The 54,779-nt window shown below is 71.8% G+C and carries 57 protein-coding genes (2 of these 57 cut by a window edge); 31 read left to right on the top strand and 26 right to left on the bottom strand.

All coding sequences use genetic code 11. The annotated features are described in order from the left end of the window. Window positions 1–62, top strand: the final stretch of a protein-coding gene (locus ACIPTO_RS38260) for a glycoside hydrolase family 43 protein (protein ID WP_401199742.1). The gene continues 1,384 nt to the left of window position 1, outside the view; only the last 62 of its 1,446 coding nucleotides appear in the window; its start codon lies beyond the left edge, outside the window; its stop codon occupies window positions 60–62. Between the two features lie 348 nt (window positions 63–410). Here the strand turns inward: ACIPTO_RS38260 and ACIPTO_RS38255 are convergent, their stop codons facing one another. Then, a complete protein-coding gene (locus ACIPTO_RS38255; protein ID WP_033283380.1) occupies window positions 411–602 on the bottom strand; it encodes a DUF5999 family protein in 192 nt (63 codons plus the stop codon). Between the two features lie 283 nt (window positions 603–885). Continuing rightward, window positions 886–1,470, bottom strand: coding sequence for a hypothetical protein (locus ACIPTO_RS38250; RefSeq protein WP_401199740.1), 585 nt, complete (start codon window positions 1,468–1,470; stop codon window positions 886–888). Between the two features lie 519 nt (window positions 1,471–1,989). On the opposite strand from ACIPTO_RS38250, the gene ACIPTO_RS38245 reads away from it, so the two are divergent. Beyond that, the gene (locus ACIPTO_RS38245) at window positions 1,990–3,507 is read left to right on the top strand and encodes a glutamate-cysteine ligase family protein (RefSeq protein ID WP_366322088.1); all 1,518 of its coding nucleotides are present in this window, start codon (window positions 1,990–1,992) and stop codon (window positions 3,505–3,507) included. Between the two features lie 51 nt (window positions 3,508–3,558). Here the strand turns inward: ACIPTO_RS38245 and ACIPTO_RS38240 are convergent, their stop codons facing one another. Beyond that, window positions 3,559–5,346: a substrate-binding and VWA domain-containing protein gene (locus ACIPTO_RS38240; RefSeq protein WP_401199738.1), complete on the bottom strand. Its 1,788-nt coding sequence runs from the start codon at window positions 5,344–5,346 to the stop codon at window positions 3,559–3,561. Between the two features lie 186 nt (window positions 5,347–5,532). On the opposite strand from ACIPTO_RS38240, the gene ACIPTO_RS38235 reads away from it, so the two are divergent. Further along, window positions 5,533–6,333 (top strand): type II CAAX endopeptidase family protein, encoded by an 801-nt coding sequence (locus tag ACIPTO_RS38235; protein WP_366322084.1) that lies wholly within the window; start codon window positions 5,533–5,535, stop codon window positions 6,331–6,333. 28 nt (window positions 6,334–6,361) lie between these two features. Here the strand turns inward: ACIPTO_RS38235 and ACIPTO_RS38230 are convergent, their stop codons facing one another. After that, window positions 6,362–7,171 carry a PhzF family phenazine biosynthesis protein gene (locus ACIPTO_RS38230; protein ID WP_401199736.1) on the bottom strand — a complete coding sequence of 270 codons (810 nt, stop codon included), beginning with the start codon at window positions 7,169–7,171 and terminating at the stop codon, window positions 6,362–6,364. 298 nt (window positions 7,172–7,469) lie between these two features. On the opposite strand from ACIPTO_RS38230, the gene ACIPTO_RS38225 reads away from it, so the two are divergent. Then, the gene (locus ACIPTO_RS38225; RefSeq protein WP_401199734.1) at window positions 7,470–7,931 is read left to right on the top strand and encodes a PaaI family thioesterase; all 462 of its coding nucleotides are present in this window, start codon (window positions 7,470–7,472) and stop codon (window positions 7,929–7,931) included. A gap of 58 nt (window positions 7,932–7,989) precedes the next feature. Here the strand turns inward: ACIPTO_RS38225 and ACIPTO_RS38220 are convergent, their stop codons facing one another. Next, window positions 7,990–8,136, bottom strand: coding sequence for a hypothetical protein (locus tag ACIPTO_RS38220; RefSeq protein WP_401199732.1), 147 nt, complete (start codon window positions 8,134–8,136; stop codon window positions 7,990–7,992). A 188-nt stretch (window positions 8,137–8,324) separates the two neighbouring features. Between ACIPTO_RS38220 and ACIPTO_RS38215 the strand changes: the two genes are divergently transcribed. Then, a complete protein-coding gene (locus tag ACIPTO_RS38215; RefSeq protein WP_401199730.1) occupies window positions 8,325–8,966 on the top strand; it encodes a PadR family transcriptional regulator in 642 nt (213 codons plus the stop codon). Window positions 8,967–9,071: 105 nt separating this feature from the next. On the opposite strand, the gene ACIPTO_RS38210 is transcribed toward ACIPTO_RS38215, so the two are convergent. Further along, window positions 9,072–9,500 carry an SRPBCC family protein gene (locus tag ACIPTO_RS38210; protein ID WP_327405572.1) on the bottom strand — a complete coding sequence of 143 codons (429 nt, stop codon included), beginning with the start codon at window positions 9,498–9,500 and terminating at the stop codon, window positions 9,072–9,074. Between the two features lie 113 nt (window positions 9,501–9,613). Then, complete coding sequence (locus ACIPTO_RS38205; protein ID WP_366322167.1) at window positions 9,614–9,802, bottom strand: hypothetical protein; 189 nt, start codon at window positions 9,800–9,802, stop codon at window positions 9,614–9,616. Between the two features lie 198 nt (window positions 9,803–10,000). Here ACIPTO_RS38205 and ACIPTO_RS38200 point away from each other — a divergent pair, with 198 nt between their 5' ends. After that, on the top strand, window positions 10,001–10,552 hold the full coding sequence (locus ACIPTO_RS38200) for a Clp protease N-terminal domain-containing protein (RefSeq protein WP_401199728.1): 552 nt from the start codon (window positions 10,001–10,003) through the stop codon (window positions 10,550–10,552). A 73-nt stretch (window positions 10,553–10,625) separates the two neighbouring features. Beyond that, complete coding sequence (locus ACIPTO_RS38195) at window positions 10,626–11,630, top strand: EamA family transporter (protein ID WP_401199726.1); 1,005 nt, start codon at window positions 10,626–10,628, stop codon at window positions 11,628–11,630. A 98-nt stretch (window positions 11,631–11,728) separates the two neighbouring features. Here the strand turns inward: ACIPTO_RS38195 and ACIPTO_RS38190 are convergent, their stop codons facing one another. Further along, window positions 11,729–12,382: an FMN-binding negative transcriptional regulator gene (locus tag ACIPTO_RS38190; protein ID WP_401199724.1), complete on the bottom strand. Its 654-nt coding sequence runs from the start codon at window positions 12,380–12,382 to the stop codon at window positions 11,729–11,731. Then, complete coding sequence (locus tag ACIPTO_RS38185; RefSeq protein WP_366322071.1) at window positions 12,382–13,068, bottom strand: pyridoxamine 5'-phosphate oxidase family protein; 687 nt, start codon at window positions 13,066–13,068, stop codon at window positions 12,382–12,384. The genes ACIPTO_RS38190 and ACIPTO_RS38185 overlap by 1 nt, the downstream gene beginning before the upstream one ends. A gap of 155 nt (window positions 13,069–13,223) precedes the next feature. Here ACIPTO_RS38185 and ACIPTO_RS38180 point away from each other — a divergent pair, with 155 nt between their 5' ends. Continuing rightward, complete coding sequence (locus ACIPTO_RS38180; RefSeq protein WP_401199721.1) at window positions 13,224–14,555, top strand: aminotransferase class I/II-fold pyridoxal phosphate-dependent enzyme; 1,332 nt, start codon at window positions 13,224–13,226, stop codon at window positions 14,553–14,555. A gap of 92 nt (window positions 14,556–14,647) precedes the next feature. On the opposite strand, the gene ACIPTO_RS38175 is transcribed toward ACIPTO_RS38180, so the two are convergent. Then, complete coding sequence (locus tag ACIPTO_RS38175) at window positions 14,648–15,589, bottom strand: DMT family transporter (RefSeq protein ID WP_401199719.1); 942 nt, start codon at window positions 15,587–15,589, stop codon at window positions 14,648–14,650. A gap of 74 nt (window positions 15,590–15,663) precedes the next feature. Here ACIPTO_RS38175 and ACIPTO_RS38170 point away from each other — a divergent pair, with 74 nt between their 5' ends. Then, entirely contained in the window at window positions 15,664–16,566 is a 903-nt protein-coding gene (locus ACIPTO_RS38170) for a LysR family transcriptional regulator (RefSeq protein WP_266766794.1), read from the top strand. A gap of 19 nt (window positions 16,567–16,585) precedes the next feature. Here the strand turns inward: ACIPTO_RS38170 and ACIPTO_RS38165 are convergent, their stop codons facing one another. Further along, a complete protein-coding gene (locus tag ACIPTO_RS38165) occupies window positions 16,586–17,053 on the bottom strand; it encodes a pyridoxamine 5'-phosphate oxidase family protein (protein ID WP_401199717.1) in 468 nt (155 codons plus the stop codon). A gap of 149 nt (window positions 17,054–17,202) precedes the next feature. Here ACIPTO_RS38165 and ACIPTO_RS38160 point away from each other — a divergent pair, with 149 nt between their 5' ends. Then, complete coding sequence (locus ACIPTO_RS38160; protein WP_401199715.1) at window positions 17,203–17,853, top strand: cysteine hydrolase; 651 nt, start codon at window positions 17,203–17,205, stop codon at window positions 17,851–17,853. Between the two features lie 22 nt (window positions 17,854–17,875). Here the strand turns inward: ACIPTO_RS38160 and ACIPTO_RS38155 are convergent, their stop codons facing one another. After that, window positions 17,876–18,358, bottom strand: a complete 483-nt coding sequence (locus ACIPTO_RS38155; RefSeq protein WP_366322062.1) for a Rieske (2Fe-2S) protein — start codon at window positions 18,356–18,358, stop codon at window positions 17,876–17,878. A 200-nt stretch (window positions 18,359–18,558) separates the two neighbouring features. Here ACIPTO_RS38155 and ACIPTO_RS38150 point away from each other — a divergent pair, with 200 nt between their 5' ends. From ACIPTO_RS38150 to ACIPTO_RS38120, 7 genes are all read left to right on the top strand, one after another. Next, window positions 18,559–19,314 carry a HipA family kinase gene (locus ACIPTO_RS38150; RefSeq protein WP_401199713.1) on the top strand — a complete coding sequence of 252 codons (756 nt, stop codon included), beginning with the start codon at window positions 18,559–18,561 and terminating at the stop codon, window positions 19,312–19,314. Beyond that, window positions 19,311–19,727 (top strand): DUF3037 domain-containing protein, encoded by a 417-nt coding sequence (locus ACIPTO_RS38145; RefSeq protein ID WP_366322058.1) that lies wholly within the window; start codon window positions 19,311–19,313, stop codon window positions 19,725–19,727. The genes ACIPTO_RS38150 and ACIPTO_RS38145 overlap by 4 nt, the downstream gene beginning before the upstream one ends. Before the next feature lie 135 nt (window positions 19,728–19,862). After that, window positions 19,863–20,624, top strand: coding sequence for a 3-oxoacyl-ACP reductase FabG (gene fabG, locus ACIPTO_RS38140; RefSeq protein ID WP_366322056.1), 762 nt, complete (start codon window positions 19,863–19,865; stop codon window positions 20,622–20,624). 13 nt (window positions 20,625–20,637) lie between these two features. Further along, complete coding sequence (locus tag ACIPTO_RS38135; RefSeq protein ID WP_366322054.1) at window positions 20,638–21,408, top strand: SDR family oxidoreductase; 771 nt, start codon at window positions 20,638–20,640, stop codon at window positions 21,406–21,408. A gap of 200 nt (window positions 21,409–21,608) precedes the next feature. Next, window positions 21,609–23,186 carry an ABC transporter substrate-binding protein gene (locus ACIPTO_RS38130; RefSeq protein WP_401199710.1) on the top strand — a complete coding sequence of 526 codons (1,578 nt, stop codon included), beginning with the start codon at window positions 21,609–21,611 and terminating at the stop codon, window positions 23,184–23,186. A gap of 112 nt (window positions 23,187–23,298) precedes the next feature. Further along, window positions 23,299–23,982 carry a uracil-DNA glycosylase gene (gene ung / locus ACIPTO_RS38125; protein ID WP_366322050.1) on the top strand — a complete coding sequence of 228 codons (684 nt, stop codon included), beginning with the start codon at window positions 23,299–23,301 and terminating at the stop codon, window positions 23,980–23,982. 102 nt (window positions 23,983–24,084) lie between these two features. Beyond that, a complete protein-coding gene (locus ACIPTO_RS38120) occupies window positions 24,085–24,648 on the top strand; it encodes a hypothetical protein (protein WP_401199708.1) in 564 nt (187 codons plus the stop codon). Window positions 24,649–24,715: 67 nt separating this feature from the next. Here ACIPTO_RS38120 and ACIPTO_RS38115 read toward each other — a convergent pair whose 3' ends face one another. Together ACIPTO_RS38115 and ACIPTO_RS38110 are read right to left on the bottom strand one after the other, a co-directional pair. Next, window positions 24,716–25,198 (bottom strand): hypothetical protein, encoded by a 483-nt coding sequence (locus tag ACIPTO_RS38115; protein WP_366322046.1) that lies wholly within the window; start codon window positions 25,196–25,198, stop codon window positions 24,716–24,718. Window positions 25,199–25,315: 117 nt separating this feature from the next. Further along, on the bottom strand, window positions 25,316–25,828 hold the full coding sequence (locus ACIPTO_RS38110; protein WP_366322044.1) for a DinB family protein: 513 nt from the start codon (window positions 25,826–25,828) through the stop codon (window positions 25,316–25,318). A gap of 96 nt (window positions 25,829–25,924) precedes the next feature. On the opposite strand from ACIPTO_RS38110, the gene ACIPTO_RS38105 reads away from it, so the two are divergent. Next, window positions 25,925–26,836: a Gfo/Idh/MocA family protein gene (locus tag ACIPTO_RS38105; protein WP_401199706.1), complete on the top strand. Its 912-nt coding sequence runs from the start codon at window positions 25,925–25,927 to the stop codon at window positions 26,834–26,836. Here ACIPTO_RS38105 and lnt read toward each other — a convergent pair. From lnt to ACIPTO_RS38085, 4 genes are all read right to left on the bottom strand, one after another. Then, complete coding sequence (lnt, locus tag ACIPTO_RS38100; RefSeq protein WP_401199704.1) at window positions 26,754–28,328, bottom strand: apolipoprotein N-acyltransferase; 1,575 nt, start codon at window positions 28,326–28,328, stop codon at window positions 26,754–26,756. The two genes, ACIPTO_RS38105 and lnt, sit on opposite strands and share 83 nt — an antisense overlap. 79 nt (window positions 28,329–28,407) lie before the next feature. Further along, window positions 28,408–28,917 carry a nuclear transport factor 2 family protein gene (locus ACIPTO_RS38095; protein ID WP_401199702.1) on the bottom strand — a complete coding sequence of 170 codons (510 nt, stop codon included), beginning with the start codon at window positions 28,915–28,917 and terminating at the stop codon, window positions 28,408–28,410. Window positions 28,918–29,050: 133 nt separating this feature from the next. Continuing rightward, the gene (locus ACIPTO_RS38090; protein ID WP_366322035.1) at window positions 29,051–29,230 is read right to left on the bottom strand and encodes a hypothetical protein; all 180 of its coding nucleotides are present in this window, start codon (window positions 29,228–29,230) and stop codon (window positions 29,051–29,053) included. A gap of 146 nt (window positions 29,231–29,376) precedes the next feature. Beyond that, window positions 29,377–30,252: an undecaprenyl-diphosphate phosphatase gene (locus ACIPTO_RS38085; RefSeq protein ID WP_366322033.1), complete on the bottom strand. Its 876-nt coding sequence runs from the start codon at window positions 30,250–30,252 to the stop codon at window positions 29,377–29,379. A 350-nt stretch (window positions 30,253–30,602) separates the two neighbouring features. Here ACIPTO_RS38085 and ACIPTO_RS38080 point away from each other — a divergent pair, with 350 nt between their 5' ends. Genes ACIPTO_RS38080 through ACIPTO_RS38070 form a run of 3 tightly spaced genes read left to right on the top strand, consistent with a single transcriptional unit; the run spans window position 30,603 to window position 33,432 of the window. Then, on the top strand, window positions 30,603–31,790 hold the full coding sequence (locus ACIPTO_RS38080; RefSeq protein ID WP_401199699.1) for a Gfo/Idh/MocA family protein: 1,188 nt from the start codon (window positions 30,603–30,605) through the stop codon (window positions 31,788–31,790). Continuing rightward, window positions 31,787–32,725 (top strand): PmoA family protein, encoded by a 939-nt coding sequence (locus ACIPTO_RS38075; protein ID WP_401199697.1) that lies wholly within the window; start codon window positions 31,787–31,789, stop codon window positions 32,723–32,725. The genes ACIPTO_RS38080 and ACIPTO_RS38075 overlap by 4 nt, the downstream gene beginning before the upstream one ends. Further along, window positions 32,677–33,432, top strand: coding sequence for a cupin (locus ACIPTO_RS38070; RefSeq protein WP_401199695.1), 756 nt, complete (start codon window positions 32,677–32,679; stop codon window positions 33,430–33,432). Before ACIPTO_RS38075 ends, ACIPTO_RS38070 begins: the two co-directional genes overlap by 49 nt. A gap of 11 nt (window positions 33,433–33,443) precedes the next feature. Here the strand turns inward: ACIPTO_RS38070 and ACIPTO_RS38065 are convergent, their stop codons facing one another. Beyond that, window positions 33,444–33,914 carry a winged helix-turn-helix transcriptional regulator gene (locus tag ACIPTO_RS38065; RefSeq protein ID WP_401199693.1) on the bottom strand — a complete coding sequence of 157 codons (471 nt, stop codon included), beginning with the start codon at window positions 33,912–33,914 and terminating at the stop codon, window positions 33,444–33,446. A gap of 109 nt (window positions 33,915–34,023) precedes the next feature. Between ACIPTO_RS38065 and ACIPTO_RS38060 the strand changes: the two genes are divergently transcribed. Next, a complete protein-coding gene (locus ACIPTO_RS38060; protein WP_401199691.1) occupies window positions 34,024–35,190 on the top strand; it encodes a thiolase family protein in 1,167 nt (388 codons plus the stop codon). A gap of 111 nt (window positions 35,191–35,301) precedes the next feature. Here the strand turns inward: ACIPTO_RS38060 and ACIPTO_RS38055 are convergent, their stop codons facing one another. Further along, window positions 35,302–36,123, bottom strand: a complete 822-nt coding sequence (locus ACIPTO_RS38055; RefSeq protein WP_366322021.1) for a TVP38/TMEM64 family protein — start codon at window positions 36,121–36,123, stop codon at window positions 35,302–35,304. Window positions 36,124–36,173: 50 nt separating this feature from the next. Here ACIPTO_RS38055 and ACIPTO_RS38050 point away from each other — a divergent pair, with 50 nt between their 5' ends. The 3 genes from ACIPTO_RS38050 to ACIPTO_RS38040 all read left to right on the top strand — a co-directional run bounded on the left by ACIPTO_RS38050 (window position 36,174) and on the right by ACIPTO_RS38040 (window position 39,354). Continuing rightward, a complete protein-coding gene (locus ACIPTO_RS38050; RefSeq protein WP_366322019.1) occupies window positions 36,174–36,896 on the top strand; it encodes a DNA alkylation repair protein in 723 nt (240 codons plus the stop codon). A gap of 297 nt (window positions 36,897–37,193) precedes the next feature. After that, a complete protein-coding gene (gene tuf / locus ACIPTO_RS38045) occupies window positions 37,194–38,375 on the top strand; it encodes an elongation factor Tu (RefSeq protein WP_366322017.1) in 1,182 nt (393 codons plus the stop codon). A 133-nt stretch (window positions 38,376–38,508) separates the two neighbouring features. Next, the gene (locus tag ACIPTO_RS38040; RefSeq protein WP_401199688.1) at window positions 38,509–39,354 is read left to right on the top strand and encodes a spermidine synthase; all 846 of its coding nucleotides are present in this window, start codon (window positions 38,509–38,511) and stop codon (window positions 39,352–39,354) included. Here ACIPTO_RS38040 and ACIPTO_RS38035 read toward each other — a convergent pair. After that, window positions 39,316–40,635: an MFS transporter gene (locus ACIPTO_RS38035; protein ID WP_401199686.1), complete on the bottom strand. Its 1,320-nt coding sequence runs from the start codon at window positions 40,633–40,635 to the stop codon at window positions 39,316–39,318. The two genes, ACIPTO_RS38040 and ACIPTO_RS38035, sit on opposite strands and share 39 nt — an antisense overlap. 83 nt (window positions 40,636–40,718) lie before the next feature. Next, on the bottom strand, window positions 40,719–41,735 hold the full coding sequence (locus ACIPTO_RS38030; RefSeq protein WP_366322011.1) for a hypothetical protein: 1,017 nt from the start codon (window positions 41,733–41,735) through the stop codon (window positions 40,719–40,721). Window positions 41,736–41,899: 164 nt separating this feature from the next. On the opposite strand from ACIPTO_RS38030, the gene ACIPTO_RS38025 reads away from it, so the two are divergent. Then, window positions 41,900–42,337 (top strand): DUF4442 domain-containing protein, encoded by a 438-nt coding sequence (locus tag ACIPTO_RS38025; RefSeq protein WP_366322159.1) that lies wholly within the window; start codon window positions 41,900–41,902, stop codon window positions 42,335–42,337. Window positions 42,338–42,444: 107 nt separating this feature from the next. Here the strand turns inward: ACIPTO_RS38025 and galU are convergent, their stop codons facing one another. Further along, the gene (galU, locus tag ACIPTO_RS38020; RefSeq protein WP_401199684.1) at window positions 42,445–43,407 is read right to left on the bottom strand and encodes a UTP--glucose-1-phosphate uridylyltransferase GalU; all 963 of its coding nucleotides are present in this window, start codon (window positions 43,405–43,407) and stop codon (window positions 42,445–42,447) included. A 361-nt stretch (window positions 43,408–43,768) separates the two neighbouring features. Here galU and ACIPTO_RS38015 point away from each other — a divergent pair, with 361 nt between their 5' ends. The 4 genes from ACIPTO_RS38015 (at window position 43,769) to ACIPTO_RS38000 (ending at window position 50,933) form a co-directional block, all read left to right on the top strand. Beyond that, a complete protein-coding gene (locus ACIPTO_RS38015; protein WP_401199682.1) occupies window positions 43,769–45,670 on the top strand; it encodes an RICIN domain-containing protein in 1,902 nt (633 codons plus the stop codon). 370 nt (window positions 45,671–46,040) lie between these two features. Continuing rightward, a complete protein-coding gene (locus ACIPTO_RS38010) occupies window positions 46,041–48,521 on the top strand; it encodes a beta-glucosidase (RefSeq protein ID WP_401199680.1) in 2,481 nt (826 codons plus the stop codon). A gap of 110 nt (window positions 48,522–48,631) precedes the next feature. Continuing rightward, window positions 48,632–50,119, top strand: coding sequence for an amidohydrolase (locus tag ACIPTO_RS38005; RefSeq protein WP_401199678.1), 1,488 nt, complete (start codon window positions 48,632–48,634; stop codon window positions 50,117–50,119). Window positions 50,120–50,282: 163 nt separating this feature from the next. Next, window positions 50,283–50,933, top strand: a complete 651-nt coding sequence (locus ACIPTO_RS38000; RefSeq protein WP_366322001.1) for an isochorismatase family protein — start codon at window positions 50,283–50,285, stop codon at window positions 50,931–50,933. 96 nt (window positions 50,934–51,029) lie between these two features. Here ACIPTO_RS38000 and ACIPTO_RS37995 read toward each other — a convergent pair whose 3' ends face one another. Then, window positions 51,030–52,337: a lysine N(6)-hydroxylase/L-ornithine N(5)-oxygenase family protein gene (locus ACIPTO_RS37995; protein WP_401199785.1), complete on the bottom strand. Its 1,308-nt coding sequence runs from the start codon at window positions 52,335–52,337 to the stop codon at window positions 51,030–51,032. A gap of 98 nt (window positions 52,338–52,435) precedes the next feature. On the opposite strand from ACIPTO_RS37995, the gene ACIPTO_RS37990 reads away from it, so the two are divergent. Further along, window positions 52,436–53,389, top strand: a complete 954-nt coding sequence (locus ACIPTO_RS37990; RefSeq protein WP_401199676.1) for a methionyl-tRNA formyltransferase — start codon at window positions 52,436–52,438, stop codon at window positions 53,387–53,389. Between the two features lie 47 nt (window positions 53,390–53,436). On the opposite strand, the gene ACIPTO_RS37985 is transcribed toward ACIPTO_RS37990, so the two are convergent. Both ACIPTO_RS37985 and ACIPTO_RS37980 read right to left on the bottom strand, forming a co-directional pair. Continuing rightward, window positions 53,437–54,315, bottom strand: a complete 879-nt coding sequence (locus ACIPTO_RS37985; protein WP_366321996.1) for an ABC transporter ATP-binding protein — start codon at window positions 54,313–54,315, stop codon at window positions 53,437–53,439. Window positions 54,316–54,319: 4 nt separating this feature from the next. Continuing rightward, window positions 54,320–54,779 carry the final stretch of a FecCD family ABC transporter permease gene (locus tag ACIPTO_RS37980; protein WP_401199673.1) on the bottom strand. 620 nt of this gene lie beyond the right edge of the window, so 460 of the gene's 1,080 nt are visible here — the last part of the coding sequence; the start codon falls outside the window, past its right edge — the gene reads right to left on this strand; its stop codon occupies window positions 54,320–54,322.

Below are 54,779 nucleotides of genomic sequence, written 5' to 3'. Positions count from 1 at the left end.
TCGGGATGTACGCGGCCGAGGGCGGGGCGGCCTTCGACTGGTTCGACTACGAGTCGCAGTAAAGCACCTCGTGCTGCGGCCGGCGGCGGAGGCCGAGTCGGCCGGGCGGGCCGTCCGGTACCGGGGCCAGACCAGGGGCGTGTCTGGCGGTGCGCGGAGGTGGAGGTGTGACCATAAGAGATTACGCGGACACGTATGGTGGATTCCCGCCGTGTTCCCGGGCGAGAGAACGGCACTTCCGTGGACGGCACTTCCGCCGGACGAAATGCCGAATCCGAAACCCGCCTATTATGTGCAGCGTTCGGCGCTCGGATAGCGAGCGACTACGGGGAGTGAGCGACCCCGGAAATGCGTCGGGGCCGGTGCGCACCGTGGAAGTCATGCGTCCGGCCCCTCAGTTCCCGGCGTGCTCAGGCCGCTGTCACCACCTGGCGGTGCGGCGCGATGATCTGGCCGTCGGGCAGGAGCTCACCGGTGTCCTCGAACAGGAGAACGCCGTTGCACAGCAGGCTCCAGCCCTGCTCCGGGTGGTGCGCCATGAGGCGGGCGGATTCCCGGTCGGCGGATTCGGCGGTGGGACACGGCGGCTGGTGCTTGCACATGGGTGGGATCTCTCGCTCTGTTGTGGTCATGTCCATCCCCCGTGGTGTTGAGTCGGTCCGAACCCAGTGTTGCCCCACGGGCGTCAATCCGCAGGGATTTAGCGGCACCGCTTCTCACAGGTTGATGACGCATCACCCGCGCGGACGGTTCATCCCAATTCCCGGCTCGTACGAGCTTTTTCCTGCTCGTACGAGCATGACGAGCGTAAAAGGGCCGGAAACGCGATCGTACCCCGCTGCCGGGAATTCGGCGGCGGGGTACGGAGGTGGCGGCGGGGGAAAGTCAGGCGGGTGAACCGAGCAGGGGCGCGGGAGTCACCCGATGGGTCAGCACCGGCAGCAACTCGGCCACCCGGTGCGGACGGTGGGCCGCGATGCCGGGTGGCGCGGGAGCCAGCGGGACCAGCAGATCGGTCGCCACGGGGTGGCCGCCGGCGCCGTCCGCGGTGAGGTCCCCGTGCAGCCAGAGCGTGAGCATGTAGAGGCCGGGCACGGACAGGAGGCGCGGCTGGTGGGCGCCCTTCATGTTCTCGGCCTGACGCAGCGCCAGCTCGGTGGAGGCGATGTACGGCCCCTCGAAGAAGTGCGAGAACGCCCAGCCGTCGGGCGTCAGCATCGTCTCGGCCGCGGCGACGGCGCGGTCCCCGCAGCGGATCAGGAAACGCCAGCCGGCCAGCCGGGTGACGGCCGTACCGTCCTCGGACACGCGCTCCAGCACGTGCAGGGGCAAAGGGAGTTCGGGGGTCGCGGGTCCCTGGGCCGCGCGCAGTGACGGGGTCTTGGCCTCGCGGACCGCGGTGGGGGAACCGAGTGCCGTGAGAACGGAGCGCAGGGCGGGCGCGGGAGCCGGGGGGACATGCAGCGGCATGGTGGGTCGCCTCTCATTCGACAGGCACTGGTGGCGCGAGGGCGGGGCGGGGGCGGACGGCGCTGTCAGCTCTCGGGGGTCAAGAGGCCGGGCCGGGTTCCGTGAGCATGGGTGCGGCCTGCCGCACATCGCTCGACGGCAGGTTCCGGGACCGGGGCGCCAACCTTCTGCCTTGTCCGCGGAGTTTATACGACACGTGTTCAGAAGATGTTTCGCCTAACCGTTTCCCGCATGAACAACAAGGGCCTATTCGGTCGGCGATTCACGGGATTCATCCCGGTTCCGAACCGGCTCCACGGCCATGACCTCGGGATATGTCCCCGGCGGGGTCGGCCAATTCTCGTCGGCGTTTTTCACGAGCGGTCATTGAGCGCGGAACCGCTTACCGCGGCATGCCTCGTGAATGTGCCGCGGGTCACGTTCGACCAGAGTAGCGGGCGCCGCGCCGCTCCGGGACGTTATCGATCGCCAGGTCTGGGCATCATCCTTCCTGACCCGGGACGAGGAGGTGAGGCTTCGATGGGCGAGAAGGTCGTGGCAGGGCCGTTCGAGCTGGCCGACCGCCAGCGCTACCGCGCCAAGCTGCGGCGGTGCCTGACGGGGCTGGAGCGGCTGCTGGTCGAGAAGCGGTTCGACCGGCCGAGGAACCTCATGGGGCTGGAGATCGAACTGAACCTGGTCGGCTCCGACGGCATGCCGAGAATGCTGAATGGAGAGGTTCTCGAGCGCATCGCGAGCCGAGATTTCCAAACAGAACTCGCCATGTTCAATCTGGAAGTCAACATTGCCCCACACCGATTGGACGGCCGGGTATTCGACCGGCTCGCGGAGGAGATCCGTACGTCACTGGCATATGCCCATCGAAAAGCGGGCGAGGTCGACGCCGGAATACTGATGATCGGCATTCTGCCGACACTCGACCGGGACGACCTGGTCTCCTCGAACCTCTCCGCGGTCGACCGCTACACCCTGCTCAACGATCAGATCGTGGCCGCCCGCGGCGAGGATTTCGTCCTCGACATCGAGGGCGTCGAGCACCTCACCTGCACCTCCGGCTCCATCGCGCCCGAAGCCGCCTGCACCTCCGTGCAGTTGCATCTCCAGGTCACCCCGGACCGCTTCGCGGACGTGTGGAACGCGGCGCAGGCCGTCGCCGCCGTGCAGGTCGCCGTGGGCGCCAACTCGCCGTTCCTGTTCGGCCGTGAGCTGTGGCGCGAGTCCCGGCCCCCGCTGTTCCAGCAGGCCACCGACACGCGCCCGCCCGAACTCCAGGCCCAGGGCGTCCGCCCCCGCACCTGGTTCGGCGAGCGCTGGGTGACGTCGGCGTACGACCTCTTCGAGGAGAACCTGCGCTACTACCCGGCCCTGCTCCCGATCCACGACGACGAGGAGCCCCTCGACGTCCTCGACGCCGGCGGCATCCCCACCCTCGCCGAACTCGTCCTGCACAACGGCACGGTGTACCGCTGGAACCGCCCGGTCTACGGCATCGCCGACGGCGTCCCGCACCTGCGCGTCGAGAACCGCGTGCTGCCCGCGGGCCCCACCGTGACCGACGTCATCGCCAACACCGCGTTCTATTACGGCGTCGTGCGCGCGCTCGCCGAGGAGTCGCGGCCGGTGTGGACCCGGCTGCCCTTCGAGGCCGCCGCCGCCAACTTCGACACCGCGTGCCGCGACGGCATCGACGCCCGCCTCGTCTGGCCCCGACGCGGACGGCTCGGCACCACCGGCGAGATCGACGCGGTGACCCTCGTACGCGACGAACTGCTTCCGCTCGCGGAGGCCGGCCTGGACGCGTGGGGGGTCGAACCGGCGGACCGGGACCTGTACTTGGGCGTCATCGACGAGCGCTGCCGTCGCCGGGCCAACGGCGCGACCTGGCAGGCGGGCACCTTCCACCAGGCACTGGAGCAGGGGCTCAGCAGGGAGGCCGCGCTGGCCGCGACCACCCGCCGCTACAGCGAGTTGATGCATGTCGGGGAGCCGGTCCACACCTGGCCGGTGGGACTGCCGGAGCCGGCGCCGCTGGGGTGAACGACAGCTGTCCCGGGGCGCGTTGACGGCGGCAGGCGAACCGCCGCCGTCTCAGCCCGCGTTGGCCGACGCGCCCGACGCTCCCGCCGCCACGATGGCCTGGAGGATCACCGACTGGATCTGGGCCGGGTTGTTCACCTCGTGGCCCGAGCCGCCGGTCGCCTCGGCGATCTGGCGGGCCTCGTCCTTGTCGGCCTCGGGGCCCACCGCGATCATGATGAGCGGCACCGGCCGCTCAGGGCTGGCGAGTTGCTGCAACTGCTGGAGGAGCGCGGTGCGGGAGATGCTGCCCGGGTCCTGGTTGACGCCGTCGGTCAGAATCACCAGCGCGTTGAACTTGCCCTTCACATAAGAGGAGGTGGCCGCGCGGTACGCGGCGAGCGTGGTGTCGTAGAGCCCGGTCGCGCCGTCGGGCACCGGCTTCAGCGAGCCGAACGCCGCCGACAGGGCGTCGCGTTGGGTGCCGTCGTTCTTGTGGTCGCCGAGGCGCTCGGTCGGGACCAGGACGCGGTAGTCCTTGTCGCCGTCGAGCTTCGTGGAGAACTCCCACAGACCGATCTCGTCCTCGGGCGTGAACGTGGCGAGCGCCTGGAGCAGCGAGCCCTTCGTCACGTCCATGCGCGACTGGCCGGTCCCCGGCACCTTCTCCGCCATCGAGGCGGACGCGTCGACGACCGTGGTGATCCGCGCGCTCTGCACGGTGATCGTCCAGGTCCCCAACGCCTCCTGGAGCGCCGCGTCGGACGCCGGTTCGGCCGCCGCCACGCCGTACGGCTGCGGACTGGTCCCACCGGCCTTGGCGACGACCGCCTTCGGCGCGGTGTCGTCATCGGTGCGGAACCCGTACTTCTCCATCAGCTTCTGCTGTGCGGGCTGACTCAGATAGGTCATGAACCGGATCGCGGCCCGGCTCTGGTCCGTGGTCAGCCGGTCCTGGTCGACCAGGTTGTACGGATAGTCGAGCCGCGGGGAGCCGTCCTTCGGATAGAAGAGGTCGAGGCTCCCGTCGCCGTCGGCCGACGCGTTGTACGAGAACGCCGACTGCTCGCTGAGGACCAGCGCCTGGTTGCGCTTCGGGTTGCCCTGCTCGGTGCCCGACGCGTTGCGCGGCAGCGTGTCCAGGACCTGGCCGTCGGTGTCCGAGATCCGCTGCGACAGGGTCTTCATCATCGCCGCCGCCTGCGTGGCCCCGCCCTTGACCTTCCCGGCGGCCGTGCTGAGCTGGGTCAGCGCCAGCAGCCCCGTCGCACTGCGCGCCGGGTCGGCCGCGCCCAGCCGGAGCGAGTCGTCCTGGAGGGTGGCACCGGCCAGGTCCAGCCAGGTGTACGTCTTCTGCGGCCACCCGAGCGACTTCGCGGCGGCCGGGACCATCGCCACCCCGACCGGTGTCGAGGCCACGTTGCCCGCGGGCGTCACCTCCGTGGCCGCGCTGTCGGCGGCCGACGAGATCTCGCCCGCCCACAGCTCCGAGTCCGGCACCCACACCTGCACGTCCGGGTGCTTGCCCGCCTTCAGGGTGTCGGCGAACTTGTACGACTCCTCGGCGGTCACCGAGATGTTCAGGCACTGCCCGTCCGACGTGATGTTCTCGTCGCGGGCCTGGCCGGCCGCCGCGCGCAGTGCGGGGGCCATGTCGGGGGAGGCGGCGAGTTTCAGCCGTACTGCGTCCTTCCGGCAGGAGGAGCCGAAGGACAGCAACCCGCTCTGCACCGCCACCGCGGTACCGCCGGCGACGGTCAGCACCAGCACCGTGGCGATGGCGATCGTACGGCGACGCGCGCGAGGACGGGGGTCGCTGCCGCCCGCCCCGTACTGATCGGGCAAGCTGTGACGTCCCATGACGGTGGTGCCCCTCCCTGTTGAACCTCGTGCCGGTATCCGGCCGTATGGCAGACATGGGGGAGGTTCACCCCGTACGGCGTCCGTCCCCCCAACGGCCTGTCGCGCACGATCTTCGTAAGTTCTTTCGAGACCCTAGCGGGGCGAAGATGGGCATGAGGCGGGAATTCCGAACTGAAGGCAGGTGTGCAGGTGGAGGCAGGGCAGGTGGCCGAAACTTTTCCGCTGGAGCGGCCCACACGGCGGATTCTCCGGTCCGAGGCGCTGCTCGTTCTGGGGCTTTCGCTCGGTGCGAGTGGAGTGTCCGCCCTGATCAGCTTTGTCGGATCGGTCACCAAACCGGGGGGTCTCAAGGACCAGGCGGCCACCCTCAACGCCTCGGCCGCGCCGGGCCGCCCGTGGCTCGATCTGGCCTGGCAGCTGTTCGGGATCGCGTCCGCGCTGGTCCCCGTCGCCCTCGTCGCGCACTTCCTCCTGCGGGAGGGCGAGAGCCTGCGCACGATCGGCTTCGACCGCACCCGCCCCTGGCCCGACCTGGGGCGCGGGGCGGGCGTCGCGGCGGTCATCGGCTCCACCGGGATCGCCTTCTACCTGGCCGCACGCGGCCTCGGCTTCAACCTCACGGTGGTGCCGGAGGCACTGCCCGACGTCTGGTGGAAGTACCCGGTCCTGATCCTCTCCGCGATGCAGAACGCGATCCTCGAAGAGGTGATCGTGGTGGGCTATCTGCTGCGCCGGCTCGGCCAGTTGGGGTGGACGCCGGGCACCGCGCTGGTGGCCAGTTCCGTACTGCGCGGCAGTTACCACCTCTACCAGGGCATCGGCGGCTTCGTCGGCAACATGGTGATGGGCGTGGTCTTCGTCTACCTGTACCGGCGCTGGGGTCGCGTGGGTCCCCTGGTGGTGGCGCATTCCCTGCTCGACATCGGGGCGTTCGTCGGCTACGCGCTGCTCGCGGGCAAGGTGGGCTGGCTGCCCACCGCGTAACGCCCGTGCAGGACAAGCGGGTTGAGGCTCAGGCGAGCAGCTCGCCGTCGACGACCGTGACCGCCCGGCCGGTCAACAGGGTCCGTTCGCCCCGCAGTTCGGTACGGACCCGCCCGGAGCGCGGCGAGGCCTGCAGCCCGGTGAGGACCGTGTCGCCCAGCCGCTCGGACCAGTACGGCGCGAGCGCGGTGTGCGCGCTGCCGGTGACCGGGTCCTCGTCGATCCCGATGTTCGGGAAGAAGCAGCGCGACACGAAGTCGTAGCCCCGGGCGGGGTCCTGGGCGCGGGCGGTCGCGATGATGCCGCGCTCGGAGGCGGCGCCGAGCGCCCTGAGGTCCGGCGCGAGGCCTATGACGGTCCTCTCGTCGGCGAGTTCGACGACGAGGTCACCGATGTCCGGGCCGGTGTCGAACGCGGTCAGCGGCTGTGCGCCCAACGCCTCGGCGAGGCCGTCCGGGATCGCGACGGACGTGAGCGGGGCGGTCGGGAAGTCCAGCGTGATCGACCCGTCGTCGGCCGGAGTGGCGCGGAGCAGCCCACCGCGGGTCGCGAACCGCACGGTCCCCTCGTGGGCGCCGGTGGTGCGCAGCACATGGGCGGTCGCGAGGGTCGCGTGCCCGCACAGCGCGACCTCCGTCGACGGCGTGAACCACCGCAACGCCCAGTCCGCGTCCCCGCCGTCGGGCAGCCGGTGCGCGAACGCCGTCTCGGCGTGGTTCACCTCCAGCGCCACCCGCTGGAGCCAGTCGTCCGCCGGGAAGGCGTCGAGGAGCAGCACCCCGGCCGGATTGCCGGCGAAGGGGCGGTCGGTGAAGGCGTCGACGATTCGGATGCGCATACGGCGACGCTAGCCGCGCCGCGGCCTCCCGGAACAAGGCCAATGCGCGGTCACTGGACCGACTCGCGCGAGCTGCGGCGCGGCGGGGCCGGACGACGGCCCCTTGGCGCACACGCCTGTTCGTCGCCCCGTCGCCCCGTCGCCCCGTCGCACAGCGCGGCCGACGCCGCCGAACACTTCGGCCCGCCCCGCGACCGTACGGTCATCACGGGCCGGCGCATCGAGGTGTCACCGGGACTTCCCCGCACGGTCGCGGCGAGCCCCCTCCGGCGCCGCCACCGCGTGCGAGGCTGCGCCCATGGACGTCACGGCACTGGCCCGCACCCTGCTGGAGCCCGTTCCGGCCCACCGCACCGCCGGTATCCAGGTGGTGCGGGCCGCCGACGGCGAAGCCGAGATCACCGCCGAGGTCCCGGAGGCGCTGACCAACGTCATCGGCTCCCTGCACTCCAGCGGCCTCGTCGCCCTGCTGGACGCGGCCGGCCTGGGCGCGATCATCGCGGCGAGCGAGACCCCAGGGGACGTCGACGGGATCGTCCCTCTCGGCGCGTCCGCGTCCCTGGAGTTCCTGGCCCCGGCCCGCGGCCGGCTCCGCGCCGTCTGCCACCTGGACACCGAGGCCCGCGCCGCGCTGCGCCCGCTGCTGTCGGGCGAGACCGACCGGGCCCGCTTCGCCACCCGGGCGGAGATCACGGACGCCACCGGCGCCACGGTGTGCCGGGGCGCCTTCGACTGGAGCGTCAGGCGCCGCCGGGGGTGAGGGCGCGGTGGGGTGAGCCGTGGGCGAGGGTGTCGCCGGCCTCCCCACCGGAGCGGTCCTACTGGTAGCAGGGGTTCCCGCACAGCGGGGTGACCGTGCTGGTCTCCCACGGCATGGGGGCGGCCGACGCCGCCGGGGTCACGATGCCGGTCATCACGGCGGTCAGCAGTGCCGCGATGCCCGCGCGCTTCCACATCGTCCTCATCACGTTCTCCCTGGTCGGTCGTCGGGCTGTCATCGCCAGTCAACGGGCCGGGCGGACGGCGTGGGGAGCATTTCGAAGCGGTTCGAAGTCCTTCTGGGCGGGAGCGCGGGACGGGGGTTGTCATCCGAACAGTTCCGATATATCGTTGACGCATCGCGACAGATCAACGATGGAATGGAGTGATTGCGATGCGTACCCACGGATACGAGCGTGGACATGGGCAGGACGGCTTCTCCCGGCGCGGCCGGGGTGGCCCCGAGGGGCGGCGCGGGGCTTTCGGTCCCTTCGGGCCCGGCGGCCCGGGCGGTCCCGGCGGAGGCCCCGGATTCGGCCCGGGCTTCGGTCCCGGCCCCTGGGGCGGACGAGGGCGCGGCGGCCCGAGGGGCGGCAGGGCGCGGCGCGGCGACGTACGCGCGTCGATCCTGGCCCTCCTCAAGGACCGGCCGATGCACGGCTACGAGATGATCCAGGAGATCGCCGAGCGCAGCGGCGGCGCGTGGAAGCCGAGCCCCGGCTCGGTCTACCCCACCCTGCAGCTGCTGGAGGACGAGGGCCTGATCGCCAGTGAGTCGGAGGGCGGCAAGAAGCTCTTCGCCCTCACCGAGGCCGGCCGTACCGCCGCCGAGGAAGGCCCGGACGCGCCTTGGGAAGAGGCTTCCCGCGGTGTCGACTGGGAGGCCCTGAGCGAGATCCGCCAGGCCGGCTTCGGTCTGATGGAGGCTTTCGGCCAGGTCTGGAAGACCGGCAGCAAGGAGCAGCGCGAGAAGGCGCTGTCCGTCATCAACGACGCCCGCAAGAAGCTGTACCTGATTCTGGCCGACGAGGACTGATGTCCTCCGGGTCGGAAGAGGTGGCAGGTCAAGGCGCCTCACGGACCTTCCGTGGGGCGCCTTCCCTCTGCGCGTTCCCGTTCCTGCGGTGCCCCGGCGCGTTCCTCAGGCCACCAGCCCGGCCAGTTTGCGCAGCGACTCGTTCAGGGCAGCCGTACCCGAGTCCTTCAGTTTGCCCGCCATCAACGACACCGCCGCACCAGTGAACTCACCGTCGATCCGGACCGTCGTGGCGTCGCCGTCGGGCGTGAGCGTGTAGCGCGTGGCGACGTTCACGGCCATCGGGCCCTTGCCTCGGATGGCGAACACCCGGGCCGGTTCCACCTCCTCGATGGTCCACTCCACCTCGGCGGGGAAGCCCATCAGCTTCATGTTCTCCTGGAAGGTCCCGCCCACCGCGAGGACGTCCGGGCCGCCCTTGGGGAAGTTGGTGTGGGTCGCGTTCCACTCGCCGTACGCGGACCAGTCCGTGAGTTGAGTCCACACCTTCTCGGCCGGGGCCTCGATGCGGGCCTCCGCGCTGATTTCGGCCATGCGACCACCTCTTCGTATCGGGCTACGGTGTCGCGGAACGTAGCCGGAGGACGCGCAACATTCAATACTGATGAACCGTCAGGAATTGTCCGCGCGGGCCGCGCCCGCGCGGCTCAGCTCATCCGTCGTATGAGCGCCGCGTCGAACAGGTCCCACGCGCGCGGGTGGGTGCTCTCGTCGTGGCAGTGCCAGGCGTCCCAGAACAGGTCCGCGAGCAGTGCGTCCTCCGGGGCGTACACCCGGTACACGTACTGCCTGCCGTCGACCGCCGGCAACGCCACCAGCCAGCACGTGCTCTCCACGTTCGCGAAGGACGTACGCCGGGTGCGGCGCGGTTGCGAACGGGGCGCGCGGCGAGGCGGCGCGCGCCTCTCGGGCCCGACGGGCGTGATCTCATCCGTAAGGAGGAGATTTCGTCGCCCTGGGTCCACTTTGTGTGGGACGCCGAAATGCTTCCCTCCGGGGATGCCCTCGACGCGGGGGGCTGATGGGGTAAGAGAGTGCAACCCCGTATCCCCAGGCAGTCGGCCCGTGAGCAAGGAATCCACCGCGCGGACAACGATGCCAGACTCGACGCAGAGCTGGCGGCGGTGATCGCCGGTGCGCGCCGCCGGGCCTTGCGGGACGGGGACCGGCACATCGACACGGCCCACCTGCTGCACAGCCTCCTGGAGTCCGACCCCGAGGCACGCGCCGTCTTCGGTGACGGCCCGCAGATCGCCCGCCTCTTCGGCTACCTCGTCCAGCGCAGCATCGGCTACGGCCTCCGCTGGCAGGGCACGGTCGAGGACTCCGGCGCGATCCCCGTGGTCCCCGCGGTGGAGGGCTGGTCGCCGCTGGCCGCCGACGCCCTGGAGTACGCCTGCGAGCGCGCCGAGCTCCGCGACGGCGACCGGGCCCGCGGCATCGACCTCCTCGCCGCGATCGTCGCGGACCCGGAGTCCCGCGCGGTCGAGGTCCTCCACCGCGCGGGCATCGAGTCCCCCGAGGTGCTGATCTGGATCGAGGGGCGCCTGGACGAGTACGTCGGAGGCGGCGAGACGGGCTGCTGAGCCCGGCAGGTCCCGTCCACGCCCTGAGACAGGTGTCAACGGGGATGACGCTGCTGTCATCCCCTGTCATCATGTGCCCGTGCATACGTCTGAGAGCAGTGTGGCCGGAGGCGGCAAGGGAGTCGGGCTGGGCCTGGCGCTCGGGTCCGCTCTGGCCTTCGGCGGGTCCGGGGTCGCGGCGAAGCCGCTGATCGAGGCGGGGCTCGACCCGCTGCACGTGGTGTGGCTCCGCGTGGCGGGCGCGGCCCTCGTGATGCTGCCCCTCGCCGTACGGCACCGTGCGCTCGTCCGCCGTCGTCCCGCGCTGCTCCTCGGCTTCGGGCTGCTCGCCGTGGCCGGTGTCCAGGCCTGCTACTTCGCCGCGATATCCCGGATACCCGTGGGGGTCGCCCTGCTCGTCGAATACCTCGCGCCTGCCCTCGTGCTCGGCTGGGTGCGGTTCGTGCAGCGGCGCCCGGTCACCCGGGCCGCCGCGCTCGGTGTGGTCCTCGCGGCCGGGGGACTCGCCTGTGTCGTCGAGGTGTGGGCGGGCCTGAGCTTCGACGCCGTGGGACTGCTGCTCGCGCTCGGTGCCGCCTGCTGCCAGGTCGGCTACTTCGTCCTGTCCGACCAGGGCAGCGACGCGGGCGACGGGGCTCCCGACCCGCTCGGCGTGATCGCGTACGGCCTGCTCGTCGGCGCCCTCGTCCTCACCGCCGTGACCCGGCCCTGGACCATGGACTGGTCGCTCCTCGCGGGCGACGCCCCCATGAACGGCACCACCGTGCCGGCCGCCGTCCTGCTCGCCTGGATCGTCCTGGTCGCCACGGTCCTGGCGTACGTCACCGGAGTCGTCTCCGTCCGCCGTCTCTCCCCGCAGGTCGCGGGCGTCGTCGCCTGCCTCGAAGCGGTCATCGCGACCGTCCTGGCCTGGGTCCTCCTCGGCGAACACCTCTCCGCGCCGCAGATCATCGGGGGAGCGGTGGTCCTGCTGGGCGCGTTCATCGCCCAGTCCTCGACCCCGACGAAGGGCTCCGGCGAACCGGTGGCCAGCGGCGGCCCCGAACGGGAACTCTCCCGCCGCGGCACGGCTGCCTAGCCTCCCCGCCCGGCCGGCCGCCTCCGCCTGCCTCCGTCCGTCCGAGAAGGCGGGCGAGGACCCCCGAGGCCTCCCGCGAGATCGGCCCCAGTCAGCCCTTACTCCGCAGCCGCGGCAGGTCCGGCCCCGTCCCGCCGCAGCAGATGCTCCCGCGCCGCCGCGTCCCGGGGGCCGCCCCGCTCCGCGAGCCCCGCCGCGATGCGGTCCCGGACCCCGGCCGCCCGCTTGCCCGCGTACTTGAACTTCGCCCGCACACTGGTCACTTCGAGCCGCACCGCCCGGATCCCCGACAGCAGCCTGCCGTACGGCGCCTCGCCCGGCGCGACCGTCGAGGAACCGCCCTCGGGCTGGAAGTGCCCGACCTGGCGGTTGAGCAGGGCCGCCAGCTCGGAGGGGTCGGCCACCAGGTGGGCGGTGCACCGGAGTTGGACCGCCGCGTACAAGCTCGTGGGTACGCCGTCCTCCGGCGGGCCGTCCGGGTCCGCCTGCCAGGGGCCGGGGACGAAGGCGTAGTCGTCGACGACACTGAGGATCACCTGCGGGTCCGCCGCCAGCGCGGGCAACAGGGGGTTGGCGCGGGCGAGATGGATGACGGCCTCGCCGCGCTCCGGGTCGTGGAAGAAGTGCAGGGGCTGGACGAACGGCGGTTCGCCGGGCGGGCCGTTGACGGCGAGCTGGCCGAAGTCGTGCGTGGTGAGCCAGTGTTGCCACTCCGCGTCGTCCAGGGGTGCGTCCCAGGGGTGGACGAGCATCACAACTCCGCGAGGTAGCCGGGGAGTTCGATGCCCGGGGTCAGGTCGTCGTTCGGGAGCGGGGTGCCGTAGGACGGCTGGAGGGGGACCACTCCGGCCCAGTGGGGGAGGTCCAGGTCCTCGGGGTCGTCGTTCGCGCCACCGGTGCGGAGCTTCGCGGAGACCTCGTCGAGGTCGAGGCGGATCACCATGGTGGCGGCCAGTTCCTTCTTGTTCGCCGGCCGCGAGTCCGCCGAGCGGCCCGGTACGACATGGTCGACCAGCGCGTCCAGCGCCGTCCGCTTCTCCTCGGGGTCCGTCACCTGGCGCGCGATGCCGTGCACCACCACCGAGCGGTAGTTGATCGAGTGGTGGAACGCCGAACGGGCCAGCACCAGACCGTCCACGTGCGTGACCGTCAGGCACACCGGCAGCCCCGGGTCAGCCTGCCCCGTCATGCGCAGCGGACGCGCGCCCGTCGACCCGTGCACGTACAGCCGCTCGCCGACCCGCCCGTACAGCGTGGGCAGCACCACCGGCACGCCGTCCCGCACGAAGCCGAGGTGGCAGACGTAGGCCTCGTCGAGTATCGCGTGCACCAACTCCTTGTCGTACGAGGCCCGTTCGGCGGAGCGGGTGGGGACGGTCCGGTCGGTCGGCGTGTAGGCGGCGGGCTGTGGCGTCGGCTGCGTGGCAGTCCCCTGCATGGTGCTCTCCCTTGCTTCTGCTCGGTCCGATCGGTCCGCCCGGCGCGCGGGGTGCGGTGCCTGGTGGCCGGGTGCGGTGTCCGGCGCGGGGCCGTGATCGGCGGGTTGTCATCGTCGGGTTGCGAATTGTTTTGCACTAGTGCATAATCTGCTTTGTGCTAGGAGGATATCGGATCGAAGGGCGACGCGCAGCAGACATCGCGGCGGACGTCGAGCGTGCGGTGGGTTCGGGGGAGCTGGAGCCGGGGCAACCGCTGCCACCCATGCGGGAGTTGGCGGTCGAGCTGGGGGTGAATCCCAATACGGTCGCGGCGGCGTACCGGACGCTGCGGGAGCGCGGGGTCATCGAGACCGCCGGGCGCCGGGGCAGCCGGGTGCGGCCGAAGCCGGCCACGACCGGGCGCGAGCACATCCGGGTCGACGTGCCGGCGGGCGTGCTCGACGTCTCGCACGGCAACCCGGATCCGGCGCTCCTGCCGTCCCTGGCCGGGGCGTTCACCTTCGCCGCCGAACAGGCCGACCGGCAGCCGGTCCTGTACGGCGACGACCCGGTCGAACCGGAACTGGCCCGTATCGCCCGCGCCGAACTGGACGCGGACGGTGTGCCGCCCGGCCCCGTGGCCGTCACCTCCGGCTCCCTCGACGCCATCGAGCGCGTCCTCGCCGCGCACCTCAAGCCCGGGGACACCGTCGCCGTGGAGGATCCCGGGTGGGGCAGCCTCCTCGACCTCGTCCCCGCGCTCGGCCTGCGCGTGACCCCCGTCCGCGTCGACGACGAGGGGCCGCTCCCGGACGATGTGCGCGCCGCGCTGGAGGCCGGCGCACGGGCCCTGGTCGTCACCGACCGGGCGCAGAACCCGACCGGAGCCGTCGTGAGCGGCACGCGCGCGCGTGCCCTGCGGTCCGTGCTCCGCGGCCACCCGGAGACCCTGCTGATCGAGGACGACCACGGCCACGGCATCGTCGACCAGCCGCTCCACCCCCTGGCCGGCACCACCCGCACCTGGGCCTTCGTCCGCTCCGCCGCCAAGGCCTACGGCCCCGACCTGCGCCTCGCCGTGCTCACCGGCGACGCCGTCACCCTCGACCGCGTCCGTGGCCGCCAGCGTCTGGGGCCGGGCTGGGTCACCCGCGTCACCCAGCGCGCGGTGGCCCGCCTGTGGGCCGAGGGGGCGGTCGACACCCCGGCGGTGGCCGCCGCGTACGCCGCCCGCCGCGACGCGCTGATCACCGCGCTCGCCGGACGCGGGATCACGGCCCACGGAACCAGCGGCCTCAACGTCTGGATCCCGGTACCGGACGAGACCGGTGCCGTCTCCCGCCTCCTCCACGCGGGGTGGGCGGTGGCCCCGGGTGCCCGCTTCCGGATGAGCGCGCCGCCGGGCATCCGCGTCACCGTCTCGACCCTGACGGCCGAGGAGACCGGACGGCTCGCCGGGGCGATCGCTTCCGCGAGCGGCCGGGCGCCGGTGCGCGGTTACGTCTGAGGCCGGTCACTGCGGGACTCGGGAAGGGGGCGGACGCGTCGGCCACGCCTGACGCCCCCGCCCCGCCCGGCCCCGCACAGGCCCGGCCGCCCCTACCGCTTCCCCCGCGCCCGCACCTGCGTGAGCGCCGCGCCCGCCAGCACGATCACCGCTCCCACCGGAGTGGACCAGGTCAGCGACTCGCCCAGGATCGCGACGCCCGCCGCCGTGGCGATGACCGGGATGAAGTAGGTGACCATCTGGGCGGTGGTGGGCCCGACTTCGGCGACCAGGCCGTACTGGAGGAGGACGGCCAGGCCCGTTCCGAGGGCGCCCAGGGCGACGATCGCCAGGAGGGGCACGACCGGGAAGCGGGTCGGCATCGGCGCGAACAGCGGTGTGATCAAGGCCAGTTGGACGGTCGCCAGCAGCAACTGGGCCCCGGTCATGGAGAGATGCGACGACCCGGTACCCGCCAGTGTGCGGCGGACGTAGATCCAGCCGATCGCGTAGCAGAGCGAGGCCAGCAGGGCCATCGCCGTGCCTCGGGCGTCCAGGCCGCTGAAGCCCTGCCAGGCGCCGAGGACCGTGAGGACGCCCAGGAAGCCGAGGCCGAGACCGGCGACGCGGACGCGGGTCGGGCGGTCCTCGGAGAGGGCGACCAGGGAGAGCGCCATGCCCCAGAGCGGCGAGGTCGCGTTGCAGATGCCCGCGAGCGTGGACGGGATCGTCAGCTCGGAGTAGGCGAAGAGGGAGAACGGCAGGGCGTTGAGCAGGAACGCGGCGACCGTCAGATGGCCCCAGGTGCGCCCGCCGCGCGGCAGCCGCTCCCGCTTCACCGCCATCGCCGCCGCGAGCACCGCCGTACCGAACAGCAGCCGCCCGAGGGTGACGTGGAAGGGTGCGTAGCCGTGCGTGCCCACCTTGATGAGCAGAAAGCTGAAGCCCCAGATGAGGGAGAGCGCCCCGAACCGCAGCCGCCAGTCGAGCGTGCGGCGGGGGAGGGGAGCGGTGGTGTCCGGGGCGGCTGAGGCCGAGGTCGTGACGGTGGTCATGGGCACCAAGATCCTGCTCCTGACCTCGTAGCACAAGCGAGATTTCGCCCCCGGTATCTCGTAGGATCGCTTACATGTTGAATCTGGAGCGCCTGCGCACCCTGGACGCCCTCGCCCGGCACGGCTCGGTCAGCGGCGCGGCCGAGGCGCTGCACGTGACGACTTCGGCCGTCTCGCAGCAGATGGCCAAGCTGGAGCGGGAGGTGGCGCAGCAGCTGCTCGCGAAGAACGGGCGGGGGGTGCGGCTCACCGACGCGGGCCGCCTGCTCGCGGAGCACGCGGGGCGCATCCTCTCCCAGGTGGAGCTGGCCCAGTCCGACCTGGAGGCCCAACGCGGCCAGGTCGTCGGCGAGTTGCGGATCTCCGCGTTCCCGACCGCCGCCCGCGGCCTGTTCCCCGCCGCACTCGCCGCCCTCCGCTCCCGCCACCCCGCCCTGCGCGTCCGCTCCACCGAGCAGGAACCGGAGCGCGGCATCGCGGGCGTCGTGCGCGGCGATCTCGATCTCGCGGTCGTCCTCGACTGGTACAACAAGCCGATGCCGCTCCCGGACGGCCTGGTCAAGGCGCCGATCCTGGACGATCCCGCCGACGTGGCGATGCCCGCGGACCATCCGCTGGCCGGGCGGGACGAGGTGGACCTCGGGGAGTTCGCCGACGACGAGTGGATCACGTGGGCCGAGGGCGAGTTCTGTCACGAGTGGCTGATGTTCACGCTCCGCTCCCGGGGCATCGAACCGATCATCGGCCACCGCGCCGCCGAGACCCACACGCAACTGGGCCTGGTGGCGGCCGGGTTGGGTGTGTGCGTCGCTCCGCTGCTGGGCCGCCACCCGATGCCCGCCGGGGTCGTCACCGTCCCGCTGAAGCAGCGGGTGCGCCGCCATGTCTACGTCGTCTGGCGCGCCGACGCCGACCGCCGCCCGTCCATCCGCGCGGCGGTCGAGGCACTGCGGTCGGCGGCGGAGACCGTCGCCTGAGACGCACTCGCCAACTGCCCTACAGTGTGGCCAGCTTGCGGAAGTCCCAGGAGGCGAGGGTGTCCGGCGTCAGCCGTATCCACGCGTGCCGTCCGTCGTAGGGCATCGCGTCCAGGCCGAAGTTCTTCTGCGCGAACAGCTTCTCCACGGCGACGAGTTCGGGGTGCGGCTCGCCGGTGCGCGGGGCCTCGCCGACGAACTCGACGGTCCCGGACAGCTCGACGCCCCGCAGTTCGTCGTAGGCGTGGCCGCCGTCGACCACCACGGCGACGCGCGGGTCGCGGCGCAGGTCGGCCCAGCGCTTGCTGCGGGTGATCGAGTACAGCCACAACGAGGTGCCGTCCCACACGAACCAGAGCGGGCTGACGTGCGGCGCGCCGTCCGCCGAGGCGGTCGCGACGCGACAGGTGCGCTCGGCGGCGAGGAACTCGTCCAGTTCCCCGGGTGTCATCATGATCTTCCGGCCTCGGCGCTGAGTGGCGGTCATGCGATCCCCTTCGGCTACGGAACACGCGGCGGGCAGCCGCATCTGACGGTACGTCAGAACAGGGCTCGGGAAAACCGCCGGCCGTCTTCCGTCCGCACACGATGCTCGTTACTGTCACCCGCCCCGGCCGTCGACGACAAGGGAGTGCCATGCCGTCGCACGCACAACTCGGTGAGATCCTCGACACGGTGAGCACTGTCCTGCTGACCGTCGAATGTCAAGAGGGAGTGGTCGGACCGGACAGCGCACTGCCCGAACTCGCCCTGGCCGCACGGCAGTCGGGCGCGCTGGCGAACGTCGCCCGGCTGGTCGCCGCCGCGCACGGGAGCGGGGTCCAGGTGATCCACGCCATCGCCGAACGCCGGCCCGACGGCCGGGGCGCGAACCACAACGCCCGGCTGTTCCGCGCCGCCGAACGCCTGCCCGTCCAGCAGCTGTCGGGCACCGCGGCGGTCCGCGTGGCGCCCCCGATCGAGGTCGCCGAGGAGGACATCGTCGTACGACGGCTGCACGGTCTGTCGCCGATCCAGGGCACCGATGTCGACGCGCTGCTGCGGAACCTGGGCTGCCGCACGCTGATCGTCACCGGCGTCTCGGCCAACGTGGCCGTTCCCAACGCCGTGTTCGACGCCGTCAACCGCGGCTACACCGTCGTCGTCCCCGGTGACGCCATCGCGGGGGTGCCCTCGGAGTACACCCCCGCGATGATCCGCAACACCCTCGCATTGGTCGCTACGGTCGCGACCACGGACGAGGTGCTGCACTGCCTCGAACGATCCGGCGGAGCGGGCCAGGGCTGACCGTCACGTCAGCGATCGGCCGTCACGCCAGCGTGATCGAGTCCCCGGACACGGAGATCTGCTCGGCCGGCAGACCCTGGGTAGCCGGGCCCTTCTTGACGCTGCCGTCGGTGACGGAGAACTCGCTGCCGTGGCACGGGCAGACGATGGCCCCGCCGCTGATGCTGCTCACCGCGCAGCCCTGGTGGGTGCATTTCGACGAGAACGCCTTGTAGGTGCCCGCCGTCGGCTGGGTGACGACCACGCCCTGGCTGGCGAAGATCTTGCCGCCGCCCTCGGGGATGTCGGAGGTCTTCGCCAGTTCGGTGCCGCCGGCGTCTCCCTGGGCGGTGGAAGAGCCGGCCGTGTCGCCGGAGCCCGAGTCCTTGGAGCTCGACGAGCCCGACGACGAGTCGCTGTCGGACGAGCACGCGGTCAGCGCGACGGCGAGTCCCGCCGCGCCGACCGCCGCCAACGCGGTGCGACGGGACGGCGTGGTGACGGGTTCGAACGATTCGCTGGTCATGCTGACGTTCCTTCCATGGGAAGCATGTGTGGGTTCGCAAAGGGGTACGACGTGCGGGCGACCGTCGTTCAGACGGTGCCGTGAGCTTGGCCTGATCGAGATCAGGAACGCGTAAAACGTCCCTGTCGTTCCGCTGTCGGCCGCACATAAGGCCTGACCAGGCGCCGGTAAGCCCGACACGGCACCAGTAATCTGGGGCGATGCTCAAAGAAGTCATCGCGACCCGTTACATCACGCCCCTGCGTGAGGGCGGTTCGCTCCCGGGGCTGGTCGAGGGCGACGACCTCGCGCCGTACGTCATGAAGTTCAGCGGCGCGGGACAGGGCCGCAAGACGCTCGTCGCCGAGGTCGTCGTGGGGGAGCTGGCACGGCGGCTCGGCTTCCGGGTGCCACGGCTCGTGACCCTCGACCTCGACCCGGTGCTCGGCCTCGGCGAACCCGACCAGCAGGTCCAGGAACTGCTGAGGTCCAGCGGCGGCACCAACCTCGGCATGGACTTCCTGTCCGGCGCCCTCGGCTTCGACCCGCTCGCCTTCACCGTGAGCCCCGAGGAGGCCGGCCGGATCGTCTGGTTCGACGCCCTCGTCAACAACGTCGACCGCTCCTGGCGCAACCCCAACCTGCTGATGTGGCACGGCGACCTGTGGCTCATCGACCACGGCGCCACCATGATCTGGCACCACAACTGGCCCGGCGCCCAGGCCTCCGCGGCCCGCCCCTACGACGCCGCCGACCACACCCTCGCCCGCTTCACCCCGGACGTCGCGACGGCCGCCGAGACCCTGGCACCGCGGGTCACCGCGGAACTCCTCGCCGAGGTCACCGCCGAGATCCCCGACGCCTGGCTGGCCGGCGAACCCGGCTTCGACACCCCCGACCTCCTCCGTGAGGCGTACGCGGCACCCCTCCTCGCGCGCGTGCCCTCCCTCCACGAGCGCATCAAGGGACTCCAGTGACCGAGCGCCACATCATCCGCCCGAGCGAGGCGAACACCCGGGACGTCTTCGAGTACGCCCTCCTCCGGGTCGTACCGCGCATCGAGCGCGGCGAGTGCGTCAACGCGGGCGTGCTCGTCTACTGCCGCGCCCGGTCCTACGTCGGCGCCCGCACCCATCTGGACGAGGCGCGGCTGCTCGCTCTCGACCCGCACGCCGACGTGGCCGGGATCAGGGCCGCGCTCGGCGCCGTGGAAGGCGTCTGCGCGGGAGGTGCGGCGGCCGGGCAGGCGGCTTCGGACGACGCGGGACGGCGGTTCAGGTGGCTGATCGCGCCCCGGTCCACGGTGGTCCAGCCGGGGCCCGTGCACACCGGTCTCACCGTCGATCCGGCGGCCGAGACGGAGCGCCTGCTCGACCTGCTGGTGAGGTAATGGATCACACCGGGCCACGCGCACGTTGACACCGAGTGCCAGGGCTTCTAGCGTCACGTAGGCCGAAGGTACTAAGCGGTCGCTCACCAGCGGGCCGCGAGGGCGAGATTTTCTCAAGGGCGAGGAGAGCCAGCAATGTCCACCACTGAGCAGCGGGTCGCGATTGTCACCGGCGGGGCGCGGGGCATCGGCGCCGCCACCGCCGTACGCCTGGCGGCCGAGGGCCACGCCATCGCCGTGATCGACCTCGACGAGGCCGCCTGCAAGGACACCGTGGAGAAGATCACCGCGGCCGGCGGCAAGGCCCTCGCGGTCGGCGCCGACGTCTCCGACGAGGCCCAGGTCGAGGCCGCCGTCACGCGCATCGTCGCCGAGCTGGGCGCCCCGACGATCCTCGTCAACAACGCGGGCGTGCTCCGCGACAACCTCCTCTTCAAGATGAGCGCCTCCGACTGGGACACCGTCCTCGGCGTCCACCTGCGCGGCTCCTTCCTGATGACCAAGGCCGTCCAGAAGCACATGGTCGACGCGGGCTTCGGCCGGATCGTCAACCTCTCCTCGTCCTCCGCCCTCGGCAACCGTGGCCAGGCCAACTACTCCGCCGCCAAGGCCGGTCTCCAGGGCTTCACCAAGACCCTCGCCATCGAGCTGGGCAAGTTCGGCATCACGGCCAACGCGGTCGCCCCCGGATTCATCGCCACCGACATGACCGCGGCCACCGCCGCCCGCGTCGGCATGGGCTTCGACGACTTCAAGGCCGCCGCCGCCACCCAGATCCCGGTGCAGCGCGTCGGTGAGCCCGACGACATCGCCAACGCCGTCGCCTTCTTCACGAACGAGGCGGCCGGGTTCGTCTCCGGCCAGGTGCTGTACGTCGCCGGCGGACCGCTCAACTAGGGAACACGCAACCATGACCGAACAGCCTGAACTCCCCGAACTCTCCGGCAAGGTCGCCGTCATCACCGGCGCCAGCCGGGGCATCGGCTACGGCGTCGCCGAGGCGCTGCTCGCCCGCGGCGACCGGGTCTGCATCACCGGCCGCAGCGAGGAAGCCCTCAAGGAGGCCGTCGAATCCCTCGGCGCCGACCGCGTCATCGGCGTCGCGGGCAAGGCCCACGACGAGGCCCACCAGGCCGTCGTCGTCGCGCGCACCATGGAGGCCTTCGGCCGCGTCGACTACCTGGTCAACAACGCCGGTACGAACCCGGTGTTCGGCCCCATCGCCGACCTCGACCTGAACGTCGCCCGCAAGGTCTTCGAGACCAACGTCATCTCGGCCCTCGGCTTCGCCCAGAAGACCTGGCACGCCTGGCAGAAGGACAACGGCGGCGCCATCGTCAACATCGCCTCCCTCGCCGGGATCTCCGCCTCGCCGTTCATCGGCGCGTACGGCGTCAGCAAGGCCGCGATGGTCAACCTGACCCTCCAGCTGGCGCACGAGTTCGCGCCCGGCGTACGGGTCAACTCGATCGCCCCCGCGGTCGTGAAGACCAAGTTCGCCGCCGCCCTGTACGAGGGCCGCGAGGCGGAGGCCGCCGCCTCCTACCCGCTGGCCCGGCTCGGCGTCCCGTCCGACATCGGCGGCGCCGCCGCGTTCCTCACCTCGGACCAGTCCGAGTGGATCACCGGCCAGACCCTCGTCGTCGACGGCGGCATCCTCCTCAACGCCGGAGTCGGCTGACCGACTCCGCCCGGGCGCCGGTCCGTTCACTGTTCCCTTGACGGAACCGGCGCCCGTGTCGGGACAAAGAACGCGCGCGGCCGAATGACAACGTCGTCATGAAATCCCTGCTCAACAGCCTCTTCCGAACCACCGTTCCAGGCCGCGGAACTGCGGTACGGTCTGCCGACCCTTGGTACGGCGGATCGAGGAGCGAGCGCGTGTTCAACCGGAACCGAGGCCTGCGGGCGGGCGCGGCCATCGCGTCGATATCCCTCGCGGCCGGATGCGGAGTGTTCTCGAACGGGAACTCCGACGACCGCGGACCCATCGTCGTCGGGACCACCAGCGCCCCCAGCACCCTCGACCCGGCCGCGTCCTGGGACGGCTCCTGGGAGCTGTTCCGGAACATCTACCAGACGCTGCTCGCCTACCCGTCCGGCGCGACCGCACCGGAGCCGGACGCGGCCAGGTCCTGCCGCTTCACGGACGGTTCGAACACCACGTACCGCTGCGAACTCCGCGCCGGCATGAGGTTCGCCGACGGCGACCGGCTCGACGCGCAGGCCGTCAAGCACTCCATCGACCGCATCCGCCAGATCAACGTGGCGGGCGGACCCGCCGGACTGCTCGGCAGCCTCGACCGGGTGGAGACGGACGGCGACCGCGACGTCGTCTTCCACCTCAACAAGCCCGACGCCACCTTCCCGTTCGTGCTCGCCACCCCCGCCATGTCGATCGTCGACCCCGACGACTACCCCGGTCACTCGCTCCGCGAGGACGGCAAGGTCTTCGGCTCCGGGCCGTACACCCTGAAGTCGTACGACGACGGGAAACAGGCCCGGCTCGTGCGCAACGACCGCTACCAGGGCTTCGCCCAGCGGGAGAACGACGCGGTGACGATCCGCTACTTCCAGGACTCCGCCACCATGGTGAAGGCACTGCGGGACAAGCAGATCGACGTCACCTACCGGGGCCTCGGCGCCGACGACATCATCACCCTCCAGGGCCGCGCGTCCAGAACCCTGCAACTGGTCGACGGCTCCGGCACCGACATCAACTACCTGGTGTTCAACCCCAAGGACCGCTGGGCGGGCAACCTCGCCGTCCGCAAGGCCGTGGCCCAGCTCGTCGACCGCGGGGCGATCACCCACAAGATCTACCGCGACACCGTGGACCCGCTCTACTCGATGGTCCCCAAGGGCCTCACCGGCCACACCACCGCCTTCTTCGACGACTTCGGCGACCCCAGCGTCCCCAAGGCCCGCAAACTCCTCACCGACGCGGGCATCCACCAGCGCGTCCCCCTCACCCTCTGGTACACCAGCGACCGCTACGGCTCCGAGACCGCCCTCGAATTCCGGGAACTCAAGCGGCAGTTGGACGACTCCGGGCTCTTCACGATCACTCTGAAGAGCCGCCCCTGGAAGACGTACGTGACGGGCTACCAGAAGGGCGAGTACCCGGTGTTCGGGCGCGGCTGGTCCCCGGACTTCCCCGACGCCGAGAACTTCATCGCGCCCTTCGTGGGGCAGCAGAACGCGCTCGGCACGCCCTACCCGTCGACCAGGATCACCGACGTGCTGCTGCCCGAGTCCCGCCGGGAGAGCGACCGGGCCGACGTGGTCAAGGAGTTCGAGGACGCGCAGCAGATCCTGGTGGACGACGCACGGTTGCTGCCGCTGTGGCAGGGCCGGCAGTACGTCGCCGCGAGCGACGACATCTCCGGCGGCGAGCAGTCCCTCGACCCGTCGACGATCATGATGATGTGGGAGCTGTACCGCAAGACCAGCTGGTGACCCGGCTTCCGGCCCCCGTTGTCAGTGGCCGCCTGTAGGTTCTGGGGCATGGAGGCGACCGCACCGCGCGGTCGTCCGCATCGCAGTCGCCGCACACCGTAAGGAAGTTGACGTGACCGACATCTCCATGCTCCCCGAGTCCTGGCGCGGGGTCCTGGGCGACGAGCTTCAGCAGCCCTACTTCAAGGAGCTGACCGAGTTCGTCGAGGAGGAGCGCGCGAAGGGTCCCGTCTACCCGCCGCGCGAGGAGGTCTTCGCCGCGCTGGACGCGACGCCCTACGACCAGGTGAAGGTGCTGGTCCTCGGCCAGGACCCGTACCACGGCGAGGGCCAGGGCCACGGCCTGTGCTTCTCGGTCCGCCCCGGCGTCAGGACCCCGCCCTCCCTCCGGAACATCTACAAGGAGATGAAGGAGGAGCTGGACCTCCCGGTCCCGGACAACGGCTATCTGATGCCGTGGGCCCAGCAGGGCGTCCTGCTGCTCAACGCGGTGCTCACGGTCCGCTCCGGCGAGGCCAACTCCCACAAGGGCAAGGGCTGGGAGAAGTTCACGGACGCGGTGATCCGCGCGGTCGCCGAGCGCCCCGACCCGGCCGTCTTCGTCCTGTGGGGGAACTACGCGCAGAAGAAGCTCCCCCTGATCGACGAGGAGCGCCACGTCGTGGTCAAGGGCGCCCACCCCTCCCCGCTGTCGGCCAAGAAGTTCTTCGGCTCCCGCCCCTTCACCCAGATCGACGAGGCCGTCGCCCGGCAGGGCCACACCGCGATCGACTGGCGCATCCCGAACCTGGGCTGACACCCGCCAGGACCGGTCCGGGGCCGCCTGACGGGGATTGTCAGTGCCGCCGGTTAGCTTCGACAGGGACAGTCAGGGTGGCTGGCGAGTGCGGAGGACACGGTGGCGGAGCGACAGGAGCAGGCGGCGCCGGACGCTCTGCTGACCCGGATCGGACAGGTCGTCATGCTGCACCACGGCGGCGACCGCGAGGAGGCCCGGGAGCGGCTGCTCGGCTTGTGGGCGGAACTGGGCGAGGACGGCGACCCGCTGCACCGCTGCACCCTGGCCCACTACCTCGCGGACACCCAGGACGACCCGACCGACGAACTCGCCTGGGATCTCAGGGCGTTGTCGGCGGCGGACGAGCTGACGGACGGACGGCACGCGCGGGACTCCAAAGACCCCGGCGCCGTCGCGGACGCCGGTCGGGAAGGGACGGCCGCGATCCGCGCCTTCTACCCTTCCCTGCACCTCAACCTCGCCGCGGACTACGTGAAACTCGACCGCCCCGACGCCGCCCGCACCCACATCCGCCGGGCCCGCAGCGCCTGCGCGGTCCTCGCCGACGACGGCTACGGCGACGGAGTGCGGGCCGCGATCGGCCGGCTGGAGCTGCGGCTGGGGGACGGGGGCCCGGGCGGGGGCGAGGGCGGGTCGTGGGGGCCGCCGAGACAGCGGCCGTAGCCGTCGTGGCGGTCGTCGTGAGCCGGGCTGTCCGGCGGCCGTGGGCCCCGCGGGCCGGTCCGGGGTCTCAACGCCCGTACGTCTGACCGCAGATGACCGACTGCGGGCTGTCCGGCTGCCAGCCGCCGTACTTCCTGCCGAGGGCGCAGACGTCCTGCGTGTTCCTGGGCACCGACCTGACCGCGTCGGGGATGTCCGCGCTCGGCTGCCGGGGGTGGTGCGGCTTCGGGTGCGGATGGGGCTGCGGCCGGGGCTGCGGGTGGACTCGGGGGACCGGCGCCTGGGCCGTGCGCGGAGGTGCGACGGGTGCGCGGTGCGGGGGACGGGCGGCCGGTCCGGAGCGGTGGGACGGGTTGATGAGTTCGAGCGCCTCCCGTGCCGGGGCCTGCACGACCTGCGGTGACGCGCTGCCGTCCGGTCGCGGCACCGGCGCCTGGGACGGTGCCGCCGGGGGAGCGGGGGCCGCCGGCCGCTGGACGGTCATACAGCCGGAGAGGGCCGAGACAGCCACGGTGACCAGAAGCGCTGCGGTGGTCCTCGTTCGATGCACCCGCGCAACTCTGCTGGTTTCGGACCCGTGAGGGACAGCGGACGAGCGGATGATGCCCCGCACGGGTGATCTCCGCCCCCTTACGGACGGTGCCCGCCCGCTCCGGATGACGGGACGTCAGTCGCCGGTGCTCCCGTCGATCCGCTCACGGAGCAGGTCGGCGTGGCCGTTGTGCCGGGCGTACTCCTCGATCATGTGCGTGTGGATCCAGCGCAGGTTGAAGCTCTCGCCGGTGCGCCGGTGCTTGCCCAGGGAGATGTCGTCCAGCGTGAACCGGGCCGCCTGCTCCCGCGCCGCCGCGATCTCGGCCTGCCAGGTGGCGTACGCCTCCGCCCAGCTGTCCGCCCCGGTGAGATGGAAGTCGCCGTCCGGGTCCTCGTCGGTGCAGTAGATCGGGGTCAGCTCCTCGTCCGCCATGACCCGGCGGTACCAGCTCCGCTCCACCTCGGCCATGTGCCGCACCAGGCCCATGAGCGTCAGACCGGACGGCTCCGCGGAAGCCGTCCGCACCTGCTCGTCGGACAGGCCCTCGCACTTCCACGCGAGGGTCTGCCGGTGATACTCCAGCCAGCCGTCCAGCATGGTGCGTTCGTCGGCCGTGGTCGGCGGTTCACTGCGTTCGATGGTCATCCCCGCATCCTCGCCCGCTCCGGCCGCCCGCACCAGCGGATATCAGCCGCCGTATGCTTCCGGGAGGTATCGCAGGTCACACGCCAGGGAGGCTCCGTGAAGGTCGGCTGCATCGGACTCGGTGACATCGCGCGGAAGGCCTACCTGCCGGTCCTCGGCGGACTGCCCGGGGTCGAACTGCACCTGCAGACCCGCACACCCGCCACCCTCGCCGAGGTCGCCGACGGCCTCCACCTCCCGGCGGGGCAGCGGCACACCGACCTCGACGCGCTCCTCGCGCAGGACCTCGACGCCGCGTTCGTGCACGCGCCCACGGCCGTGCACCCCGAGATCGTCACCCGGCTGCTGGAGGCGGGCGTACCGACGTACGTCGACAAGCCGCTCGCCTACCGACTCGCCGCATCCGAGCGGCTGGTGCGGCTCGCGGAGGAGCGGGGCGTGTCGCTCGCGGTGGGCTTCAACCGCCGCCACGCCCCCGGGTACGCGCAGTGTCTCGACCACCCGCGCGAGCTGATCCTCATGCAGAAGAACCGGATCGGGCTCCCGGAGGAGCCGCGCGCGATGATCCTGGACGACTTCATCCACATCGTGGACACCCTGCGGTTCCTGGTGCCGGGCCCGGTCGAGGACGTGACCGTGCGCGCCCGCACCCAGGACGGCCTGCTGCACCACCTCGTGCTCCAGCTCTCCGGCGACGGCTTCACCGCGCTCGGGGTGATGAACCGGCTCAGCGGCTCCGTCGAGGAGATCCTCGAGGTGTCCGGCCAGGACACCAAGCGCCAGGTCCTCAACCTCGCCGAGATCGTCGACCACAAGGGCCAGCCGACGGTACGGCGGCGCGGGGACTGGGTGCCGGTGGCCCGCCAGCGCGGCATCGAGCAGGTCGTCCACGCCTTCCTGGACGCCGTACGCGCCGGAAAGGTGCTCAGCGCCCGGGACGCGCTGGCGACTCATGAACTGTGCGAGCGGGTGGTACGAGAGGTCGCGGAGCGGTCCGCCGCAGCCTGACCGCCCGCATCCCCTCCCCGGCGCACACGAGCGCCAGGACCAGCAGCGAGCCCTGCACCGGCCAGTCGCCGTAGCGGACGTACGGCGTGACGCCGTGCGCGAGCGGGACGTCGTAGACCCGGGTGGTGCTCGCGCCCGTGCCGAGCCAGGAGCCGATGCGCTCGCCGCTCGGGCCGTAGACCGCGGAGACGCCCGTCAGGGTGGCGTGGACCACCGGGCGGCCGGTCTCGGCGGCGCGCAGGGCGGCGAGCGTGGCGTGCTGCTCGGGCGCCCAGCTGTGCTGGAACGACGACGTCGACGACTGCGCGAGCAGCACGTCCGCGCCGTCCTGCGCGAGATGCCGGCTCATGTCGGGGAACGCGGTCTCGAAGCAGATCAGCGGCCCGACCCGCAGCCCGTGCCCCACACTCATCACGACCTGCTCGGTGCCGTGCCTGCGGTCGACGCCCGCCGCCTTGCCGACGGAGGTCGCCCAGCCGAGCAGCGAGCGGAACGGGATGTACTCCCCGAAGGGCACCAGCCGCATCTTGTCGTAGCGATCACCGGTGAGCCCCTTCGGGCCGACCAGGATCGAACTCTTGTAGATGCCGGGCCTGTCGGAGCGCTCGGCGTCCACGTTGACCAGGATGTCGGCGCCGGTCTCCTTCGAGAGGGCGGCGATACGGCGGGCCAGGTCCGGCCGCTCGGCGAGGTCGAAGCCGACACTGCTCTCGCCCCAGGCGATCAGGTCGACGTGCCGGCCGGCCAGTTGACGGGTGAGCTGCTCCTCGCGGTCGAAGCGCCGGACACCGCTGTCGTCGCCCGCGATGACACCGGGCTGTACGACGGCGATGCGCACCTCGCCGTCGACGTCGGGGCGCGGCGACCACACCCAGGCGGCGGAGGTCGCGGCGGCGGTCGCCACGAGCCCGGCGACCGCGGGCACCCGCACCTCACGGACCGCGACCAGCACGGCGACCGCGACGTTCACGGCCACCACCAGGAAGCTCAGCAGCCACACCCCGCCCACGGAGGTGAGCCGCAGCGCCGGTTCCACCTGCCACTGGGTGGAGCCCAGCAGTCCCCAGGGGCCGCCCAACCCCTGCCAGGAACGCACGAGTTCGACCATCAGCCAGCCCGAGGGCAGCACCAGCAGCGCGGCTCCACCCCGCCGCGGCGACGGCACACCGCCCAGGAAGCGGCGCACCAGCCAGCCCCACGGCGCCCACAGCGCGCCCAGCAGCCCGGCGATGACCACGATGAACACGCTCAGGCTCGGCACCAGCCAGCTGTGCACCGCCAGCATGAACCCGAGGCCGCCGGACCAGCCGTCGTGGACGGCACGGCGTCCGGTCGGCGCCGAGCGGATCAGCAGGATCCAGGGGACGAGCGCGACGTAGGCGAACCACCACAGGGACGGCGCGGGGAACGCGAACACGGGCAGGGCGCCCGCGAGCGCGGCGAGCAGGGAACGCCGCCACGGAGAGGCGAGCCAGTCGCCGAAGGTCTTCATACAGCACCTCCCTACCCGCTGGTCGCTCCAGTGTGCGTCCCGGGGACGATCTCGCACAGTGGGCGCCGTCCGGGCCGTCTCAGTGGACCACGGCTTCCGGACGCCGTTCGGGAAGGCGCCGCCACTTCTCCTCCACCACGACCTCGGTCAGCCGCCAGCCGTCGTCGGTGCGCAGCAGCCCGAACGCGTAGCGCCCGCCGCACACGAAGTCGGGTGCGGTGGACGGTGCGGTGGAGGAGGTGCCCGCGCCGTCGTCGTCCGTGGCGAAGCGCATCGGGTTGACGTAGTCGGCCTGGACGCGGGCGGTGTCGTCGGTGTGCTGGTCCAGGGCGCCGAAGCGGATCCGCCGGTTGACGATCAGATGCTGCCGCATCGGGAACAGCCGCATGCTCTCCGCCAGCCACCCGGCGACCTTCTCCGCGCTCCCCTCGATCCCTCCGGCTGACCGGTAGTCGGCACGGCCGTCCGGGGCGAACAGCTTCCGGTACGCCTCCCAGTCGCCGTCGTCCACCGCCACCGCGTAGGCGGTGACCACCTCGTCCACCGCGAGCCGGTCCATCACGATCGCCAGTTCCACACGCTGCGTCATCGGCTCAGTGTTGGCCACGGAGGAGGCGGCGCCAAGAGGGGCGCGGAGACAAGGCGGGGAACATTCGGTGGTTCTCCCAGGCCCGCGCGGGACTTCGGCGTGATGGTGCACCCAGGGCCCGGCCGGGGAACGCTCAGGCCGCGGCGATGACCTCGTCGCGGATCGCGGCGGCCCACTCGACCACCAACTGCTCGTATTCCTCGCGCTCCTGGGTGGAGAGGGAGCCGCCCGCACGCAGCCAGAGTGCCCGGATCTGTTCGTTCACCTCGGCAGCGGACCGCACGGAACCAGGGGCCACGGAATCGGGGGACATGCGAACAGCCTAGGGGCAAGGACTGACACTGCGCTACCGGACGGCTACGCAGACCGTATGGGGTTGGTCACGGGCAACGCCGGGAGGAGATCGCCGAGTTGGGCGCGGCCGGCGCGCCGGCGATGTCGGTGGCCGCGCCCGGTGGCTCAGCCCGCCGACTCCGCCGCGTGCGGGCTCAGTACGCCAGCCGTCACCAGCGCGATGATGACGATGCCGAGGGCGACACGGTAGTAGACGAACGGCATGAAGCTCTTGTGGGAGATGAACTTCATGAACCAGGCGATGACCGCGTAACCGACCACGAACGCGATCACCGTCGCGAACATCGTCGGCCCCCACGCCACGTGCCCCTCCTCCGCCGCGTCCTTCAACTCGAAGGCGCCGGAGGCCAGTACGGCAGGCATGGCGAGGAGGAAGGAGTAACGGGCCGCCGCCTCACGGGTGTAGCCCATGAAGAGGCCGCCGCTGATGGTCGCGCCGGAGCGGGAGACGCCGGGGACCAGCGCCATCGCCTGGCAGAGGCCGTAGAGGAGGCCGTCCTTGGCGTTGAGGTCGACGAGGGTCTTGCGCTGCTTGGGGGCGCGGTGCCGGCCGCCGTTCTCGTCGCGGGCCGCGAGGCGGTCGGCGATGCCGATGACGATGCCCATGACGATCAGCATCGTGGCGGTGATGCGCAGATCGCGGAACGGGCCCTCGATCGCGTCCTTGAGGGTGACGCCGAGCACGCCGATCGGGATGGAGCCGACGATCACCAGCCAGCCCATCTGGGCGTCGTGGTCGCGGCGCATCTCCTTGCTCGTGAGGGACTTGAACCACGCGGAGAGGATCCGGGCCACGTCCTTGCGGAAGTAGATCAGCACCGCCGCCTCCGTGCCGAGCTGCGTGATCGCCGTGAAGGCCGCGCCCGGGTCCTTCCAGCCGGAGAAGGCCGCCGTCAGCCGCAGATGCGCACTGGAGGAGACGGGGAGGAATTCGGTCAGCCCCTGGACGAGTCCGAGGATGAGGGATTCAAACCAAGACATGGAGTTACGGAGTCCAAGTGCTGATCGTGGAGGGGCAAAGGACACGCCAAATCGCCACGCGCGGTGATCGGGTGTGTGTGAGGGGCAGCGTAGCGTCCCGGTGTGACAGGCCCGACACAGGGGTTTCACGGCGGCGGGTGACTCCGGATGCGAGGAGGTCGCGGCGGTCGGACGATTCCTGGCGGAAGGTTTCGCCGCCGACGGACGATTCCGCGTACGGAGGTTTCACGAGTGGTCCGACGACTCCGGGTTCCCGGTGTTGACCTGCTGCGGGGGCGGCGCATACGTTGCAGCGGAGGAAAGCGCTTGCTGCATGCGCTCGCTGTCCCGGAGGAGTGCTGATCACGACCATGTCCACGCCCGCCACCAACCCCGGGGCCTTCCAGCCCTTGCCCCCGCTCGCCGGCCGACGCGTCCGGGCCGCCGTGGTCGGCGCCGGTGCGATCGGCCGCGGGTCCCATTTCCCGGCGCTCGCCCGGCTCGCCGAGGAGGGCGAGACCGAGGTCGTCGCCGCCGTTGACATCGATGCCAACGCCGTCGCGTCCTTCAGCGCCGAGGCCGGGATCCCGCACGCCTACACCGACCTGGACCGGATGCTCCGGGAACAGCGGCCCGACCTCGTCACCATCTGCACCCCGCCCACCCTGCACCGCGCGCAGACCGTCGCCGCGCTGCGGGCCGGGGCCTGGGTCTGGTGCGAGAAGCCGCCGGTGCCGTCGCTGGCCGACTTCGACGCCGTCGAGGACGAGGAGGGCCCGGCGCGGGGGACGGCCGGCGGGCCGTACGCCTCGATCGTCTTCCAGCACCGCTTCGGGTCGGGGACCCGGCATGTGCGCAGGCTGCTCGCCGAGCAGGCCATGGGGCGGCCGCTCGTCGCGCACTGCCAGACCACCTGGTACCGCGACACCGCCTACTACGCGGTGCCCTGGCGCGGGCGCTGGGAGACCGAGGGCGGCGGCCCCGCCATGGGACACGGCATCCACCAGATGGACCTCCTGCTCGATCTGCTCGGGCCGTGGAGCGAGGTGAAGGCCATGGCCGGGCGGCTGGTCCACGACGTGGAGACCGAGGACGTCTCGACCGCGCTGGTCCGCTTCGAGAACGGCGCGATGGCGACCGTCGTGAACAGCGTGCTGAGCCCGGACGAGGTCAGCCGCATCCGCATCGACTGCGAGCGCGCCACCGTCGAACTGACCCACCTCTACGGGCACGGCAACGACAACTGGCGCGTCACCCCCGCCCCGGACGTGCCGGGCGAGGAGGCCGCCGCCTGGCGGGACTTCGGTCCCGACGTGCCGAGTTCGCACCTGGAGCAGCTGCGTGAACTCGTCGTGAGCATGCGCGCCGGTGAGCGTCCGCGCAGCAGCGGCGCCGACGGGCGCACCAGCCTGGAGCTGATCACCGCGCTCTACAAGTCGGCGTTCACGGACACGACCGTACGGGCCGGCGAGATCGGCCCCGGAGACCCGTACTACACGGCGCTGCACGGTGGCGCCCCCGGCTGGGCGCCCGTGGCGCGCGAGGAGGTGCCGGCGTGACCGGCCTGCGGATTGTCCACGCCCACGGGGACCGTGTCACGGTGACCGAACCGGCCACCGGCGTCGAGCTGTTCAGCTATGTGTACCGGCCCGAGGCCGCCTGGGAGGCGCCGAAGCCGTACCTCCACCCGATCAGGACCCTGGCCGGTGACGTCGTCACGGACTACCGGCCCAACGACCACCGCTGGCACAAGGGCCTCCAGTTCACCGCCTCGCATCTGTCGGGCTCGAACCTGTGGGGCGGCAACACATACGTTCACGGCGAGGGGTATCTCCAACTCCCGGAGCGGGTCGGCTCGATGGCCCATGTCGCCTTCGACGAGATCGGCGTCCGCCCCGACGCGGACGCCGAACGTCTCGTCATCGCGGAACGGCTCACCTGGCACCCGTACAGCGGTGAACTCTGGGCCGACGAGCGGCGCCGGATCGAGGTCCACGACGTCGACACGGAGTCGGGTTCGTGGGCGCTGACCTGGACGAGCGCGGTGACCAACCGCCGTGACGAGCCCCTGCGGTTCGGCAGTCCGACCACCCACGGGCGCGAGGCGGCCGGCTACACGGGCCTGTTCTGGCGGGGCCCGCGCTCCTTCCGCGACGGCCGGATCATCGGCCCCGACGGCGAGGGCCCCGGGCTGATGGGCTCCCAGGGCCCCTGGCTGGCCCTCTCCGGCGAGCACGACGGCACCGACGGCCACGCCACCGTCGTCTTCGCGCACGCCCCCGAGAACGACGAGTCCGGCGCCCGGGGCGCCCATCCCGCCCACTGGTTCGTCCGCAACGAGCCCTTCGCGGGCATCGCCCCCTCCTTCGCCTTCCACGACGACCTGGAACTGGCCCCCGGAGACACGCTCACCCGCCGCTACCGGGTCGTCGTGGCCGACGGGGCATGGGAGCGGGAGGAGATCGCCAAATATCTGGAGGCGCACCCGTGGTGAGCGGTTTCCCCGGACTGCCCGGCGGGGTCGCCGTCTCACGACTGTCGGTCTACGACTGGCCCGCCCCCGACGGCGTGTGCGGCGGAACTCCCCATATGCACCTGACCTGTTCGGAGGGGTACGTCGTCACCGGCGGCCACGGTGCGGTGCAGACGCTCACCGCCTCCGGGTACGAGGTGACACCGCTCGCGGTCGGGACGGTCGCCTGGTTCACGCCGGGCACCGTCCACCGGCTCGTCCATGAGGACGGCCTGCGCATCACCGTCCTCATGCAGAACAGCGGTCTGCCCGAGGCGGGGGACGCGGTGCTCACGCTGCCCCCGCGGTACCTCACCGACCCGGAGACGTACGCGGCCGTCACCACGATCCCGGCCGACGCGTCCGAGGCCGAGCAGGAACGCGTCGCCCGGGCCCGGCGCGATCTCGCCCTGGAGGGCTACCGGGCGCTGCGCGACGCGGAGGGACCGGAGGCGCTGGCCGCGTTCCACCGGGCCGCCGCCGCACTGGTACGGCCCCGGCTCGCGGAGTGGCGCGAGCGCTGGGAACGGGGAGCGCTGGCAGCGGCCACGGCCACCGGGGAGCAGCTCGACCGGCTGGAGCGGGGCGACGTCTCGCATCTCGCGGACGCCGTCGTGCGGGCCGAACAGCCGTCCGCGTACGGGAAGTTCGGGATGTGCGGGCGGCTGGACGTCTACCAGGGGACGTAGGCGCTGTCGGGTCAGGCCGCCGTCGGGCCCGTCACGGTCCAGCCCGGTGACTGCGGGCGGGCCGTCAGGTCCTCGTGGCGCACCGGGTCACCGCAGGCCGTGCAGGTGACGGCCGGGACCAGTTCGTGGCCGCAGATGTGCTCGATCACCATGGGGCGGTCGTCATCCTTCCGGAGGTGACGGTCGCCCCATGCCATGAGGGTCATCAGGACCGGCTCCAGTTCGAGCCCCGCCTCCGTGGGCCGGTACTCGAAGCGCTGCGGGTGCTCGCTGTAGGTCCGCCGGGTCAGAATCCCGGCGTCGACGAGGCGGCGCAGGCGGGTGGCCAGGACGTCGCGCGGTGCGCCGATGTTGCGGACCAGCTGGTCGAAGCGGCGGTTGCCGAGGCACACCTCCCTCAGGACGAGCAGGGAGTACTTCTCGCCGACGAGTGCGAGGGCGTCGGCGATGGAGCAGGGGCGCGGGTTCTTGGGGGCGGCCATGTCACCCACTGTAGAGGAGGGTTTGATTTTCAAACTGACGGCGTTATGGTGAGTTCGGATTTCCTACTCACTAGTAGTGCTCTCGCCGGTAATCACGGAGGCCCGCCCCATGCGTGACGCAGTGATCGTCGAAGCCGTACGCACACCCGTAGGCAAGGGCAAGCCGAACGGCACCCTCGCCCAGGTGCACCCCGTCGAACTCCTCTCGCACACCCTGCGCGCCCTCGTCGAGCGCACCGGCATCGACCCCGCACTCGTGGACGACGTCATCGGCGGCACGGTCACCCAGGTCGGCGAACAGGCCGTCAACATCACCCGGCAGGCGGTGCTGTCGGCCGGCTTCCCGGAGTCGGTGCCCGCGACCACGGTGGACCGCCAGTGCGGTTCCTCCCAGCAGGCCGTCCACTTCGCGGCACAGGGCGTGCTCTCCGGGGCGTACGACATCGTCGTGGCCTGCGGGGTGGAGTCCATGGGGCGCGTGCCGATGGGGTCGAGCGTGCTCCCCGGCACGGACCCCTTCGGCCCCGGAGTCGCCGGACGCTACCCGGAAGGCCTCGTCCCGCAGGGCATCAGCGCCGAACTCATCGCCGCCAAGTGGTCGATGACACGCGACCGGTTGGACGCCTTCGCGGTCTCCTCGCACCAGAAGGCGGCCGCCGCCTGGGACGCGGGACTCTTCGACGCCCAGGTCGCGCCCCTGGCGGGCGCCTCGCGCGACGAGTGCGTACGGCCCGGCAGCACCCCCGAGATCCTGGCCGGCCTCAAGCCCGCCTTCTACGACGCGACGTACGCCGAGCGCTTCCCGCAGATCGAGTGGAACATCACCGCGGGCAACTCCAGCCCGATCAACGACGGCGCCTCCGCCGTCCTCATCACGTCGGGCGAGACGGCGGCGCGGCTCGGACTGCGCCCGCTCGCCCGGCTGCACAGCTTCGCCGTGACCGGGTCCGACCCGCTGCTCATGCTCACCGGGGTCGTACCGGCCACGGAGAAGGTGCTGCGCCGGGCCTCGCTCACCCTCCACGACATCGACCTGTTCGAGGTCAACGAGGCGTTCTCCAGCGTCGTCCTGGCCTGGCAGCAGGAGACGGGCGCCGATCTCGCCAAGGTCAACGTGCACGGCGCCATCGCCATCGGGCATCCGCTCGGGGCCAGCGGCACGAGGCTGACGACCACCCTGGTGCACGCGATGCGGGACCGAGGGGCGCGCTACGGGCTGCAGACGATGTGCGAGGCGGGCGGCCTCGCCAACGCGATGATCCTGGAAGCCGTTTGACCCCTGTGACGTCCATGACGTCCATGACGTCCATGAAGTCCATGACGCCCGTGACGCCTTTGGTGTCCGTGACGCCTCTGAGTCTCTGACATCCGAGACGTCTCGGCCGCGTCAGTCGCCGCGCAGGTGGTGGCGCTTGCGCCAAGCCACCACCGCGCCGCCGAGGGCGGGCAGGGCGATGCAGGCCATCGCGATCAGGAAGACCGGGGACGTCGGGCTGGAGGCACGGGCGCCGGCGACGACGTAGGCCGCGGTGTTCGGGAGCGAGCCGAGCGCGGTCGCGAGCAGGAACGGCGTCCAGCGCATACGGGACACGGCGGCGCAGTAGTTCACGCCCCAGAACGGCAGTCCCGGGAAGAGCCGGGCCGCCATCATCGACCGGAAGCCGTGCTTGCTGAGCTGGCCGTCCGCCGCCTTCAGCCAGCGGCCCCGCAGCAGGGGGCGCAGCGCGTCCTGGCCCAGCACCCGGCCCAGGCCGAAGGAGATCCCGGCGCCGAGCACCGTGCCCGCCAGCGCGGCGCCGGTGCCCAGCTGGGAGCCGAACAGCGCACCCGCCGCGAGGTTCAGCAGGGGACGCGGCACGAAGGCCACGCTGCACAGGCCGTACGCCGCCGCGAAGACCAACGCGGCCATGGCGCCGCTCAGTTGCGGCGGCCAGCCGTCCGAGAGCAGCCGCTGCGGGTGGAAGAGCAGCACCGTGGACGCGGCCCCGGCGAGCAGGACCAGCAGCAGCGACAGCCGCGACCACGGCGAGAGCAGGGCTCTCGTGCACCGCGCGGCGAAACCGGTCGGGACGACGGGCGACGGAGGCGCGACGGGCATGACCGCGGGGACGGCCACGGCCACGGCGAACTCCGTGCCGGTGATCCGGTCCGTGGCCCGGGGAACGGCCGTGGCGGTGCCCCCGGAGCGGGTGGTGGCATCGGCGAGCATGTCGGCGACACTAACCGACCTGTGTATGTGATCGCCGTATGGTTCGTCTCATGAGCGTCACAGGTGCGGGCACCGTGCGGGTGCCCGGCAGCGTCCTCGCGGACACCGTGCTGGAGCGGCTCACGGCCGTGTACGCCGCCGCCGCCGACCCGGAGCGGGCCGTGCCCATGCGGGCGTACATGAAGGACGTGGCGCCCTTCCTGGGCCTCACCACACCCGTGCGCCGCACCCTGTCCCGCACGGTCCTGGAGGGCACGCCCCGCCCGGACGAGGCCGACTGCGCCGCCGTCGCCCTGCGCTGCTGGGAGCTGCCGGAGCGCGAGTACCAGTACTTCGCGGTCGACTATCTGCGCCGCCATGTGAAGCGGTGCACGTCCGGCTTCCTGCCGGTCGCCCGGCATCTCGTCTCGACCGTCCCCTGGTGGGACACCGTCGACGCGCTCGCCTCCCATGTGGTGGGAGGCCTTGTCGCCGCCGATCCGAGCCTGGTGGACGACATGGACGCGTGGATCGTGGACGAGGACATGTGGGTCGCCCGCACGGCCCTCCTCCACCAACTGCGCTACAAGGAACGCACCGACAGCGAACGCCTCTTCGCGTACTGCCTGCGGCAGTCCGGGCACCCGGACTTCTTCATCCGCAAGGCGATCGGCTGGTGCCTGCGCGAGTACGCGAAGACGGACCCGGAGGCGGTACGCGGCTTCCTGGCCCGGGAGAAGGGACGGTTCGCGCCGCTGTCGGTGCGTGAGGCGCTGAAGAACATCGGGGCCTGAGAGCGCCGCGGGGGCCGCCGGGGGAGTGACCGCCCCGGCCGACTTCCGGGCCGCGAAAACCATTCGACTCGGGGCGGGGCGTCGGCGATGATCGGCCTCATGTTCCGGTACGCCTTCCACCTCGCAGCACCCGCCGTCGCGGGTGCCACGAAGGCTGCCGTTCCCGCTCCAGTCGCCACGTTCGACGGCGCCCGAAGCTGACCCTCTCCGGATCGTCCGGCGGACCCCGCAGGGGGAGGGTCGGCGAGTCCTCGGGGTCCCCGCTTTTCACCACTGGAGAGGCTTCGAGGTACAGCCATGCCCAAGACGGCGTACGTCCGCACCAAACCGCATCTGAACATCGGCACCATGGGCCATGTCGACCACGGCAAGACCACCCTGACCGCCGCCATCACCAAGGTCCTCGCCGAGCGCGGGGCGTCCGCCTTCGTCCCCTTCGACCGCATCGACCGGGCGCCGGAGGAGGCCGCGCGCGGCATCACCATCAACATCGCGCACGTCGAGTACGAGACCGACACCCGCCACTACGCGCACGTGGACATGCCGGGCCACGCCGACTACGTCAAGAACATGGTCACCGGTGCCGCGCAGCTCGACGGGGCGATCCTCGTCGTCTCGGCGCTCGACGGGATCATGCCGCAGACCGCCGAACACGTGCTGCTCGCCCGGCAGGTGGGCGTCGACCACATCGTGGTCGCGCTCAACAAGGCCGACGCGGTCGCCGACGGCGAGGACACCGAGCTGGCCGACCTGGTCGAGCTGGAGGTCCGCGAGCTGCTCACCGCGCACGGCTACGGCGGCGACGCCGTGCCCGTCGTACGGGTGTCCGGTCTCAAGGCCCTTGAGGGGGACCCCCGTTGGACCGCCTCGATCGACGCGCTGCTCGACGCCGTGGACACGTACGTGCCCATGCCCGAGCGGTATCTGGACGCGCCGTTCCTGTTGCCGGTCGAGAATGTGCTCACGATCACCGGGCGCGGGACGGTGGTCACGGGGGCGGTCGAGCGGGGCACGGTCCGGGTGGGCGACCGGGTCGACGTGCTCGGCGCGGGCCTGGACACGGTGGTGACCGGCCTGGAGACCTTCGGGAAGCCGATGGCCGAGGCGCAGGCCGGGGACAACGTGGCGTTGCTGCTGCGGGGTGTGCCGCGGGACGCGGTCCGGCGGGGGCATGTCGTGGCGGCGCCGGGAAGCGTGGTGCCCCGACGGCGGTTCTCGGCGCGGGTCTACGTCCTGTCGGCGCGCGAAGGCGGTCGTACGACCGCTGTGTCCACCGGGTACCGGCCGCAGTTCTACATCCGTACCGCGGACGTCGTCGGGGACGTCGACCTGGGCGAGACGATGGTCGCGCGGCCCGGGGACACCGTCACGATGGCGGTCGAGCTGGGGCGGGACGTGCCGTTGGAGCCGGGGCTCGGGTTCGCCATCCGTGAGGGTGGGCGGACGGTGGGCGCCGGGACGGTCACGGAGGTCGACTGAGGCGTTGGATGGTTGATGGTTGATGGGGCGTGGGTGGCCGCTGGTCCGTTGTGACCGGGCGCGCGGTCGCCCACGCCCCTCGCGCGGCGCCGGGCGGGCCGGGCGTCCGGCCGGCACCGGCACAATGGACCCCGTGAACGAGCCGATACCCGTGACGCGTGATGTCGACCATGGCACCGCCAAGCTGATGCCCGACGTGGACCGCGACCGCGCCTGGCTGCTGACCGTGGACGGGGCTCCGCAGTCCTACGTGGATCTGGACGAGCCGACGCACCTGGAGTTCGAGTACGCGCGGCGGCTCGGGCATGTGCTGGACGTCGTGGCGGAGCCGGGGCTGCCGCTGGACGTGCTGCACCTCGGTGGCGGCGCGCTCACCCTGCCCCGGTACGTGGCCGCGACCCGGCCCGGGTCGCCGCAGGACGTCGTCGAGGCGGATCGCGGGCTGCTGGAACTGGTCGCCGAGCACCTGCCGTTGCCGGACGGCTCCGGCGTGACCGTGCACGGCGCCGACGCGCGTGCCTGGCTGGAGGCGGCCCCCGACGGGTCGGCGGATGTGATCGTGGCCGATGTGTTCGGCGGCTCACGGGTTCCGGCGCATCTCACGTCCGTGACCTACGCCGGTGCGGCCGCCCGCGTCCTGCGCGCCGACGGGGTCTACCTGGCCAACCTCGCCGACGCCGCCCCCTTCACCTTCCTGCGCGCCCAACTCGCCACGTTCGGCACGGTGTTCCCGGAGCTGGCCGTCATCGCGGAACCGGCCGTCCTGCGCGGCCGGCGCTTCGGCAACGCGGTGCTCGTCGCCTCGCGTCGGCCGGTCGACACGGCGGCCCTGATCCGGCTCGTGGCCTCGGACGCGTTTCCGGCCCGGCTCGAACACGGCGTCGCCCTGAAGGAGTTCATCGGTTCGGCGCGACCCGTCCGGGACGAGGACGCCGTTCCCTCACCCGAGCCCCCCGACGGGGCGTTCGGCATCGGCTGATCCGTGCGCCGTCGGGTCCGGCCGCGGCCCGGATGCCGGCCCGGTGCGTCGCCGCAGGTTCCGCACCTCCGGTACGCACAGCGCCGCCCCGGTGACCAGGGCGACCAGCCCCGCGCACCCCCACAGCGCGGCCGTCCGCCCGAAGGCCGACTCCGCGGGGCCCGCCGCCGCTGCCGCGAGCGGCATCAGCGCGATCGAGCCGAACCAGTCGTAGGCGGAGATGCGGGAGAGCTTCTCCTCGGGGATCTCCTGGTGCAGGGCGGTCATCCAGCTCACCCCGAACACCTCCACCGTCGCGCCCGCGACGAACATCACCGCGTACAGGACGCCGACCGGGACCGGTACGGCGAGCGCGGCGGACGGCAGGGCCAGGGGGAAGATGCCGAGCATGCCCGCGAGGAGCAGACGGCGGGGTTTCCAGCGGGTCATCAGCAGGGCGCCCGCGACCGTGCCCGCGCCGAACGCGGCCAGGGCCAGGCCCCACGGACCCGCGCCGCCGAGGCTGTCGCGGGCGACGAGCGGGCCGTAGACCGCGTCCGCCGCGCCGACCACGGCGTTGGCGACGGAGAAGGCGACGACGATCGACCACAGCCAGGGGCGGCCGGTGAACTCCCGCCAGCCGTCCCGGAGATCGGCCAGCATGCCGCCGCCCGGCGCGCGGGGCGGGATGTGGCTCACGTCGAGGAAGGAGCGGAGTCCGCCGGCGACCGCGAAGGCCGCCGCGTCGATCGCGAGCACCCAGCCCGGGCCGACCGCCGCGACCAGCGCGCCGCCGAGCGCGGCACCTCCCAGGGACGCGCCCTGCATCGCCATCCGGAAGACCGCGAACGCGCGGCCCGCCTGTTCCCCGCTCACCGTCGACATGAGCATGCCCTCGGCGGCCGGGCCGAAGAAGGCCTGCCCGGTGCCGCCCAGCGCGGTCAGCACCATCATCTGCCAGAGACGGGGCTCGCCGGTGAGGACGAGCACGGCGAAGGCCGCCTGGGAGACGCAGCTGAGGGCGTTCGCCGCGACCATCACGCGGTGCCGTGGCACCCGGTCCGCGAGGGCTCCGCCGATCAGCAGGAACAGCACCAGCGGCAGCGTGCGCGAGGCCGCCACCAGCCCCACGTCACCCCCGTCGCCGCCCGACTCCAGTACGGCGAACGCGGACGCGATCAGCGCGCCGTTGCCCCCGAGGCCGGTGGCCACCGCGGCTGCCGTCAGCAGCGAGTAGTTGCGGCCCGCCCAGTCGGGTCGGCGCTGTCGGCGGGATGCGGGGGCGGCGGGGGTGGCGGTCACCGGCCGACTATCGCCGCCCGTGCCACGCCCCGCCAAACGGATTGCCGCCAGAATCGAGCCAAACGGCCGGCGCCCCGACGCCGTCAGCTCGTGGTGCCCGTCGGGTCCCCGTGCAGCCGTACGGTGCTGAGGATCTTCTGGATCGTCGCGTCGGGGATCTCCTCGCTGACGCCCTTCGCGCCGTAGAGGGTCCACGAGACGAAGTCGCCCGCCGAGTTCTTGAAGGCGAACGTGGTCGCCTTGCCGTCGGAGGAGCACTTGCCGGTCTTCGGGACGCCCGACGTGTACGACGAGGCGACGCTGCCCTCCACACCGGACTTCGTCGTGTACGGCTTGGCCGCGCCGATCTTCAGGTACTTCTTGGACGAGTCCTTCTGGTCCGTGTACCCGCCGAAGGCGAACGTGGCGGCGTCACCGCGCGCGGTGCTCGCGGTGTCCTTCGCGCCGTCCTCGCCCTTGGTGCCGCTCGACGCCAGCGACGAGGTCTCCTTGGTGCCGTCCTTGTTGTCGTCGGACTCGCACCAGTTCTCCTTCAGATAGGCGGGCGCGGAGAAGCCGATGTACGGGGAGCCGTCGCCCTTCACCTCGTCCTCGAAGAAGGTGAACGTGCCCGGCTTGCCGACCTGCCACTCGGGGGGCACGTCGAACGCGGTGCCGTACTTCTGGTTGACGACGACCTTCCAGCCCGCGATCGTCGGCTTCTCGGTCTCGTTGCCGCGCGGGTTGTCGTCCGAACCGGAGGAGGACGTGGTCGGGTCGGCGGACTTCGAGGGCGACTGGCTCGCCTTGTCCTTGCCGCCGTCCGCGGTGTCGTCCTTGTCGCCGCCCAGGACCAGGAAACCGGTCACGCCCGCGGCCACGACGACGGCCGTCGCCGCGATGATCGCGATCAGTTTCGTCCGGCTCCCGCCGCCCCCGCCCTGCGGAGGCTGTGGTCCGCCCGCCGGACCCGGCGCGCCCCACTGCGGCTGCTGCCCATAGGGAGAGGGCTGCTGATAGCCGGGCTGCTGATACGGATTCGGCTGTTGGTACCCCGGCTGCTGGTACGGGTTGTCCTGCGGGTTCTGCTCGCCCCCGGGCGGCTGCTGTCCTGGCCACATGGGGGGTAACCCTAGTGCGGCCCCGGACACGGTTGGGTCACCGCCCCTTGTCAGGGTCGTACCAACTGCCTCCGGTGGGGACGGCCGAGCGCCGTGCGCGGGCGCACACACCTGGCCAGATGTGGCTACTGGTGGGTAACATCACCGTCATGAGTGCTGACCAGATGTCGATAGGCGAATTGCTCGCCGCCACGGTGCCGATGGTTCGGACCCTGAACCTGGAGTACCTGGAGACCAGTCCGGAGCGGGCCGTGCTGGCCCTGCCGGACCAGAGCGAGTACCGCAACCACGTCGGCGGACCGCACGCCGGCGCGATGTTCACCCTCGGCGAGTCCGCCAGTGGCGCGATCGTCCTCGCCGCTTTCGGCGACCAGCTCTCACGGGCCGTGCCGCTGCCGGTCAACGCCGAGATCGCGTTCAAGAAGATCGCCCTCGGCCCGGTCCGGGCCACCGCGACCCTCGGCCGCCCCGCCGCCGACGTCATCGCCGAACTCGACGCGGGCCGGCGCCCCGAGTTCCCGGTCACCGTCGCCATCCAGCGCGAGGACGGCGCCGTCACCGGTGAGATGACGGTCACCTGGACCCTCCGCCCGAACGGCTGAGCGCCCCGGCTTCCCCGCGGGGTCCGGGCGTTGTCCGCGGCCGTCCGACTCCGCCACGAGGGCCCGAACGTCGTCCGCCGACGACCGGGCCCTCGCGCGCGTGAGGTTCAGGCGGCGATCCGCGCGCCGTCGTTCTCGCCGGCCCCGCCGCTCTCCAGCCCCGCCACGAACTCCTTGAGCCACGCGATGAACTCGGGCCCCAGGTCGTCACGGTCGCAGGCCAGCCGGACCACCGTGCGCAGATATTCGGCCTTGTCGCCGGTGTCGTAGCGCAGGCCCTTGAAGACGACTCCGTGGACCGTGCCCGCGGCGGCCAACTCCTGCAGCGCGTCCGTCAGTTGTATCTCGCCGCCGCGGCCGGGCGGGGTGCGTTCCAGGGTGGGGAAGACCGACGGGTCGAGGACATAGCGGCCGATGACGGCGTAGCGGCTCGGCGCGTCCTCGCGGGACGGCTTCTCGACCAGGCCGGTGACGCGGACGACGTCCTCCTCGCCGGTCGGCTCGACGGCCGCGCAGCCGTACAAGTGGACCGATTCCGCGGGGACTTCCATGAGGGCGACCACGCTGCCCGCGTACCGTTCGCGGACGTCCAGCAGCCGGCTGAGCAGGGTCTCGCGCGGGTCGATCAGGTCGTCGCCGAGCAGGACGGCGAACGGCTGGTCGCCGACGTGGTGGCGGGCGCACAGCACCGCGTGCCCGAGGCCGAGCGGATCGCCCTGGCGGATGTGGTGGATGTCGGCGAGGCGCGCGGGATCGCGTACGGCGTCCAGGCGCACGGTGTCGCCCTTGGCGGCCAGGGCCTGTTCGAGCTCGAAGGCGTGGTCGAAGTGGTCCTCGATGGCGCGCTTGTGCCGCCCGGTGACCATCAGGATGTCGTCCAGTCCGGCCGCGGCGGCCTCCTCGACGACGTACTGGATCGCGGGCTTGTCGACGACCGGAAGCATCTCCTTCGGCGTCGCCTTCGTCGCGGGCAGGAACCGTGTGCCGAGCCCGGCGGCCGGCACGACCGCCTTGCGGACCGTGGGGACGGGGGCGGGTGCGGGAGTGGCTGAAGAGTGGGGGGCGATCATGCGGCCCATGGTGGCCCACGGCGATGAGAGCACCCCGAGAGAAACCTCGGAGTTCCCTGTGTGCCGTCCTCGGTTAGTGGAGGTGTGGGAGATTTCGTGCAGACGCCTGTGGATACCCGCGGTAACCATTCTGAATTCACTGCGTTTTGAACATCGGTCACTCGAACTCCTTGTTTCCTGTCAGCCGCTTGTGCGAGTGTGAGCCACCTTGTGAGATCGGCCGTCGGAAGGCGTCGGAAGGCAATGGTCAGGGCCGTCTCCGGCACCTTCTGACATCTCAAAGGTATGCACCAATCAAGTACCTGCTTTCCGAGGGCGGGCATTCCGTGTGCCGTCCTGCGGCTTGGAAGGAAATGGTTCCGTGCAATCCCCCTACCCCCCGCGCCCGCCGTTCGCGCCGCTCCCCGGACCGCACCCGGGGGAGTCCGACCGCAATCTCGTCGCGCAACTCGGCGATAAGGCCGCGGGCACCCGTGCCGTGGCGCTCCTGCTCGCACGCCACTGGCGGGCGACGAGTGAATATGCGGCCATCTGCCTTGCCACGGACGACAGTTCGGCGCCGATGGTGGCCACCGCGGCCTTCCATCAGGTCCTGGGCGGTCGGGTGACCGGCGGCGCGCTGCGGCCCCAACTCCTCGTCGCCGTGCGGGAGATGGTGAAAGCCTGGGCGGCGGAGGAGCGAATTGCCGCCCTGCTGCCGGAACTTCGTAAACCCACCGGCGCCCGAGGTCTACGCGCGGCGAGGCCCGGCACCCCGGAAAGGCGGAAGCTCGCGGAACGGGCTTTCGGCACGCTGTCCGGAGCCTCCCAATGCCTGCTGTGGCACACCGAGGTCGAGGCCGAACCCATATCCGTACCGGCCGGTCTGCTGGGCGTGGACGAGCTCACCGCGAGTGCCGCGCTCGACCAGGCGCGAGAGCAATTCCGACAAGGCTGTGCACGTGCCCATAAGGAACTCGCGCCCACCGCGGAATGCCGTCACTACAACCGGCTGCTCGACGTCCCGATCCGCCGCGGCGGCGGCTTGTTGCCCGATGTGCAACGCCATCTCATGACGTGCCGCTACTGCCGTTTCGCGGCCGAGCAGTTGAGCCATTTCGACGGCGGCCTCGAAGTGCTGCTCGCCGAGACCGTCCTCGGCTGGGGCGTCCGCCGCTACCTCGACTCACGGCCCGGCCGTACGACCCCCGACGTCCACGCCCACGCCCGCGCTCAGGCCCGCGCCGCCCGCCGGCCGGGGGGCCGCCACCGCCCCACACCCGAGGGCCGGCTGAGCTTCCCGCGCCGGCATCCCAAGGCCGCGCTCGTCGGCGTGGGCCTGACCTCCCTCGCGCTGCTCGCCACCGTGCTCGTCTCCAAGGGCTGGACCGAAGGGGGCAACACGCCCGGACCGCACGCCACTTGGGGTGCGCCCAGCGGCAGCTCGACCCACCCGAGCCCCGTCGGCGCACCCTCCTCGGACGGTTCCGCCGGGTCCGCCTCGACCGCCGGCGCGGACGGGACGGGAGTCGTCCAGCAGGGCGTCCTGCGCAGCCTCGGCTCCGGCCTGTGCCTCGGCATCCCGGGCGACCGCGTACGGTCCGGCACCGCCGTCACCATGGCGGCCTGCTCGAACGCCGTGTCCCAGCAGTGGTCCTACGACCAGGACGGCCTGCTGCGCAGCCTCACCGACCCGGGACTCTGCCTCGCCACCGACACCACCGCGCGCACGGTCACCCTGGGCGGCTGCCTGGTGCACGCGGGCGAGGTGCACTACGACCTCACCGTGCGCGGCGAGTTCCTGCTCCGCTGGAGCCAGGAGCTGGCCGTGACCCCCACGAGCGGCAAGGCCGGGGCGCGGGTCGTGGTGGCGGACCGGGACGGCTCCGCCCGGCAGCGGTGGGCACTGGAGCCCGCCACGGACGCGCGAGTGGAACAGGGTCGGCCGGCCGGTGAAGGAGCGGGAGCGGGACAGGGCTCGCCCGACGGGCGCGGCACGGCGCCGGGGAACGGTGCGCCGCAGCCGCCCGCGCCGCCCGGGGGAGCGCCGGAGGGCGGCGCGCCCCCGCCGTCCGCGGACCTGCCGGGCCGGGGCGGGCCGGAGTACACGCCCCGAGCGGCCCAGGTCGCGTGCTGCGGCACGGGCGCGCCGGAACCCGCGCCTTCGGGCGGCGGCGCGAGTGGCGGTGCGGGCGGCGGCGCCGGTGCCGTGCGGCCGCTGACGACGACGGTGGTGGCGGCGGTCGTGGACACCGTCACCTCGGTGGTACCGGTGCTTCGCTGAGCCGGCCCTCTGTCGTACGCGCTCAGCCGGTCCTTCCCCTTCCGCGCTCAGTCGACCCTTCACCTTTCGCGGTCAGCCAGACCTTCACCATCCCCGCTAGCCAGTGCTTCCGCATCCGTGGGGCCGTCCCGGTCGGGCGGCCCCGCACTCCTGTCGTCCTTCGGTTCTTGTGGGCTCGTGGTCGATTCCTGTTCGACTCATTGACACGAGTCAACGGCGGTCATAGTTTTCCCGCCGCGCCCCCGCTGTCCGACGGGTCGTCAAGTCGGTCTCCGCGCACGGTGCGTTCAGATTCCGAACGCGGCTCGGGGCGGTGCGGCGCACCAGCGGTTCAGCACGTCGTGCCCGCACACCGAAGGAGTGACGGCTCATGACCGACACCGTGTCCCGGCGATCCGCCCTGCGTCTGCTGGGCGGCGCCATCGCGGTCGCCAGCGCGGCCACCACCGGACTCGCCTCACCGACGCACGCGGACGCCCAGGCCAGACCCGAGGCGGGGGCCGGTCCCCGCGTGGAAGGACTCCTGGCCAGGCTGACCCTCGACGAGAAGATCTCCCTCCTGCACGGCGCCACCGACCCGGACTCGCTCGGCCAGGCCGGCTACGTCCCCGGCGTCCCCCGCCTGAGCATCCCGCCCCTGCGGCTCACCGACGGACCGGCCGGAGTCCGCGTCACCGCGCACGCCACCGCCCTCCCGGCGCCCGTCCTGCTCGCCTCCGCCTTCGACCCGGACCTCGCCCGCCGCTACGGCCGGGTCGTCGGCCGTGAGGGCCGCGCCCTCGGCCAGGACGTCCTGCTGTCCCCGATGGTCAACCTGATCCGCACCCCGTACGCGGGCCGCAACTTCGAGACCCTCAGCGAGGATCCGCTGCTCGCCGGCGACCTGGTGGCCGCCGAGATCAAGGGCATCCAGGGCGAGGGGCTGATCGCGACCGTCAAGCACTTCGCGCTGAACAACCAGGAGAAGAACCGCGACTCGATCGACGTACGGGCCGACGAACAGACCATGCACGAGCTGGAGTTGAGGGGGTTCGAGGCCGCCGTGGGCGCGGGCGCCGGCGCGGTGATGGGCGCGTACAACAAGGTCAACGGCACCTTCGCGTGCGAGAACAAGCCTCTGCTCACCGACATCCTGCGCGGCCGATGGGGCTTCGACGGCTGGGTGATGACCGACTGGTTCGCCGCGCACAGCACCGTCGCCGCGATCACCGCGGGCCTCGACATGGAGATGCCGGACGGGACGTACTTCGGGGCGCCCCTCAAGTCGGCCGTGCAGAACGGCAGTGTGCCCGAGCGCTACGTCGACCGCGCGGTGCGCCGGATCCTCGGCGTGATGGACCGGTTCGGGCTCCTCGACGGCAGCGTGCCGCCGCGCCCGGCCCGCGACGCGAAGGCGGGCGCGGCCGTGGCCCTGGAAGTTGCCAAGGCGGGCGCCACCCTGCTCCGCAACGAGAACCGCACCCTCCCGCTGGCCGACGGCGGCTCCCTCGCGGTGATCGGACCCACCGGCACCCTGCCCTTCGTCAGCGGCGGCGGCAGCGCGCACGTCGTGCCGGACCACGCCGACAGCCCGCTCACCGCGATCAGGGCACGGGCCGGTGCGCGGACCCGGGTGACGTACGCGCTCGGCGAGGACCTCTTCGGCAAGGCGATCCCCGCGTCCTCGCTGAGCCCCGCCTTCGACAGCGAGGGCCGGCGGGTGGAAGCGGGCGGGACCTGGCAGTACGACGGCTCGCTCACCGTGGCCGGGACCGATGAGTGGACGTTCGTCCTGCACTTCGACTCGGCGCCCGCCGCCCGGCCCCAAGTACTCCTCGACGGCGAGGAGTTGTTCCCCCTGACACCGGGCTACGGCGAGTACTTCTCCGGCGGCCTGGTCTCCACCGCCCCCGACGGCCTCTCCGTCCGCCGCAGCACCCTCACCCTCGCCCGGGGCACCCACACCCTGAAGATCACCGCCCGGGGCGGCGACGCCGGACTGCTGTTCCGGCTGCGGCGCATCACCACCGCGACCCGCGCACAGGACGTCGCGGAGGCCGTCGGCGCGGCCCGCGCCGCCCGCGGCGTAGTCCTGTTCGCCTACGAGGACGCGACGGAGGGCCTCGACCGGGACACCCTCGAACTCCCCGGCAACCAGGCCGCGTTGATCGCCGCGGTCACGGCCGCGAACCCGCGCACCACCGTGGTCCTCAACACCTCGTCCGCCACGTCGATGCCATGGCTGGCGAAGACGGGCGCCGTCCTCCAGATGTACTACCCGGGCCAGGAGGGCGCCGCCGCCACCGCCGCCGTCCTCTTCGGCGACTGCGACCCCGGCGGCCGGCTCACCCAGTCCTTCCCGGTCGACGACACCCACCACCCGGTCGCCGGAGACCCTCTCCGCTACCCCGGCGTGAACGGCGTCGAGCAGTACTCGGAACGCATCCACGTCGGCTACCGCTGGTACGACGCGGAGGGCGTCCGACCCCTCTACCCCTTCGGCCACGGTCTGTCGTACACCTCCTTCTCCTACGGCGACGTGTCGGCGCGGTGGACCGGACGCGGGCTCGACGTGACCTTCACGGTCCGCAACACCGGCCGCCGGGACGGCATCGCGGTGCCGCAGATCTACGTCGGCCGCTCGCCCGACCTCTCGATCGACCAGGCCGTCCGGGTGCTGGGCGGCTATCGGCGGCTCGCGCTGCGGCGTGGGGAGCGGCGGCGGGTTACCGTGCGGGTGGCGGCGCGGACGTTGTCGTCCTGGGATGTGAAGAGGCATGCCTGGGTGCTGGGGACCGGGCGGCGCTCGGTCTGGGTCGGGGCGTCCTCGGGGGATCTGCGGGGGCGGACCAGTGCCGAGGTGGGGCGCTGAGGCAGGTGCCGCCGACCGGGCACAGCGGAGCGGTCCACGAGGTAAGGTAAGCCTTACTTAACTTGGTGGAATCGTTGGAGGAATGCCCCGGCATTCCCCTGGAGGCCCTTATGGCGGACAACCCGAGCTCCCTGACGCTGACCCGCGTGCGACTCGGCGCCGGTGGACCGCTCGTCCGGGTGCGGGTGGCGGACGGGCGGATCACCCACGTGGTGCCCGAGTCGGATGCGGGTGCCGAGGTGGACGGGGGGCGTCGACTCGACCTTGAGGGGCGGGTGTTGCTCCCAGGGCTCTGGGACGCGCATGTCCACCTCGCGGAGTGGGCCAGTGCCCGGCATCGCCTCGATCTGGCCGGCACCCCGTCCGCGCGAGCCGTCGCCGACCTGGTCCGGGAGCGGGCCGGGGCGGCCGACGGCTCCGTGCTCCACGGCTACGGCTTCCGGGACGGGCTGTGGGCCGACGCGCCGCACAAGGCGCTGCTGGACGCGGTGCTGCCCGATCGGCCGGTCGCGCTGGTCAGCGCCGATCTGCACGCCGTGTGGCTCAACTCCGCCTGTCTCGCCCTGGTCGGGAAGGGGGAGCACCCGACCGGGCTGATCAGGGAGCACGAGGCCCACGAGGTGCTGTCCGCCCTGCCCGCCGCGCCGGCCGACGTCGTCGACGGGTGGATCGAGGAGGCCTGCCGAGCCGCCGCAGCGCGGGGGGTCACCGGTGTCATCGACTTCCAGTTCGGCGACACGGTCGTGGACTGGGAACGGCGTTCGGCCCGGTTCCGGCCCGCCGTACGGGTGTCGGCCGCCGTCTATCCCAGCCGCCTGGACGCCGCGATCGAGCGCGGGCTGCGTACGGGGGACGAGGTCGGTGCGGACGGGAGCCTGGTCCGGGTCGGGCCGCTGAAACTCTTCACGGACGGTTCGCTCAACACCCGTACCGCCCTGTGCCGCGACCCCTACCCGGGGCTTGAGGGCACGGACGGCGCCCACGGCATCGAGGAGACCGCCCCGGACGAGCTGGTCCGGCTGATGCGGCGCGCCGCCGCGCACGGGGTCGTACCCGCCGTGCACGCCATCGGCGACCGCGCCAACACCGTTGCCCTGGACGCCTTCGAGGCGGTCCGGTGCCGGGGCCGGATCGAGCACGCGCAGCTGCTGAGCCCTCAGGACCTGCCGCGCTTCGCCCGGTTGGGGATCACGGCGGGGGTGCAGCCCCGGCACGCCACGGACGACCGTGACGTGGCCGACCGGCACTGGGCCGGACGCACCGAGCGCGCCTTCGCCTACGCCGACCTGCTCGCCGCCGGTGCCCGGCTGGAGTTCGGCTCCGACGCCCCGGTCTCGCCGCTCGACCCCTGGCTCGCGATCGCGTCCGCCGTCAGCCGTACCGACGACGAACGTCCCGCCTGGCATCCGGAGCAACGTCTGTCCGTGCCCGACGCGTTGGTCGCGGCGGCCCGCGGACGCCGGCTCATCAGGGTCGGCGACCCGGCCGACCTGGTGGTCGTGGACGTCGATCCGCTCGACGCCGACGCGGACACCCTGCGGGCGATGCCCGTGCACGCCACGATGACCAACGGCCGCTGGACCCACGGGCCTTACTGACCCGGCCCGGCGTCCTCCGTCCCCATGACGCAGACCCACGCCGTACATACACGATGTACACCCACGACGCAGATCCCACGACGCGCCCCCAGGACGTGACCCCACGACAAGACCCCGCGACGTCTTCCCAGGGCGTCCGGTGACCGGTGAGAGGCCGACGCGTATGCCGTCATCCGACATGATCCCGTACGTCATGCCCGGCTCCGCCGCGCTGCCCCCGGACCGGACCGGCTGGGCCATCGATCCGGGGCGCGCGGCGCTGGTGGTGCTGAACGTCCAGAACCACTTCCTGCACGTACTGCGGGAGTCCTCCGCGCCGGTCGGTGAACTCCTCACCGGCGTCGGCCTGTTGACGGAGTCGGCGCGGGCCGCGGGCATTCCGGTGCTCTACACCCTGAAGACCGCCGAGCGGGAACCGGACGGCCGGGAGACCAGCTTCGGGCATCCAAGGCTGCCCGGCGGCGAGGACTCCCGTGACGTCGTGGACGCGATCCGCCCGCAGGTCGGCGACAGCGTGCTGGTCGCGAAGCGGTTCAGTGCCTTCGCCGGGACCCGGCTGCGGCGCAGGCTGGCCGAGTTGGGGCGCGACCAGCCCGTGATCGTCGGCGTGTTCGCGCGCACCCAGGTGCTGCTGACGGCCGCCGACGCGTGGATGCAGGACATGGAGCCCTTCGTCGTCGCGGACGCGGTGGCCGACCGGGCGCACGACGACCACCGGATGGCGGTGGACTGGATCGCGGCGACCTGCGGGGCGGTGCGGACCGTACGGGGCGTGGCGGACGTGTTCGGCGAACCCGCCACCCGACGCCGTTGAGCTGACGGAGAGGCGACCGGAGGCGCCGGTCGCGGACAGCGAGAACCCCGGGCCCGGAAGGGACCGTACCCTCCGGGCCCGGGGAGTCTGGGGCGGTCAGACGGCCAGTCTCGCCGACTGCACCGACCGGTGGATCTCCTCCGCCCGCACCGCCACGGTCGACAGCAGGGTGCTGGTCAGACCGTGCGTGTGCTCGGTGCCGCCCTGGAGGTACAGGCCCGCCGAGACCTCCGGCACGGTCTCGACCCGGTGGTCACGGCCCACGCGGATCTCGTCGCCGTCGTCCCGCAGGCAGAGCTTGGCCGCCTCGCCGAGGAGTGAACTCAGGTCTCTGGGGCGGTAACCGGTGGCGAGGACCAGCACGTCCGCGGACAGCACCTGCTTCTCGCCGGTGGGCAGGAACTCCACGGCGACGTCGAGTCCGCCGTCCGCCGCCGGGTCGACGGCGCGGATACGGGAGACGTTGAGGAAGCGCAGCCTCTCCCGGCCCGCCACCTTCTCCCGGTACGCGGTGGCGTACAGCGCCTCGATCAACTCCATGTCGACCACGGAGTAGTTGGTGGACCGGTGGTAGTCGATGAGCGACTGCTTCACCTCGGACGGCGCCGAGAAGTAGACGTCCACCGCCTCCGGGTCGAAGATGCGGTTCGCGAACGGGCTGTCGTCGGCCGGGGTGTAGCCGTACTTGGCGAACACCGAGCACACCTCCGCGTCCGGGAAGGTGCGGTGCAGGTAGTCCACCGCCTCGGCGGCGCTCTGCCCGGCGCCGAGCACCACGGCCCGCCGCACGGGCTCGCCCGCGTCGGCGAGAGCGGTGGCGCGGGGTATCAACTCGCTGTTGTGCCAGATCCGTTCGGCCAGTTCGAGGCCAGGCGGCACATGCGGCTCAAGGCCCATCGCGACGCTGATGTTGCGCGCCCGGCGGGTGATCGTCGCACCCGAACCCGACGGGTCGCGGCTGGTGACGTCGAAGTGGGCGATCTCGCCGTCGTCGCCGCGCACCGGGTCGACGGAGACGACCTCGCTGCCGTAGGAGACCAGGTGGGCGACGCGTGCGGCGGCCCACTCGAAGTACTCGTGGAACTCCACGCGCAGCGGGAACAGGGTCTTCTGGTTCAGGAAGTCGATCAGCCTGCCCTGCTCGCGCAGGAAGCAGAGGAAGCTGTAGTCGCTGGTCGGATTCCGCAGCGTGACCAGGTCCTTGAGGAACGACACCTGCATCGTGGCGTCGTCGATGAGCATGCCCCGGTGCCAGCCGAAGCGTGGCTGGCGTTCCAGGAACAGGGCGTTGAGACGACGGTCTGCCGGAAGGCTTCTGTTGTGCTCCTCAACCGCTATGGACAGAGCGAGATTTGACGGACCGAATCCGATTCCGAGTATGTCGTGGACCACTTCGGAATCCAGTAGCGGTGACTTCACCGTGGCATCGCCTCCCTCAGGCAGCCCAATGCTAGATAAGGTAAGGCTTACCTTGCAATGAGTCGTTGAAGGGAAGGACCGTCATGCGGGTCGTCATGCTCGGCTATCAGACCTGGGGTCACCGCACGCTGCAGGCGCTGCTGGACTCCGACCACGAGGTCGTCCTCGTGGTCACCCACCCGAAAAGTGAGCATGCCTACGAGAAGATCTGGGACGACAGCGTCGCCGAACTCGCGGCGAAGAACGACGTCCCCGTCCTGCTGCGCAACCGCCCCGACGACGCCGAACTCCTCGACGCCGTCCGGGAAGCGCGGCCGGACATCATCGTCGCCAACAACTGGCGGACCTGGCTGCCGCCGGAGCTGTTCGACCTCCCGCCGCACGGCACCCTCAACGTCCACGACTCGCTGCTGCCGTCCTACGCGGGCTTCTCGCCGATCATCTGGGCGCTCATCAACGGCGAGGCGCGCGTCGGCGTCACCGCGCACCGCATGAACGGCGAACTCGACGCCGGGGACGTCCTGATTCAGCGCTCGGTGCCGGTCGGACCCACCGACACGGCGACCGACCTGTTCCACCGCACCGTCGACCTCATCGCGCCCATCGTGCGCGAGTCCCTCGACCTGATCGCCTCCGGCCGCGACGCGGGCCAGTGGGTGCCGCAGGACCGCAGCCGCGCCAGCTTCTTCCACAAGCGGTCGGCCGAGGACAGCCGCATCGACTGGAGCTGGCCGGCGGAACGCCTGGAGCGCCTCGTACGGGCCCAGTCGGACCCGTACCCGAACGCGTACGCCTTCCACCGCGGAGAACGGCTCAGGATCGTCTCGGCGGCCGTCTCGGAGGGACGCTACGGCGGCACCCCGGGCCGGATCTTCATCCGCGAGGGCGACGGCGTGGTCATCGTGGCGGGCCCGGAGGCCCATACCGGGCGCGGTCACGGGCTGTTGGTGCGCCGGGTGCGCACGGACGACGGCACCGAGTACGCGGCCGGCGACTACTTCCGCACCATGGGCGGGTACTTGAGGTCCCGGCCCTGACGTCCCGCCGCTGAACGACCGGGCCCCCGCCCGCACCCGCGGGGGCCTCAGCGGGTCGAGACGGCCTTCTCCGCAGGGGAGTTGCCGTCGTGGTGGTGCCGCCCCAGCGGGATCACCAGCGGCGTGCCGCTGACCGGGTCGGGCGTGATCCGGCAGCGCAGGTCGAAGACGTCCTCGACGGTCGCCTCGGTGACGACGTCGGCGGGCGCGCCCTCGGCGACGATCCGGCCGGCCTTCATCGCGATGACGTGATCGGCGTACCGGCAGGCCTGGTTGAGGTCGTGCAGCACCATCACGACGGTGCGGCCCTCACGCCGGTTGAGGTCCGTGATCAGGTCGAGCACGTCGATCTGGTGGGCGAGGTCGAGATAGGTCGTCGGCTCGTCGAGGAGCAGCACCGGGGTGCCCTGGGCGACGGCCATGGCGATCCACGCGCGCTGCCGCTGGCCGCCGGAGAGTTCGTCGACCGGGCGCTCGGCGAGGTCGGTCAGGTTGGTCGCCTCCAAGGCCGCGCTCACGGCGTCCTCGTCGGCCGCCGACCACTGCCGCCACCAGGTCTGGTGCGGTGACCGGCCCCGGCCGACCAGGTCGAGGACCGTGAGCCCCTCGGGCGCGACCGGCGTCTGCGGCAGGATGCCCAGTTTGCGGGCGAGTTCACGGGTGGGGACGGACCGCAGTGCCACACCGTCCAGCTCCACCACGCCCTCGCGCGGGGCCAGGAGCCGGGCCAGGGCCCGCAACAGGGTCGACTTCCCGCAGGCGTTGGCCCCGACGATCGCGGTGATCCGGCCGGTCGGCACCGTCAGGTCCAGGTTCTCGACCACGGCCCTGCCGTCGTAGGCGAGATGAAGATCACGTGCCCGCAACTCGGGCCCTGCGGCCGGTGATGCGAACGTCCGCGGTGTGCGCGGGTCAGTGGTCGACATGCGATCAGCCTCCAGAGCCCGCGCGGTTGGCGCGGATGAGCAGCCACAGCAGGACCGGCGCGCCCAGGGCGCCGGTGACGATCCCGACCGGCAGTTCCGTCCCCGGAATCGCCTCGCGGGCGAGCAGGTCGGAGCCGAGCACGACGAACGCGCCGGTGAGACCGGAGACGAGCGGGGGCGGCGACGAGGTGCCCGCGAGCCGCTGGGCGATCTGCGGACACGCCAGCGCGACGAACGCCACCGGACCGGCCGCCGCCGTACCGAACGCGACCAGGCCCACACCGGCCAGCAGCAGGGCCAGCCGGACGGGTTGGACGGGTGTGCCGAGCCCGGCGGCCACGTCGTCGCCGAGCATCAGTGTGCGCATCCAGCGGCCCAGGCCCAGCGTGACCGGCAGCAGCACGGCCAGGGCGACGGCCAGCGAGTCCACCTGGCCCCAGGTCCTGCCGTTGAGGTTGCCGACC

Source organism: Streptomyces sp. NPDC090083 (assembly GCF_044747445.1).
Lineage (GTDB): Bacteria > Actinomycetota > Actinomycetes > Streptomycetales > Streptomycetaceae > Streptomyces.
This window is presented reverse-complemented; position numbering and strand designations above follow the sequence as displayed.

Coding starts and splice junctions, on each gene's coding strand:
- ACIPTO_RS38255 (WP_033283380.1), bottom strand. CDS start 602: ATGTGCAAGCACCAGCCGCCGTGTCCCACCGCCGAATCCGCCGACCGG.
- ACIPTO_RS38250 (WP_401199740.1), bottom strand. CDS start 1,470: ATGCCGCTGCATGTCCCCCCGGCTCCCGCGCCCGCCCTGCGCTCCGTT.
- ACIPTO_RS38245 (WP_366322088.1), top strand. CDS start 1,990: ATGGGCGAGAAGGTCGTGGCAGGGCCGTTCGAGCTGGCCGACCGCCAG.
- ACIPTO_RS38240 (WP_401199738.1), bottom strand. CDS start 5,346: ATGGGACGTCACAGCTTGCCCGATCAGTACGGGGCGGGCGGCAGCGAC.
- ACIPTO_RS38230 (WP_401199736.1), bottom strand. CDS start 7,171: ATGCGCATCCGAATCGTCGACGCCTTCACCGACCGCCCCTTCGCCGGC.
- ACIPTO_RS38225 (WP_401199734.1), top strand. CDS start 7,470: ATGGACGTCACGGCACTGGCCCGCACCCTGCTGGAGCCCGTTCCGGCC.
- ACIPTO_RS38220 (WP_401199732.1), bottom strand. CDS start 8,136: ATGAGGACGATGTGGAAGCGCGCGGGCATCGCGGCACTGCTGACCGCC.
- ACIPTO_RS38215 (WP_401199730.1), top strand. CDS start 8,325: ATGCGTACCCACGGATACGAGCGTGGACATGGGCAGGACGGCTTCTCC.
- ACIPTO_RS38210 (WP_327405572.1), bottom strand. CDS start 9,500: ATGGCCGAAATCAGCGCGGAGGCCCGCATCGAGGCCCCGGCCGAGAAG.
- ACIPTO_RS38190 (WP_401199724.1), bottom strand. CDS start 12,382: ATGCTCGTCCACCCCTGGGACGCACCCCTGGACGACGCGGAGTGGCAA.
- ACIPTO_RS38185 (WP_366322071.1), bottom strand. CDS start 13,068: ATGCAGGGGACTGCCACGCAGCCGACGCCACAGCCCGCCGCCTACACG.
- ACIPTO_RS38175 (WP_401199719.1), bottom strand. CDS start 15,589: ATGACCACCGTCACGACCTCGGCCTCAGCCGCCCCGGACACCACCGCT.
- ACIPTO_RS38170 (WP_266766794.1), top strand. CDS start 15,664: ATGTTGAATCTGGAGCGCCTGCGCACCCTGGACGCCCTCGCCCGGCAC.
- ACIPTO_RS38165 (WP_401199717.1), bottom strand. CDS start 17,053: ATGACCGCCACTCAGCGCCGAGGCCGGAAGATCATGATGACACCCGGG.
- ACIPTO_RS38160 (WP_401199715.1), top strand. CDS start 17,203: ATGCCGTCGCACGCACAACTCGGTGAGATCCTCGACACGGTGAGCACT.
- ACIPTO_RS38155 (WP_366322062.1), bottom strand. CDS start 18,358: ATGACCAGCGAATCGTTCGAACCCGTCACCACGCCGTCCCGTCGCACC.
- ACIPTO_RS38150 (WP_401199713.1), top strand. CDS start 18,559: ATGCTCAAAGAAGTCATCGCGACCCGTTACATCACGCCCCTGCGTGAG.
- fabG (WP_366322056.1), top strand. CDS start 19,863: ATGTCCACCACTGAGCAGCGGGTCGCGATTGTCACCGGCGGGGCGCGG.
- ACIPTO_RS38135 (WP_366322054.1), top strand. CDS start 20,638: ATGACCGAACAGCCTGAACTCCCCGAACTCTCCGGCAAGGTCGCCGTC.
- ACIPTO_RS38110 (WP_366322044.1), bottom strand. CDS start 25,828: ATGACCATCGAACGCAGTGAACCGCCGACCACGGCCGACGAACGCACC.
- lnt (WP_401199704.1), bottom strand. CDS start 28,328: ATGAAGACCTTCGGCGACTGGCTCGCCTCTCCGTGGCGGCGTTCCCTG.
- ACIPTO_RS38095 (WP_401199702.1), bottom strand. CDS start 28,917: ATGACGCAGCGTGTGGAACTGGCGATCGTGATGGACCGGCTCGCGGTG.
- ACIPTO_RS38090 (WP_366322035.1), bottom strand. CDS start 29,230: ATGTCCCCCGATTCCGTGGCCCCTGGTTCCGTGCGGTCCGCTGCCGAG.
- ACIPTO_RS38085 (WP_366322033.1), bottom strand. CDS start 30,252: ATGTCTTGGTTTGAATCCCTCATCCTCGGACTCGTCCAGGGGCTGACC.
- ACIPTO_RS38080 (WP_401199699.1), top strand. CDS start 30,603: ATGTCCACGCCCGCCACCAACCCCGGGGCCTTCCAGCCCTTGCCCCCG.
- ACIPTO_RS38070 (WP_401199695.1), top strand. CDS start 32,677: ATGGGAGCGGGAGGAGATCGCCAAATATCTGGAGGCGCACCCGTGGTG.
- ACIPTO_RS38065 (WP_401199693.1), bottom strand. CDS start 33,914: ATGGCCGCCCCCAAGAACCCGCGCCCCTGCTCCATCGCCGACGCCCTC.
- ACIPTO_RS38060 (WP_401199691.1), top strand. CDS start 34,024: ATGCGTGACGCAGTGATCGTCGAAGCCGTACGCACACCCGTAGGCAAG.
- ACIPTO_RS38055 (WP_366322021.1), bottom strand. CDS start 36,123: ATGCTCGCCGATGCCACCACCCGCTCCGGGGGCACCGCCACGGCCGTT.
- ACIPTO_RS38050 (WP_366322019.1), top strand. CDS start 36,174: ATGAGCGTCACAGGTGCGGGCACCGTGCGGGTGCCCGGCAGCGTCCTC.
- tuf (WP_366322017.1), top strand. CDS start 37,194: ATGCCCAAGACGGCGTACGTCCGCACCAAACCGCATCTGAACATCGGC.
- ACIPTO_RS38030 (WP_366322011.1), bottom strand. CDS start 41,735: ATGTGGCCAGGACAGCAGCCGCCCGGGGGCGAGCAGAACCCGCAGGAC.
- ACIPTO_RS38025 (WP_366322159.1), top strand. CDS start 41,900: ATGTCGATAGGCGAATTGCTCGCCGCCACGGTGCCGATGGTTCGGACC.
- galU (WP_401199684.1), bottom strand. CDS start 43,407: ATGATCGCCCCCCACTCTTCAGCCACTCCCGCACCCGCCCCCGTCCCC.
- ACIPTO_RS38010 (WP_401199680.1), top strand. CDS start 46,041: ATGACCGACACCGTGTCCCGGCGATCCGCCCTGCGTCTGCTGGGCGGC.
- ACIPTO_RS38005 (WP_401199678.1), top strand. CDS start 48,632: ATGGCGGACAACCCGAGCTCCCTGACGCTGACCCGCGTGCGACTCGGC.
- ACIPTO_RS38000 (WP_366322001.1), top strand. CDS start 50,283: ATGCCGTCATCCGACATGATCCCGTACGTCATGCCCGGCTCCGCCGCG.
- ACIPTO_RS37990 (WP_401199676.1), top strand. CDS start 52,436: ATGCGGGTCGTCATGCTCGGCTATCAGACCTGGGGTCACCGCACGCTG.
- ACIPTO_RS37985 (WP_366321996.1), bottom strand. CDS start 54,315: ATGTCGACCACTGACCCGCGCACACCGCGGACGTTCGCATCACCGGCC.